This is a genomic window from Paraburkholderia sp. Ac-20340 (assembly GCF_017104965.1).
In the GTDB taxonomy this organism is placed as follows: domain Bacteria; phylum Pseudomonadota; class Gammaproteobacteria; order Burkholderiales; family Burkholderiaceae; genus Paraburkholderia.
In genome coordinates this window covers 112,852-169,787 of the sequence record NZ_JAAGPR010000008.1, presented here as the reverse complement: position 1 = coordinate 169,787, position 56,936 = coordinate 112,852, and the positions used below count along the sequence as shown (strand labels likewise).

At 64.1% G+C, this 56,936-nt stretch carries 49 protein-coding genes, 3 tRNA genes and 1 pseudogene (1 of these 53 running past the window's edge); 27 read left to right on the top strand and 26 right to left on the bottom strand.

Annotated elements, in window-relative coordinates:
• Positions 1-2,345, top strand: the 3' portion of a protein-coding gene (gyrB, locus tag G3N59_RS13430) for a DNA topoisomerase (ATP-hydrolyzing) subunit B (RefSeq protein ID WP_205983121.1). It extends 127 nt beyond the left edge of the window; only the last 2,345 of its 2,472 coding nucleotides appear in the window; the start codon falls outside the window, past its left edge; the stop codon is at positions 2,343-2,345.
• A gap of 99 nt (positions 2,346-2,444) precedes the next feature.
• Here the strand turns inward: gyrB and G3N59_RS13425 are convergent.
• The 4 genes and pseudogenes from G3N59_RS13425 to G3N59_RS13410 form a co-directional block, all read right to left on the bottom strand.
• Positions 2,445-3,285 (bottom strand): annotated as a pseudogene (locus G3N59_RS13425) (nucleotidyltransferase domain-containing protein).
• A gap of 21 nt (positions 3,286-3,306) precedes the next feature.
• The gene (locus G3N59_RS13420; RefSeq protein ID WP_205983120.1) at positions 3,307-4,530 is read right to left on the bottom strand and encodes an RtcB family protein; all 1,224 of its coding nucleotides are present in this window, start codon (positions 4,528-4,530) and stop codon (positions 3,307-3,309) included.
• A gap of 75 nt (positions 4,531-4,605) precedes the next feature.
• Entirely contained in the window at positions 4,606-5,742 is a 1,137-nt protein-coding gene (locus G3N59_RS13415) for a slipin family protein (RefSeq protein ID WP_205983119.1), read from the bottom strand.
• A gap of 258 nt (positions 5,743-6,000) precedes the next feature.
• A tRNA-Cys gene (locus tag G3N59_RS13410) sits at positions 6,001-6,073 on the bottom strand.
• 337 nt (positions 6,074-6,410) lie between these two features.
• Between G3N59_RS13410 and rtcR the strand changes: the two genes are divergently transcribed.
• A complete protein-coding gene (rtcR, locus tag G3N59_RS13405) occupies positions 6,411-8,021 on the top strand; it encodes an RNA repair transcriptional activator RtcR (RefSeq protein ID WP_205983118.1) in 1,611 nt (536 codons plus the stop codon).
• Positions 8,022-8,404: 383 nt separating this feature from the next.
• On the opposite strand, the gene G3N59_RS13400 is transcribed toward rtcR, so the two are convergent.
• The 3 genes from G3N59_RS13400 to adh form a co-directional block, all read right to left on the bottom strand.
• Positions 8,405-8,884, bottom strand: coding sequence for a GyrI-like domain-containing protein (locus G3N59_RS13400; protein ID WP_205983117.1), 480 nt, complete (start codon positions 8,882-8,884; stop codon positions 8,405-8,407).
• 134 nt (positions 8,885-9,018) lie between these two features.
• Positions 9,019-9,399: a DUF779 domain-containing protein gene (locus tag G3N59_RS13395; protein WP_205983116.1), complete on the bottom strand. Its 381-nt coding sequence runs from the start codon at positions 9,397-9,399 to the stop codon at positions 9,019-9,021.
• Positions 9,400-9,498: 99 nt separating this feature from the next.
• Positions 9,499-11,019: an aldehyde dehydrogenase gene (gene adh, locus G3N59_RS13390; RefSeq protein ID WP_205983115.1), complete on the bottom strand. Its 1,521-nt coding sequence runs from the start codon at positions 11,017-11,019 to the stop codon at positions 9,499-9,501.
• Between the two features lie 331 nt (positions 11,020-11,350).
• On the opposite strand from adh, the gene G3N59_RS13385 reads away from it, so the two are divergent.
• Positions 11,351-11,548: a hypothetical protein gene (locus tag G3N59_RS13385; RefSeq protein WP_205983114.1), complete on the top strand. Its 198-nt coding sequence runs from the start codon at positions 11,351-11,353 to the stop codon at positions 11,546-11,548.
• A 22-nt stretch (positions 11,549-11,570) separates the two neighbouring features.
• Here the strand turns inward: G3N59_RS13385 and G3N59_RS13380 are convergent, their stop codons facing one another.
• On the bottom strand, positions 11,571-11,888 hold the full coding sequence (locus G3N59_RS13380; protein ID WP_205983113.1) for a hypothetical protein: 318 nt from the start codon (positions 11,886-11,888) through the stop codon (positions 11,571-11,573).
• Between the two features lie 267 nt (positions 11,889-12,155).
• Here G3N59_RS13380 and G3N59_RS13375 point away from each other — a divergent pair, with 267 nt between their 5' ends.
• Positions 12,156-12,443, top strand: coding sequence for a hypothetical protein (locus G3N59_RS13375; protein WP_205983112.1), 288 nt, complete (start codon positions 12,156-12,158; stop codon positions 12,441-12,443).
• Between the two features lie 114 nt (positions 12,444-12,557).
• Here the strand turns inward: G3N59_RS13375 and G3N59_RS13370 are convergent.
• Positions 12,558-12,633 (bottom strand) — tRNA-Lys (locus G3N59_RS13370).
• Between the two features lie 282 nt (positions 12,634-12,915).
• Here G3N59_RS13370 and G3N59_RS13365 point away from each other — a divergent pair.
• The gene (locus G3N59_RS13365) at positions 12,916-13,320 is read left to right on the top strand and encodes a PaaI family thioesterase (protein ID WP_205983111.1); all 405 of its coding nucleotides are present in this window, start codon (positions 12,916-12,918) and stop codon (positions 13,318-13,320) included.
• Positions 13,321-13,355: 35 nt separating this feature from the next.
• Entirely contained in the window at positions 13,356-14,237 is an 882-nt protein-coding gene (locus G3N59_RS13360; protein ID WP_205983110.1) for a patatin-like phospholipase family protein, read from the top strand.
• A gap of 81 nt (positions 14,238-14,318) precedes the next feature.
• On the opposite strand, the gene G3N59_RS13355 is transcribed toward G3N59_RS13360, so the two are convergent.
• The gene (locus G3N59_RS13355; protein WP_205983109.1) at positions 14,319-15,332 is read right to left on the bottom strand and encodes a D-2-hydroxyacid dehydrogenase family protein; all 1,014 of its coding nucleotides are present in this window, start codon (positions 15,330-15,332) and stop codon (positions 14,319-14,321) included.
• Positions 15,333-15,801: 469 nt separating this feature from the next.
• On the opposite strand from G3N59_RS13355, the gene G3N59_RS13350 reads away from it, so the two are divergent.
• Positions 15,802-17,652 carry a phosphoenolpyruvate carboxykinase (GTP) gene (locus G3N59_RS13350; protein WP_205983108.1) on the top strand — a complete coding sequence of 617 codons (1,851 nt, stop codon included), beginning with the start codon at positions 15,802-15,804 and terminating at the stop codon, positions 17,650-17,652.
• A 221-nt stretch (positions 17,653-17,873) separates the two neighbouring features.
• On the opposite strand, the gene G3N59_RS13345 is transcribed toward G3N59_RS13350, so the two are convergent.
• Positions 17,874-18,032, bottom strand: coding sequence for a hypothetical protein (locus G3N59_RS13345; protein WP_205983107.1), 159 nt, complete (start codon positions 18,030-18,032; stop codon positions 17,874-17,876).
• Between G3N59_RS13345 and G3N59_RS13340 the strand changes: the two genes are divergently transcribed.
• A complete protein-coding gene (locus G3N59_RS13340) occupies positions 18,031-19,155 on the top strand; it encodes a LysR family transcriptional regulator (RefSeq protein WP_205983106.1) in 1,125 nt (374 codons plus the stop codon). The genes G3N59_RS13345 and G3N59_RS13340 overlap by 2 nt on opposite strands.
• 140 nt (positions 19,156-19,295) lie before the next feature.
• On the opposite strand, the gene G3N59_RS13335 is transcribed toward G3N59_RS13340, so the two are convergent.
• The 3 genes from G3N59_RS13335 to dprA form a co-directional block, all read right to left on the bottom strand.
• Complete coding sequence (locus G3N59_RS13335; RefSeq protein ID WP_205983105.1) at positions 19,296-21,965, bottom strand: DNA topoisomerase III; 2,670 nt, start codon at positions 21,963-21,965, stop codon at positions 19,296-19,298.
• Between the two features lie 271 nt (positions 21,966-22,236).
• Positions 22,237-22,614: a thioredoxin family protein gene (locus G3N59_RS13330; RefSeq protein ID WP_205983104.1), complete on the bottom strand. Its 378-nt coding sequence runs from the start codon at positions 22,612-22,614 to the stop codon at positions 22,237-22,239.
• A 67-nt stretch (positions 22,615-22,681) separates the two neighbouring features.
• Positions 22,682-23,866 carry a DNA-processing protein DprA gene (gene dprA / locus G3N59_RS13325; protein WP_205983103.1) on the bottom strand — a complete coding sequence of 395 codons (1,185 nt, stop codon included), beginning with the start codon at positions 23,864-23,866 and terminating at the stop codon, positions 22,682-22,684.
• 299 nt (positions 23,867-24,165) lie between these two features.
• On the opposite strand from dprA, the gene def reads away from it, so the two are divergent.
• The 14 genes from def (at position 24,166) to G3N59_RS13255 (ending at position 37,199) form a co-directional block, all read left to right on the top strand.
• Complete coding sequence (gene def / locus G3N59_RS13320; RefSeq protein ID WP_205983102.1) at positions 24,166-24,669, top strand: peptide deformylase; 504 nt, start codon at positions 24,166-24,168, stop codon at positions 24,667-24,669.
• Positions 24,670-24,720: 51 nt separating this feature from the next.
• Positions 24,721-25,719, top strand: coding sequence for a methionyl-tRNA formyltransferase (gene fmt, locus G3N59_RS13315; RefSeq protein WP_205983101.1), 999 nt, complete (start codon positions 24,721-24,723; stop codon positions 25,717-25,719).
• Positions 25,720-25,880: 161 nt separating this feature from the next.
• Positions 25,881-26,528, top strand: coding sequence for a LysE family translocator (locus G3N59_RS13310; protein WP_205983100.1), 648 nt, complete (start codon positions 25,881-25,883; stop codon positions 26,526-26,528).
• 124 nt (positions 26,529-26,652) lie between these two features.
• Positions 26,653-27,510, top strand: coding sequence for a zinc metalloprotease HtpX (htpX, locus tag G3N59_RS13305; protein ID WP_205983099.1), 858 nt, complete (start codon positions 26,653-26,655; stop codon positions 27,508-27,510).
• A gap of 177 nt (positions 27,511-27,687) precedes the next feature.
• Positions 27,688-29,208 (top strand): 16S rRNA (cytosine(967)-C(5))-methyltransferase RsmB, encoded by a 1,521-nt coding sequence (gene rsmB / locus G3N59_RS13300; RefSeq protein ID WP_205983098.1) that lies wholly within the window; start codon positions 27,688-27,690, stop codon positions 29,206-29,208.
• Positions 29,205-29,795 (top strand): DUF4390 domain-containing protein, encoded by a 591-nt coding sequence (locus G3N59_RS13295; RefSeq protein ID WP_205983097.1) that lies wholly within the window; start codon positions 29,205-29,207, stop codon positions 29,793-29,795. Before rsmB ends, G3N59_RS13295 begins: the two co-directional genes overlap by 4 nt.
• Positions 29,785-32,223 carry a PAS domain-containing sensor histidine kinase gene (locus tag G3N59_RS13290; RefSeq protein ID WP_205983096.1) on the top strand — a complete coding sequence of 813 codons (2,439 nt, stop codon included), beginning with the start codon at positions 29,785-29,787 and terminating at the stop codon, positions 32,221-32,223. Before G3N59_RS13295 ends, G3N59_RS13290 begins: the two co-directional genes overlap by 11 nt.
• Positions 32,224-32,913 (top strand): response regulator transcription factor EsaR, encoded by a 690-nt coding sequence (esaR, locus tag G3N59_RS13285; protein WP_205983095.1) that lies wholly within the window; start codon positions 32,224-32,226, stop codon positions 32,911-32,913.
• Positions 32,914-33,023: 110 nt separating this feature from the next.
• Positions 33,024-33,099 (top strand) — tRNA-Phe (locus G3N59_RS13280).
• A 249-nt stretch (positions 33,100-33,348) separates the two neighbouring features.
• Complete coding sequence (queC, locus tag G3N59_RS13275; RefSeq protein WP_205983094.1) at positions 33,349-34,083, top strand: 7-cyano-7-deazaguanine synthase QueC; 735 nt, start codon at positions 33,349-33,351, stop codon at positions 34,081-34,083.
• A 269-nt stretch (positions 34,084-34,352) separates the two neighbouring features.
• Positions 34,353-34,985, top strand: a complete 633-nt coding sequence (queE, locus tag G3N59_RS13270; protein ID WP_205983093.1) for a 7-carboxy-7-deazaguanine synthase — start codon at positions 34,353-34,355, stop codon at positions 34,983-34,985.
• 30 nt (positions 34,986-35,015) lie between these two features.
• Entirely contained in the window at positions 35,016-35,459 is a 444-nt protein-coding gene (queD, locus tag G3N59_RS13265; protein ID WP_205983249.1) for a 6-carboxytetrahydropterin synthase QueD, read from the top strand.
• 244 nt (positions 35,460-35,703) lie between these two features.
• Positions 35,704-36,486, top strand: coding sequence for an aldolase/citrate lyase family protein (locus tag G3N59_RS13260; RefSeq protein WP_205983092.1), 783 nt, complete (start codon positions 35,704-35,706; stop codon positions 36,484-36,486).
• Positions 36,483-37,199, top strand: coding sequence for a tetratricopeptide repeat protein (locus G3N59_RS13255; RefSeq protein WP_205983091.1), 717 nt, complete (start codon positions 36,483-36,485; stop codon positions 37,197-37,199). The genes G3N59_RS13260 and G3N59_RS13255 overlap by 4 nt, the downstream gene beginning before the upstream one ends.
• A 99-nt stretch (positions 37,200-37,298) precedes the next feature.
• Here G3N59_RS13255 and rodA read toward each other — a convergent pair whose 3' ends face one another.
• The 5 genes from rodA to G3N59_RS13230 all read right to left on the bottom strand — a co-directional run bounded on the left by rodA (position 37,299) and on the right by G3N59_RS13230 (position 43,868).
• Positions 37,299-38,465 carry a rod shape-determining protein RodA gene (gene rodA / locus G3N59_RS13250; protein ID WP_205983090.1) on the bottom strand — a complete coding sequence of 389 codons (1,167 nt, stop codon included), beginning with the start codon at positions 38,463-38,465 and terminating at the stop codon, positions 37,299-37,301.
• 9 nt (positions 38,466-38,474) lie between these two features.
• Positions 38,475-40,907 carry a penicillin-binding protein 2 gene (gene mrdA, locus G3N59_RS13245; protein ID WP_205983089.1) on the bottom strand — a complete coding sequence of 811 codons (2,433 nt, stop codon included), beginning with the start codon at positions 40,905-40,907 and terminating at the stop codon, positions 38,475-38,477.
• Between the two features lie 104 nt (positions 40,908-41,011).
• A complete protein-coding gene (gene mreD, locus G3N59_RS13240; protein WP_205983088.1) occupies positions 41,012-41,524 on the bottom strand; it encodes a rod shape-determining protein MreD in 513 nt (170 codons plus the stop codon).
• Positions 41,524-42,594 carry a rod shape-determining protein MreC gene (mreC, locus tag G3N59_RS13235; RefSeq protein WP_205983087.1) on the bottom strand — a complete coding sequence of 357 codons (1,071 nt, stop codon included), beginning with the start codon at positions 42,592-42,594 and terminating at the stop codon, positions 41,524-41,526. The genes mreD and mreC overlap by 1 nt, the downstream gene beginning before the upstream one ends.
• A gap of 230 nt (positions 42,595-42,824) precedes the next feature.
• Positions 42,825-43,868, bottom strand: coding sequence for a rod shape-determining protein (locus G3N59_RS13230; RefSeq protein ID WP_004189550.1), 1,044 nt, complete (start codon positions 43,866-43,868; stop codon positions 42,825-42,827).
• 382 nt (positions 43,869-44,250) lie between these two features.
• On the opposite strand from G3N59_RS13230, the gene gatC reads away from it, so the two are divergent.
• From gatC to G3N59_RS13205, 5 genes are all read left to right on the top strand, one after another.
• Positions 44,251-44,550: an Asp-tRNA(Asn)/Glu-tRNA(Gln) amidotransferase subunit GatC gene (gene gatC, locus G3N59_RS13225; RefSeq protein ID WP_205983086.1), complete on the top strand. Its 300-nt coding sequence runs from the start codon at positions 44,251-44,253 to the stop codon at positions 44,548-44,550.
• A gap of 170 nt (positions 44,551-44,720) precedes the next feature.
• Positions 44,721-46,211, top strand: a complete 1,491-nt coding sequence (gene gatA / locus G3N59_RS13220; RefSeq protein ID WP_205983085.1) for an Asp-tRNA(Asn)/Glu-tRNA(Gln) amidotransferase subunit GatA — start codon at positions 44,721-44,723, stop codon at positions 46,209-46,211.
• A gap of 3 nt (positions 46,212-46,214) precedes the next feature.
• Complete coding sequence (gene gatB / locus G3N59_RS13215) at positions 46,215-47,690, top strand: Asp-tRNA(Asn)/Glu-tRNA(Gln) amidotransferase subunit GatB (RefSeq protein WP_205983084.1); 1,476 nt, start codon at positions 46,215-46,217, stop codon at positions 47,688-47,690.
• Positions 47,691-47,797: 107 nt separating this feature from the next.
• The gene (locus tag G3N59_RS13210) at positions 47,798-48,643 is read left to right on the top strand and encodes a polyphosphate kinase 2 family protein (RefSeq protein ID WP_205983083.1); all 846 of its coding nucleotides are present in this window, start codon (positions 47,798-47,800) and stop codon (positions 48,641-48,643) included.
• A gap of 71 nt (positions 48,644-48,714) precedes the next feature.
• Positions 48,715-49,497, top strand: a complete 783-nt coding sequence (locus G3N59_RS13205) for an exodeoxyribonuclease III (RefSeq protein ID WP_205983082.1) — start codon at positions 48,715-48,717, stop codon at positions 49,495-49,497.
• 39 nt (positions 49,498-49,536) lie between these two features.
• Here G3N59_RS13205 and G3N59_RS13200 read toward each other — a convergent pair whose 3' ends face one another.
• From G3N59_RS13200 to argB, 7 genes are all read right to left on the bottom strand, one after another.
• On the bottom strand, positions 49,537-50,580 hold the full coding sequence (locus G3N59_RS13200) for a M48 family metallopeptidase (protein WP_205983248.1): 1,044 nt from the start codon (positions 50,578-50,580) through the stop codon (positions 49,537-49,539).
• Between the two features lie 122 nt (positions 50,581-50,702).
• The gene (locus G3N59_RS13195) at positions 50,703-52,121 is read right to left on the bottom strand and encodes an AmpG family muropeptide MFS transporter (RefSeq protein ID WP_205983081.1); all 1,419 of its coding nucleotides are present in this window, start codon (positions 52,119-52,121) and stop codon (positions 50,703-50,705) included.
• Positions 52,122-52,188: 67 nt separating this feature from the next.
• Positions 52,189-52,797 (bottom strand): methionine biosynthesis protein MetW, encoded by a 609-nt coding sequence (metW, locus tag G3N59_RS13190; RefSeq protein WP_205983080.1) that lies wholly within the window; start codon positions 52,795-52,797, stop codon positions 52,189-52,191.
• Positions 52,794-53,939, bottom strand: a complete 1,146-nt coding sequence (locus G3N59_RS13185) for a homoserine O-acetyltransferase (protein WP_205983079.1) — start codon at positions 53,937-53,939, stop codon at positions 52,794-52,796. Before G3N59_RS13185 ends, metW begins: the two co-directional genes overlap by 4 nt.
• A 246-nt stretch (positions 53,940-54,185) precedes the next feature.
• On the bottom strand, positions 54,186-54,863 hold the full coding sequence (gene slmA / locus G3N59_RS13180; protein WP_205983078.1) for a nucleoid occlusion factor SlmA: 678 nt from the start codon (positions 54,861-54,863) through the stop codon (positions 54,186-54,188).
• Positions 54,864-55,053: 190 nt separating this feature from the next.
• Positions 55,054-55,836 carry a pyrimidine 5'-nucleotidase gene (locus G3N59_RS13175; protein WP_205983077.1) on the bottom strand — a complete coding sequence of 261 codons (783 nt, stop codon included), beginning with the start codon at positions 55,834-55,836 and terminating at the stop codon, positions 55,054-55,056.
• A 129-nt stretch (positions 55,837-55,965) separates the two neighbouring features.
• Complete coding sequence (gene argB / locus G3N59_RS13170) at positions 55,966-56,865, bottom strand: acetylglutamate kinase (RefSeq protein WP_205983076.1); 900 nt, start codon at positions 56,863-56,865, stop codon at positions 55,966-55,968.
• Between the last annotated feature and the right edge of the window lie 71 nt (positions 56,866-56,936).

Here is a 56,936-nt window from a genome sequence, read left to right as displayed (position 1 = left end):
GTCTGCACCATCTCGTCTTCGAAGTGCTGGACAACTCCATCGACGAAGCGCTGGCAGGCTACTGCAACGACATTCATGTCGTGATCCACGCCGACAACTCCATCTCGATCACCGACAACGGCCGCGGCATTCCCACGGACGTGAAGATGGACGACAAGCACGATCCGAAGCGCAGCGCCGCTGAAATCGTCATGACCGAGCTGCACGCGGGCGGCAAGTTCGACCAGAACAGCTACAAGGTGTCGGGCGGCTTGCACGGCGTGGGCGTGTCGTGCGTGAATGCGCTCTCCAGCTTCCTGCGCCTGACCGTGCGCCGCAACGGCAAGAAGCACTTCATGGAATTCCACCGTGGCGTGGCGCAAAACCGCGTGCTCGAAGACCGCGACGGCGTGATGGTCTCGCCGATGCAACTGCTCGGCGACACGGAAAACCGTGGCACCGAAGTGCACTTCATGGCCGATGAAACCATCTTCGGCAGCGTCGAATATCACTACGACATTCTCGCCAAGCGTATCCGCGAACTCTCGTTCCTGAACAACGGCGTGCGTATCCGCCTGACCGACCAGCGTTCGGGCAAGGAAGACGATTTCGCCTTCGCGGGCGGCGTGAAGGGCTTTGTCGAGTACATCAACAAGGCCAAGACGGTCCTGCACCCGACCATTTTCTACATCTCGGGCGAGAAGGACGGCGTGGGCGTCGAAGTGGCGATGCAGTGGAACGACAGCTACAACGAAAGCGTGCTGTGCTTCACGAACAACATCCCGCAGCGCGACGGCGGCACGCACTTGACCGGTCTGCGTGCGGCCATGACGCGCGTGATCAACAAGTACATCGCCGATAACGACATCGCCAAGAAGGCCAAGGTCGAAACCTCGGGCGACGACATGCGCGAAGGTTTGTCGTGCGTGCTCTCCGTGAAGGTGCCGGAGCCGAAGTTCAGCTCGCAGACCAAGGACAAGCTGGTGTCGTCGGAAGTGCGTGCGCCGGTGGAAGAAGTCGTGGCGAAGGCGCTCGAAGAATTCCTGCTGGAAACGCCGAACGACGCGAAGACCATTTGCAGCAAGATCGTCGATGCCGCGCGTGCGCGCGACGCCGCGCGTAAAGCGCGCGAAATGACGCGCCGCAAGGGCGTGCTCGACGGCGTGGGCCTGCCGGGCAAGCTCGCGGACTGCCAGGAAAAAGATCCGGCGAAGTCGGAAGTCTATATCGTCGAGGGTGACTCGGCAGGCGGTTCGGCCAAGCAAGGCCGCGACCGTAAGTTCCAGGCCATCCTGCCGCTGCGCGGCAAGGTGCTGAACGTCGAGAAGGCGCGTTACGACAAGCTGCTGTCGAGCGAGCAGATCGTCACGCTGATCACCGCGTTGGGCTGCGGTATCGGCAAGGAAGACTACAACCTCGAGAAGCTGCGTTATCACCGCATCATCATCATGACGGACGCGGACGTGGACGGCGCGCACATCCGCACGCTGCTGCTCACGTTCTTCTATCGCCAGATGCCGGAGATGATCGAGCGCGGTTATGTGTATATCGCGCAGCCGCCGCTCTACAAGCTCAAGGCGGGCAAGGACGAGCGCTATCTGAAGGACGACGCCGATCTGAACGCGCACATGCTGCGTCTCGCGCTGAACGGCTCGGAACTCGTGCCGACTGAAGGCGCAACGGCGATCGCCGGCGATGCGCTCGGCGAACTCGCGCGCTCGTACCAGCTCGCGCGTGGCGTGGTCGATCGTCTCTCGCGTCTGTACGACGTGCGTGCGCTCGAAGCGATCATGGACGGCGTGGCGATCGATCTGTCGAGCGAAGCGTCGACGGAAGCGTCGGCGCACGCGCTCGAAGCGCAACTGCGTGACGATCCGCTCAAGCCGGAAGTCAGCGTCGTGGCGATGTACGACCCGGTGCGCGAGCAGCGTTCGCTGCGCGTAGAGCGCACTCACCACGGCAACGTGAAGGTGTCGGTCATCGACGAGGAATTCCAGCTCACGGCCGATTATCAGCAGCTCGTGAACACGGCGAATACGTTCAAGGGTTTGATCGGCAAGAACGCCTTCATCAAGCGCGGCGAACGCAGCATGGCCGTGAACGACTTCAAGAGCGCGATGAAGTGGCTGATCGCCGATGCGGAACGTAACGTTTCGAAGCAGCGTTATAAAGGGCTGGGCGAGATGAACCCCGAGCAGCTCTGGGAAACGACGATGGACCCGACCGTGCGTCGTCTGCTGCGCGTGCAGATCGAAGATGCGATTGCCGCTGACGGCATCTTCACGACGCTGATGGGCGATGATGTGGAGCCGCGTCGCGCGTTTATCGAGAGCAATGCGCTGCGTGCGGGGAATATTGACGTTTGAGGTTTAAACGCCTGAATTCCTGAGCCGAAAATAAAAGGCCCATAAGTTGAAAAACTTATGGGCCTTTTGCTTGATGACGCGATGCTCGTTCGCGTCGAATCACTCGCCACTCACCAGCACATCCCGCAAAAACGCATCCAGCATCCCCACCTCTCCCCAGGGACGCTTGTACTCGCGATCATGCTCAGCCTCGGCAAGCATCGCCTCGATCAGCTCATGGATCGCAGGCCGGCGCGGACCATACTCGCCCTCGCCTGCCCGCATCTTCAACGCCAGCAGCGCATCAAGCTCAGCGACCACCGTCGCCTCACGCACCGTCCCAGCAACCAGATCCGCGAACCGCATCGGCGGCATGCCCAGCCCCATATCGATCCACCGCACCGCAAGCAACGGACGCAGCACGTACAGATACTTCTTGTACCGCACCGTATCGCCCTGCAGATAACCGCGAAAGTTCTTCTTCGCCATCGACAGATTTCTTCTTCGCCATCGACAGATAGTGATGCCGCCCGCGCATCGGCGAAAAGAACGCCGTAGCCAGCGACCTCAAACGCGGCGCCCAGCGCGCATCTTCGCGATACACAACCGGTGAATCGAGCCACTCCAGCAGCGTCGGATTCGAGCGATGCAGCAACTGCAAGGCCTTGCGCAACTCCCAGCCGCTGACGTCCAGCACATCGTCGATCGGCTTTTCGATCACATCGCGTTGCGGCTCGACGCGCAGATACCAGTCGCGCCGATGCACATAAACAAAGCGCACGTCATAGTCGCTATCCGGCGACGCAAAACCCCAGCCCCGGCTGCCCGATTCACACGCGAACAGCACCTTGACATCGTGCCGGCGCTCGACATCATCGAGTTCGGCCAGCACACGCGTGCGCACTTCAGGCTCAACCGGATGCGCACTGCGCACGGCCCTGAAATCGTTAGCACTCCCCATATTGACTCCTGATTCTTGTCCTTATCCTTTTACACACACCACCTGACGCAGCGTGTGGACGACTTCGACAAGACTGCGCTGCGCCGCCATCACCGCGTCGATGTCCTTGTAGGCCATCGGAATTTCGTCGACGACACCCGCATCCTTGCGGCATTCGACGCCTTGCGTCGCCGCCACCTGATCCGCGACGGTAAAGCGGCGCTTCGCTTCGGTACGACTCATCGTGCGTCCCGCACCGTGGCTGCACGAGCAGAAACTGTCCGCGTTACCGAGGCCTCGTACGATAAAACTCTTCGCGCCCATCGAGCCCGGAATAATCCCCAGTTGTCCCTTCTGCGCCGATACCGCGCCCTTGCGCGTCACCAGCACATCTTCGCCAAAGTGACGTTCGCGCTGCACGTAATTGTGGTGACAGTTCACCGCATGCCCGTCGATCTCGAACGCCTTGCCGATCACCGCACGCGCCGCATCGATTACCGCATCCATCATCGCCTGACGGTTCTGGCGCGCGTAATCCTGTGCCCAGCCCACGGCTTCGACGTAATCGTCGAAATGCTGGCTGCCCTCAAGCAGATACGCGAGATTGCGATCCGGCAGATTCGCAATGTGCTGACGCATATCCTGCTGCGCCAATTCGATAAACAGGCTGCCGATCGCATTGCCCACGCCGCGCGAGCCGCTGTGCAGCATGAACCAGACGTGCTCGCTTTCGTCGAGACAGACTTCGATGAAGTGATTGCCCGTGCCCAGCGTGCCGAGATGCGTGTAGTGATTGGTCTTTGCGAGCTTCGGATACTTTTCGACGATGCGCTTGAAGCCCGGCTCGAGCGTTTTCCACATGGCGTCCACATTAGCCGGCGCGCGGTTGCCCCACGCGCCCGGATCGCGGCGTCCCGGTGCGCGCCCGTGCGGCACCGCGCGCTCGATTGCGCCGCGCAGGCCCGCGAGCGAGTCCGGTAGATCGGCGGCCGTGAGCGTCGTGCGCGCGGCCATCATGCCGCAGCCGATATCCACGCCTACCGCGGCCGGAATGATCGCGCCCTGGGTGGGAATCACACTGCCGATCGTCGAGCCTTTGCCCAGATGCACGTCCGGCATCACCGCGATGTGGCTGAAAACGAAGGGCATCTGCGCCGTGTTGCGCAGTTGCGTGCGCGCTTCTTCCTCGAGCGCCACGCCGTTCGTCCACATCTTTACCGGCTTGCCGTTCGCCAGTTCCATCACCTGATAATCGAGTTCACTCATGTCATTCACCTGATGCTTTATTGCGCGATGAGCGGCATGCGTGCGCCGCTATCGCTGCTTCCATGTTGTACGTTTTCACGCCTTGATGCTGACAAGTCCGTTCAGCACCTGATCGAGCCCGCCGAACACCGAAATACGGTCGATCCGTTCCGCCACACGCTCCAGCGTTTCCAGCTCCTTGAGCCGCAGTGCGGTCGGGTTTTCTTCCATCACCTTCGCCGTATTCAGCAGCGAGCGCGTCGCAGCCGTTTCCTCGCGGCGGCGGATCACGTTGGCCTGTGCCGCCTTTTCCGCCTCGACCACCTGCGCGAGGATCGTCTTCATATCGCCCGGCAGCACGATGTCTTTCACGCCGACGCTACGGATCTCCAGCCCCGAATCCGCGAGCCGCATGCGCACCTGTGCAATCACCACCTCGTCGATCATCTGCTTGTCTTCGAGCAGCTCGTCGAGCGAGCGCGTGCCCACGGCCGCGCGCAGCGCGAATTGCAGCTCGCGATAAAGATGATCGGCGGGCTTCTGCAACTGCCCGAAGGCGCGCAGCACGTCCGCGTAGCTCCACGTCGCGGCCAGATTCAGGCGCAGCGCGACCTTGTCGCGCGTCAGGATTTCCTGCCCACCCACTTCAAGCGCCTGCACCCGCAGATCGACGAGTTCGACTGCCACATCGCGGCCGAAGCGCCAGAATGACGAAACCCCTGCGTCGAGCAGCCGTTCGATCTTGCCGTCGATCTTCAGCACGCCGACGTGGAACGCCGGCACCTGTGCGAGCAGCACGCCATTCAGGCCGGCGATGCCACGCGCGCGCAGTGCAGGCTGCATCAGCCGTTTCGTGAGCGCCGCGGCCAGCTCGCCGTGCTGCGCGAAATCCACGCGCTCCAGGCGATGCTCGACGAGTCCGCGCCAGTACAGACGGCGCGTGCCAGGCGGCAGAATCTCGACGAGCACGTCGTCCGCATAGCGCAGGCCCGCTTCATCGTCGGCGAGATCCATTGCGACGAAGTGCTGCGCGAGCACATCCTGCGCATCGCGGCGCAGCCAGTCGGCGAGGGCGGCGTCGGCGAGCGGCGCATCGAGTTGCGCGGTCTGCACCGAGAGCCGTTTGAACGGATCGAAAGCGCGGAACACACCCGGTTCCAGCACTTTCACGAAATCGCCTTCGTTCATCAAGAGCGCGCGTTCGTTCTTTTTCACTACATGACGCATCCACATATCGTTGTCCTTATTGTTTGTTCAGGGCCAGTTGGCGCGCGCCGCACGGATCGTGACGCGACGCGAACGGGTGAGCGGAGCGAAGGACTCGCGATGGCCGATGCGGCGATGTCTCACTGCTGACTTCGTCGTATCTGTCTACGCTGGCCACTTCGGCCGCCCGGCCGTTCGCGCGGCGTCGCAACCGGTGCGACGCGCGGCGGGCCTCACGGCCCGCACCGGCGGGTACTGCTTATCGAGAATCTGCCCTTGCGGACAGCGTTCGAGCGGGATTCGAACCCGCTACCGTCCGGCTTGCGCCGGCAGCTCTACCAGGTCGAGCTATCGAACAAGGTGGACGCTCCGGGATTCGAACCCGAACAAAGCACACCCGTGCGCGCCCCAGGCCGTCGTCTGTCCATGGCGGCATGCGCTGCCGCGACGAAGCGATTCGGCGGCGGCGCACCAGTAAGGCGTTTGAACCTTGGCTCGTGGGTCAGCGGGACATCAGGCTGCACTCTATTTAGCGAGGAGCGTGCCAGTGCTGCCCCTCTCGTCTGCAGAATTTCGCAAACCCTTGAATTAGTGAAGTAATTTATTTTTTGTACGCGCCAGAGCGGCGACCGATCACAACGAGAATTCGCCGGATATCGATACAATCGGATCGGCTCTTATCTTTCTGGATAAACATGCGCAAGACTGTTGCGATCGGTTTCCTCGGCATCGTGCTCGATCAGGGCGGGCGCCCACCGCGCCGCTGGGAGAAGTGGCGCCCCACGATTTCGCTCTGTTCGCAACCCGAATGGCCAATCGACCGGCTCGAACTGCTGCATCCGCCGGACTACGAGCGGCTGGCGAATCGCATCAAGGAAGATCTCGCGCGGCTCTCGCCGCATACGGAGGTGCGCCTCACGCCGCTGTCGATCGGCGATCCGTGGGATTTCGAGGAGGTCTACGCGACGCTGCACGATTACGCGCGCGGCTACCCGTTCGACCTCGAGCACGAGGACTATCTGATCCACATCACGACCGGCACGCACGTCGCGCAGATCTGCTGGTTCCTGCTCGCGGAAGCGCGCTATCTGCCTGCACAACTCGTGCAGACCGGGCCGCCGCAACGCACCGATGAAGGTCCAAGCGGGCCCGGCACGATTTCGGTGATCGATCTCGACCTGTCGCGCTACAACCGCATCGCGCAGCGCTTCACGCGCGAACGCGACGAAACCGTGTCGTTTCTCAAGGCGGGCATCGCCACACGCAACGCGCAGTTCAATGCGCTGATCGCACAGCTCGAACGCGTAGCCGTGCGCTCACGTGCGCCGATGCTGCTGGTTGGACCCACCGGCGCGGGCAAGTCATTTCTCGCGAAGCGCATCTACGAACTCAAGCGCGCGCGCCATCGGCTTGCCGGGCCGTTTATCGAAGTCAACTGCGCGACCTTGCGCGGCGACGCGGCCATGTCGACGCTTTTCGGCCACATCAAAGGCGCGTTCACCGGCGCGCAGACGGCCCGCGCCGGTCTGCTGCGCGCAGCGGACGGCGGCCTGCTATTTCTCGACGAAATCGGCGAACTCGGTCTGGACGAACAGGCGATGCTGCTCAAGGCGATCGAGGAGAAGCGCTTTTTCCCTGTCGGCGCCGATGGGGAAGTGACGAGCGATTTCGAACTGATCGCCGGCACGCATCGCGATCTGCGGCAGATGGTGGCGGCCGGCACGTTTCGCGAGGATCTCTACGCGCGGATCAACCTGTGGACCTACGCGCTGCCTGGACTTGCCGCGCGTCGCGAAGATATCGAGCCGAATCTCGACTTCGAGCTCGATCGCTTCGGGCGCGAGCAGGGCGAACAGGTGCGTTTCAATGTCGAAGCGAAGCGCCGTTTCCTGGCTTTCGCGACGTCCCCACGCGCGGCATGGGCGGGCAATTTTCGCGAACTATCGGCTTCGATCACACGCATGGCGACGCTCGCCGACGCCGGCCGCATCACCGAATCGATCGCCGAAGAAGAAGTGGAGCGGCTTGCCCGCACGTGGACGGGCGAGCGCGAAGAACAAGAACTCGTTGATGCCGTGCTGGGCGCGCAATCGACGGAAATCGACCTGTTCGACCGCGTGCAACTCGAACGCGTGCTCGATGTGTGCCGCGTGTCGGCGAGCTTGTCCGAAGCGGGGCGCACGCTCTTTGCCGTATCGAGGCAAAGCAAGAAACAGCCGAACGACGCGGACCGCCTGCGCAAATATCTGGCGCGCTTCGGGCTCGAATGGGAAGGCCTGAAACGCGCGCTGGCCGCCGAAAATTAAGCGACGCAGGCGCCGCTTCCTGGCGCCTGCGCGACCCACACCGCTTATCCACACCACCCAGCGGATAACCCGCGGACAACCCCAGGAATTCGCTGTGCACGAATCGGGGATAACTTTGCACCTGGAAAAACTGTGGAAAAGTTGTCCCAGGCAGCCGGGAATTTTCCCGTTTACGCCCGCAGACTTATGAATTTTCCACAGCCTTGTTTACTCAATGGTTTTCCCCGGTTATCCACAGATTACCCAGGGGCTTGTTAACTATTACTACGTTTACGTATACATAAATCTTAAAACCCTAAAGCCCATTCGCGTAAACGCAAAAACCGCTGGATAACCTCCCAGCGGCTTCGTCGCGTACTTCGTGCGTTCAGCGAATCGCGCCCTCAGACGAGCGGAATATAAAGCTCGGTCTTGAGATCCTCCGGCGCGGCTTCATCGGGCGTGTTCAGATACACCTCGAACGACGGCGCCGAAAAATCCGGCTGACGGCCGAGCTTCTGCAATCCCTCGTTGTAGAACCACATCCACGCTTCTTGCAGTCCCTGGTACGGCCCTTTGTGCAGCACCAGCGCATGCGCGCCGCCGCGCAACTGCAACGCCTCGACCGGCGAGAGGATTTCCACATCGGTTTCCTCGCCCAGATGCAGACAGGCCTTGGAACGCAGCTTCGACGCCTCCACCGTGTTCGGATCGTCGTAATAGACGCCGACCATCCTCGCGCCCGCCGTGCGCACATTGCGCTCGCTCAGCCACTGCGCAAGCGTGTAGAAAGCATCGCCGATCTTCATATACGGACCTACGTGACCGACAGCGAGCAGATCCATCGGCTCCAGCGTGACGAGTTTCACATCGCGGTCTTGCATGATGGCGTCTCCAGATTCGGCGGCCGCTTCGGGCCGCGCAGGGGCGGGCGCGCGAAGGCGCATGGGATGCGTTTCACGATATCACCGCGTCTCGCGCAACGTTCTTTCCCTGGCCGGATCGACGCAGCCGTCCTTCAAAGGCTGACGCGCGCGACGGGATGCGCTTCGAGCCACGCGTTTTCCTCGTCGTCATAGAGCCGCGAGCGCGTGAGAAAACGCAGTCCGGTAGGCCGCTCCAGCGAGAACATGCCGCCGTTGCCCGGCACGGCGTCGATGATGAGTTGCGTGTGCTGCCAGTATTCGAACTGCGCTTCGGTCATATAAAACGGCATGCCGCCGATCTCGCCGAGTTGCACATCGGCATTGCCGACCATGAATTCGCCGATGGCAAAGCACATCGGCGCGCTGCCGTCGCAGCAGCCGCCCGATTGATGAAAGAGCAAGGGGCCATGCTCGCGCGCGAGTTGTTCGATCAGCGCGAGTGCGGCGGGAGTGGCGATGACGCGTTCGACCATGTCGCGATCCTCCGGACTAAAAAGTAGAAGCGGAAAGTAGAAACGAGCAGGGCGCCGCACGATGCGACGCCCTCGATGTTGCCCGTGCCTGAAACGCGCTTAGAAGAAGCCGAGCGGTTTGTCGCTATAGCTCACCAGCAGGTTCTTGGTCTGCTGATAATGATCGAGCATCATCTTGTGGTTTTCGCGGCCGATCCCCGATTGCTTGTAGCCGCCAAACGCCGCATGCGCCGGGTAAGCGTGATAGCAGTTGGTCCACACGCGGCCCGCCTGGATTTCGCGGCCGAAGCGATACGCACGCGTGCCGTCACGCGTCCAGACGCCCGCGCCCAGACCGTAGAGCGTGTCATTGGCGATTTCCAGCGCTTCCTCTTCAGTCTTGAAGGTCGTCACGGAAACGACCGGCCCGAAAATCTCTTCCTGGAAGATGCGCATCTTGTTGTGGCCGCGGAACACCGTCGGCTTCACGTAATAGCCATCGCCCAGTTCGCCGGACAGCGGATTGCGCTCGCCGCCGATCAGACATTGCGCGCCTTCCTGCTTGCCCAGATCGATGTAGGAAAGAATCTTCTCGAGTTGCTCCTGCGAGGCCTGCGCGCCGATCATCGTCTTCGTGTCGAGCGGATGGCCTTGATGGATCGCCGCCACGCGCTTGAGTGCGCGCTCCATGAAGCGATCGTAGATTTTCTCGTCGATCAGCACGCGCGACGGGCAGGTGCAGACTTCGCCCTGATTGAGCGCGAACATCGCGAAACCTTCGAGCGCCTTGTCGAAATAGCTGTCGTCGTGATCGAGCACATCGGCGAAGAAGATGTTCGGGCTCTTGCCGCCCAGTTCCAGCGTCACCGGGATGATGTTCTGGCTCGCGTACTGCATGATCAGGCGGCCGGTGGTGGTTTCGCCGGTGAAGGCGATCTTGGCGATGCGCTTGTTCGACGCCAGCGGCTTGCCCGCTTCGAGGCCGAAGCCGTTCACCACGTTGAGCACGCCCGGCGGCAGCAGGTCCTGGATCAGCTCGACCAGCACGAGGAAGGACGCGGGCGTCTGCTCGGCGGGCTTGAGCACCACGCAGTTGCCGGCGGCCAGCGCGGGCGCGAGCTTCCACGCGGCCATCAGGATGGGGAAATTCCACGGAATGATCTGGCCGACCACGCCGAGCGGCTCGTGAAAGTGATACGCGACGGTGTCGTGATCGATTTCGGAAATGCCGCCTTCCTGCGCGCGCACGCAGCTCGCGAAGTAGCGGAAGTGATCGGCGGAAAGCGGGATATCGGCGGCGAGCGTTTCGCGCAGCGGCTTGCCGTTGTCGATGGTTTCGGCCACGGCCAGCTTGTGCAGGTTCTGCTCGATGCGATCGGCGATGCGGTTGAGGATGTTGGCGCGATCGGCCGGCGAGGTTTTGCCCCACGCGGTCTTGGCCTTGTGGGCGGCGTCGAGCGCGAGTTCGACGTCGGCTTCGCGCGAGCGCGGAATCGACGTGAACGCATGGCCGGTGATCGGCGAGATGTCGTCGAAATATTCGCCGCCCAGCGGCGCCACCCATTCGCCGCCGATGAAATTTCCGTACTGCTTCTTGTAGGGGAACTCGGTCGTCAGAAATTGCATGTCCGCGTGATTCATCTGCGTGCTCCTCGTTGTGCTCTATGTCGATATGGATGGGCGCGCCTCGATGAACGGCAGGCGCGCGACCGGTGCACGCTTACGCCAGAAGCATGCCAATCGGGCTGCGGGCACGCAGCGGCGGGCCTGAGCGGGGAAAGGAGGGCGCGAAGCGTCGAGATTGAGCGCCAGACAGCGCGAGGCGGAGCGCTCAGGCTGTATCGCTGCGGAACAGCGTGCGGCGGCCCTGCTCAGAAAATGAACAGCACCGCGACGATGCGATGGGAAAAAACCGCCGCGCGGGGCGCGCATACGGTAGGCTTTGCACCCGTAACAGCCAGGAGAATCTGCAATGTCCGAAGAAACCTTCATCTGCCGCAATCAGTCTTGCGGCACCCCGTGGGAACAAAACGAAGTGGTCATCAAGAACGAAGGCCAGGGGCCGCTGTTCCGCTGCCCGCTGTGTGGCGCGCGCAACTACCTCGAAGTGTTCGAGGACGACGACGGCAAGCCCGTCTACGAACAGGTCGACGGCAAGCCGTTCCTTTGATCGGCGCGCGCCTGCGCGGTCCTCACAGGATTTCGGAGGCGAGCGAAATGCCGAACACGATGCCGCCCACGAGGCCCATCAGGCGGCCTAGCAGCAACAGGTTCAGGTCTTCGTCGAGCAGGTTGGGATCGCGCTTCGCGTGCAGCACCGTGCGGTGCAGCAACGGGCGCGGGAACAGCAGGCAGGCGGAGATGAGCGCCGGCACAGCCAGCCGCAACGGCGCGCTGTAGTGGCGGTCGGACGGAAAATCGAGCCAGACCAGCAGCACGACGAGCAGTGCGGTGAGAACACCGCCGACGATTGCGCCGGCGACGAGTTTGTCGGTGGGATGACCGTGCATGACTACAGCCTCTTCGGAGTGTGCATTGGATGAGTCATGATCTGATTTCCGTCAGAAAAGACCTATCGGAGCAGTCCGAAAACGGCCGAGGTGCAACTGCGGCGGCCGACGGTGCGCCCGAGCATCGCGCGTGCCCAGGACGGTCCTGAAACGCCAAATTCCCCCTATCTGATCGAGTAGGCTGGCGACGCCCGCCGGGCGTCCTACAGTAACGTCATACGATAAGAAACACTGTAGGACTTTCGAACGGACACCGGGGGCTGGACCATGACGACATTCGTTGAACAGGAAATCGCGCACATCGCGCGCGTGATGCCGCAATCGCTGGCGGGCAATTTCGAGGAACCGGTGATGGGTCCCGAGTATTGGCGCCGGCGGCTGCACGCTTTGCTCCGGCAGAACCACCTCACGCATATGCAACTGGCGACGGTGGATACGATGCTGCGCCAGCTCGACGGCTTCGAGTCGCTTGGACGCTGGATGCCACAACCGAGGAAGGTCGAGCGGATGGTGGTGCGCACGCGTCGCGAAGATCGCGCGCCGGCGGCGGTTTGAATCTGACGTGAACGGCGGCGAGCCGCCTTGCGCGCGCGGAGTGGCGTAGCGGTCACGGTCGCGCGGAAAAGCAAAAAGCCCGGTCAGAAGACCGGGCTTTTTACATGAATTCGCTGGTGGGGCGTGAGTGACTCGAACACTCGACCTACGGATTAAGAGTCCGCTGCTCTACCAACTGAGCTAACGCCCCCAACAGAAGAAAGATTATGCCTGTCGTTTTGAGTCTTGGCAAGACCTTTTCGCAAAATTCCTAAAAAAACTTCGGTGGGCGGTTTTCGCCTCCTGGCGGCGGCCTGCGCGGCCCGCGAAAACCCCAACCCGTCGCCCCACTCCTGCGCGCTTTCCCTGCCTCGATCCGCCATCGGCAATTTCTGCCGGTATCATGTGCGCACACAGCCGCTGGCGCTGCGGCCCACGTCGCGCGGCACACAATCCCAATAAGTACGAGACAAGCAAGGACAGGCAACAGACGATGGACGATAAGGCAATCGACGCGCTGCTAGAGCGCGTGCTGGCGCCGTGGGTGAAGGCGCTCGGCTTGAAGCCGGTCGAGGTCACGGACGAGCGCGCCACCCTGCGCCTGCCGTTCTCCGGCGAGCTGCGCCACTCGGGCGGCGTGATCTGCGGTCAGGTGTTCATGGCGGCGGCCGATACGGCGATGATCGTCGCGATTTCGGCGGCGCTCGGCGAATTCAAGCCGATGACCACCGTCGCGCTCAATACCAGTTTCATGCGCGCGGTGCGCAAGGGCGACGTGACGATCACGGCGCGCGTGCTGCGCATGGGCCGCAATCTGGTGTTCGGCGAAATAGAACTCTACGACGAAGACGGTCGGATGGCGGTTCACGCCACCTCGACTTACGCGTTGCTCGACTAAGCTATCGCGTTCAGCATTCGCAACGAGACGAGGACATGTTCGATCAGGTTGTCTTTGCCGGCGGCGGCAACCGCTGCTGGTGGCAGGCGGGATTCTGGGACGTCGTGCAGCCGCAACTGCAGATCCGTCCGCGCGTGATCACGGGCATTTCGGCGGGCGCGGCCACCGCCTGCATGATCTACACGCGCGATTCGCAGTGGGTCATGCAGTATTACGAAGAAGCGCTCAAGCACAACAAGCGCAACGCCTATTGGGGCAATCTGCTGCGCAGCGAATCGGTGTTTCCGCATTACCGTATCTATCGGCAGGCGTTGCTCGACATCTACGGGCCGCAGTTCGGCAAGCTGCAGGACGCGCCCGAGATCCGCATCGGCGTGTCGCATGTGCCGCGCTGGCTCGGCGCGCGCAGTGCGGTGGCGGCGGGGCTGATCGCGTACAACATCGAAAAGCACATCCGCAAGACACTGCATCCCACGCTTGGCCAGAAGCTCGGCTTCTATCCGGAATTCGTGACGGCGCAGGCCTGCGAGCGCGTCGACGATCTCGCCGATCTGGTGCTGCAGTCGTCGTGCACGCCGCCGTTCACGCCGGTGCTGCGCCGTAACGGCCGGCCGGTGCTCGACGGCGGCATGGTCGACAACGTGCCCGTGGGCGCGCTCGACGATACGCCGGGCCGCGTGCTGGTGATGGTTACGCGGCTGTATCCGCGTCCGCAGATGTTCGTGGTCAAGCACCGCACGCAGGCGGGCGGCGAGCAGCAGCGCCTCTACATCCAGCCTTCGGCGAAGGTGCCGATTTCGAGCTGGGACTACACCAGCCCGCAGCAGATGCAGCACGCCTACAACCTCGGCTACGAGGACGGTCAGCGCTTTATCGAGCGCGTGTCCGATGTGTTCGAGGCGGCGTCGCACGCTTGAGAAGAGCGCGGCAGCACGAAAAAAGGCGGCCCGGTGTGAAAACCGGGCCGCCTTTTTGTCATGCAAGGGCGATCGCTTACTTTACTTGCGACGGCCGCCCTGCAGCGCTTCCGGGTTCGCCACGTGCGAAAGATCGCCCGCATCGAACGCCAGGATATTGCGGAACGCCGCACCGAAGTACAGCTCGTAGCTCTCGCGCTCCACATAGCCGATATGCGGCGTGCAGATCACATTTTCCATGCGTAGCAGGCTGTAGCCCTGCAGGATCGGCTCGCTTTCGAACACGTCGATGGCGACCATGCCCGGGCGGTTGTGCGACAGCGCGCCCAGCAGCGCGTTTTCTTCCAGCAGTTCCGCGCGGCTCGTGTTGACGAGCAGCGAAGTCGGCTTCATGCGCAGGAGGTCTTCCTGGGTGACGATGCCGCGCGTGTCGTCGTGCAGGCGCAGATGCAGCGAGAGGATGTCGCTTTCCTCGAACAGCGCTTCGCGGCTGGCGGCGGCTTCGTAGCCGTCGGCGCGCGCGGCTTCCAGCGAATGCTCGCGGCCCCAGATGATCACGCGCATGCCGAACGCCTTGCCGTAACCCGCCACCAGACGGCCGATCTTGCCGTAGCCCCAGATGCCGAGCGTCTGACCGCGCAGCACCTGACCGAGGCCGAAGTTCGGCGGCATCGCCGAGGTTTTCAGGCCCGACTGCTGCCACGCACCTTGCTTCAGGTTCGCGACGTACTGCGGAATGCGCCGCTGCGCCGCCATGATCAGCGCCCAGGTGAGTTCGGCGGGCGCGACCGGCGAGCCCGTGCCTTCGAGCACCGCGATGCCGCGTTCCGTACAGGCGTCGATATCGATATGCGGACCGGCTTTGCCCGTCTGGCTGATCATGCGCAGATGCGGGAGTTTGTCGAGTAGTTGCGAGGTGATGCGCGTGCGTTCGCGAATCAGGACAAGCGCCTCGACTTCCGAGAGGCGGCTGGCGAGCTGGCCGAGGCCGCGCACCGTGTTGTTGAAGACCTTGACCTCGTGTTCGGCGAGCAATTGAAAGCAGTCGAGCTTGCGGACGGCGTCCTGGTAGTCGTCAAGGATGGCAATTTTCATGGCAGCTTGGGTAAAGGTGTAGCGATTCGGGGTGTAGCGATTCGGGTGTGGCACTTGGGATAAAGCTCGCCGCGAGGCCGTACGTCGCAGTGCAACACGGTGTTCATCTGGTGGTTATCCCACTATGCAGCGCCGTGAAGGCTGGTATGAATATCAGGGAGCCATTCGTTGCACGGAATCCATGAAAAACATGAAGCAGTCGGGCACTCAATTTGCGTTTCGTGCGACGGCGCTCAATACGGCTGGATGCGGTTTGAACGAGAATTTTTCACTTTTATCAGCTTGACGGGCCGCGATGCAAGCCGCTTTACAGACGGTTGCGAACCCCTTGCTGAGAAGGCCTTGACGATCTGCCCATCTGCGCGGAACAAGGTGCCCGAAGTGGTCGCCTCGCAGCAGTTACGCCTCTCGCCAGCAGCGTCGAAAAGGGCCTGAAACGATTTTTTATCAGCCCAGTTGGAGACACTCGATGAATCATCCCGATTTCCCCGCACAGGCCGCCGCGCAGGCGCCGGCCTGGGTTCGCCACCGAAAACTGGTGGAGTGGGTGCAAAGCGTTGCCGCGCACACCCAGCCCGAACGCATCGTCTGGTGCGACGGTTCGCAGGAGGAATACGACCGCCTGTGCCAGCAGATGGTCGATGGCGGCACGATGCGCCGTCTGAATCCGCAGAAGCGGCCGAATTCGTATCTCGCCTGCTCCGATCCGTCAGACGTGGCGCGGGTGGAAGACCGCACCTTCATCTGTTCGGACAAGAAGGAAGACGCCGGCCCCACCAACAACTGGATGGCGCCCGCCGAAATGCGCGCGACGCTGGACGGCCTGTTCGCCGGCTCGATGCGCGGGCGCACGATGTACGTCGTGCCGTTTTCGATGGGCCCGCTCGGCTCGCCGATCGCGCACATCGGCGTCGAACTCTCCGATAGCCCGTACGTGGCCGTGAACATGCGCATCATGACGCGCATGGGCCGCGAGGTGTACGACGTGCTCGGCGAAGACGGTGCTTATGTGCCGTGCGTGCACAGCGTCGGCGCGCCGCTGGCGGCGGGCGAGCAGGACGTGGCCTGGCCGTGCAACAAGACCAAATACATCGTCCACTTCCCGCAGACGCGCGAAATCTGGAGCTATGGCTCGGGTTACGGCGGCAATGCGCTGCTCGGCAAGAAGTGCTTCGCGCTGCGCATTGCGTCGACGATGGGCCGCGACGAAGGCTGGCTCGCCGAGCACATGCTGATTCTGGGCGTGAAGTCGCCGCAAGGGCGCAAGTATCACGTGGCGGCGGCGTTCCCGTCGGCGTGCGGCAAGACCAACTTCGCCATGCTGATCCCGCCGGCCGCGATGAACGGCTGGGAAATCAGCACGATCGGCGACGATATTGCGTGGATCAAGCCCGGCGCGGACGGCCGTCTCTACGCGATCAACCCGGAAGCGGGCTACTTCGGCGTCGCGCCGGGCACGAGCGAAAAGACCAACTTCAACGCCATGGCGACGCTCAAGGAGAACGTGATCTTCACGAACGTCGCGCTCACCGATGACGGCGACGTCTGGTGGGAAGGCATGACCGATACGCCGCCTGCGCATCTGATCGACTGGCAAGGCGAGGACTGGACGCCGGCAATCGCGAAGGAAACCGGCCGCAAGGCCGCGCATCCGAACGCGCGTTTCACGGCGCCGGCCTCGCAGTGTCCGTCGATCGACCCGGATTGGGAAAACCCCAAGGGCGTGGCCATCGACGCGTTCCTGTTCGGCGGCCGCCGCTCGACCACGGTGCCGCTCGTGACCGAAGCGCGCGACTGGACCGAGGGCGTCTACATGGCGGCGACCATGGGCTCGGAAACCACGGCTGCGGCCGCGGGGCAGCAGGGCGTGGTGCGCCGCGATCCGTTCGCGATGCTGCCGTTCTGCGGCTACAACATGGCCGATTACTTCGGTCATTGGCTCAAGGTCGGCGAGCGCCTGACGAAGCTCGGCGCGACGCTGCCGCGCATCTTCTGCGTGAACTGGTTCCGCAAGGGCGAGGACGGCAAATTCGTGTGGCCGGGCTTCGGCGAAAACATGCGCGTGCTGGAGTGGATGGTGCGCCGCATCGAAGGTCAGGCCGAAGGGGAGGGCCATGCGTTCGGTGTATCGCCGCGCTATGAGGACCTCGACTGGCGCGGTCTGGACTTCACGCCGGCGCAGTTCGCCCAGGTGATTTCCGTCGATGCCGATGCCTGGCGTGCGGAACTCGCGCTCCACACCGAACTGTTCGACACGCTCTCGCACGGCCTGCCGCAGGCGTTGCGCGATGCGCGTGCGGCGCTGGAAGGACGGTTTTAAAACGCCAACCAGTTTGCCGATGACGTAAATGTGAGCGCTCACTTACATAATATTGAAAGTCATTGAGCGCGAACGTTTTAAAGGGCCGCCTTCGAAGGCGGCCTTTTTATTTTAGGGGCAAATTAATACCGTAATTTCCGGCAAAAATCGCAGGCGTTTTCTGCTCGCAAACGCCCGCCGCTACGCTGCATTGCGCAAAATTGTTTCGCCACAGGAAACAATCAGCGTGTCAGCGCTGCGTATTCGGTGACAGTAGCGAAAATTTTGAAGAAATTCAGCGCTGTGGAGGCAACTTCTGCACGAATTCCGATGTCGTAGGAGAATTCCCGGTTTCCTCCGCCGGTTTTCGGCGGACAAGTAACACGCAGGAGTTGTCTCATGGATCATTTGCAGTCGATGCGAGTATTCGTCAAAGTGGCGGACCTCGGCAGTTTCGCCCGGGCCGCTTCGGCGATGGATATCTCCAATGCGGTTGCAACGCGTCACGTCGCCGACCTCGAAGGCCGGCTTGGCACGCGTCTGCTCAACCGCACGACCCGCAGCCTTTCCCTCACCGAATCCGGTCAGGTTTATCTCGAACGCGCGCGCCAGATTCTCGACGAACTCGAAGATGTCGAGCAGATGGTCGTGGCGCGCAACCACGAGCCCGTGGGCACGCTGCGCATCGTGGCGCCCGTGGTCTTCGGCCTGCACAACCTCGCGCCGGTGCTGCAAACCTACACACAGCGCTATCCGCAGGTGATTCCCGACGTCACGCTGGTCGACCGTCAGGTGGATCTGGTCGAAGAAGGCTTCGATCTGGGCGTGGTGACGGCGCGCCAGATGCGTAGCGCGAGCATCGTCACGCGCCGTCTGACGACCGGCTGCATGACCGTCTGCGCGACGCCCGCGTATCTGGAAAAGCACGGCACGCCCACGCGTCCCGAGCATCTGATGGAACACCCGTCGCTGTCGCTGCCATCGGAATACTGGGGCGACGAGCGCGTGTTCACGGGGCCGGATGGCGAAATTCGTGTCCGCCCGAGCAACGTGATCGTAGCCAACAACACAGAAATGCTGCGCCAGTTCGCGCTGCTCGGTATGGGTATTGCGATCCTGCCGAGCTACCTGATCGGGCGCGACATGACGCGCGGCCGTCTGGTGCGTCTGCTGGGCGACTACCGCCTGCCGCAGGTCGAGATCAACGTGGCGTACCCGAGCCGCCGCCATCTGCCGGCCAAGGTGCGCACGTTCATCGACCATCTGGTCGAGCACTTCAGCCAGACGCCGAACAGCCAGCTTGGCGAGCAGTGGGTCAAGGATGGCCAGGCGCGCCCTGCCGATTCCGCAGCCGCACACAATAGCGCAGCGCATCCGGTGGTGCCCGAAGCCTTCGACGGTGCCGAGCCGATCAACGAACTTCTCGACTCCAGCCGCGGCAGCGCGGTGGAAACCGAACGCGCGCCGAAGGCCGGCCGCGCATCGGCGGGCCGCACGCGCAGTTCGGCGATTTCGCCGCTGTAAATTGCGTTGCGCGCTCATCAGGCGCGCATTCAGACGATAAAAAAGGCGCAGCTTCGAAAGAAGCTGCGCCTTTTTCTTTAGTGCTCATGGCTCGCTGGCGAGCCCTTGCATCGAGACATCAAGCAGACATCAAGCAGACATCAAGAACCCGTCTTGCGAGCCGGCGTCTTGCGAGCGGCGGTTTTACGCGCCGGAGCGGCCTTTGCGGCCGTGGTCTTCGCAGCGGTCTTGCGCGCCGGCTTTTTGGCCGTTTCTGCTGCGTCGTCGTTGGCTGCGTCGTTCGCCGCGTCGTCGGCATCTGCCGTGGCCGCGGACTTCTTCGCCGCGGTTTTAGCCGCCGTCTTCGCGCTCGGTTCCTTCTTCTCGAACTCGAAGCCGATCTTGCCGTCCGGCTGCTTGACGAGGAAAGCCTTGAAGTTACGGCCCGTACGCGACGACTTGAAGCTCGTCAGCAGGTCCGTGCGGCCTTCCGACAGCAGCTTGCCCATCTGCTCGCGGGCGATTTCCTGCTGCAGAATCACCTTGCCCGAGCGGAAGTCGCAGGTCTTCGGATTGGCGACCGAGTTCTCGCAGACATAGCTCATGCCGTGCTCGAACACGCGCCCCTTGCACTTCGGGCAGGCGCCCACGGCTTCCTGCTGCGAGAAGTCGGGCGCTTCGCCGTCTTCCGCGCCCTGATCCTGGCCGAAGTCGAATTCGAGCTTGTAGTTCTTGATCTCGTCGTCGAGCGAGAGCTTGAGGATCGCCGAAAACGGACGGCCCATCTTGCTCCGGAAACCCGACAGCGGCCCGATCGTCTTGTTCTGCAGCAGCTCTTCCACTTCGGGAATTTCGAACTGGCGGCCGCCCGGAATCTTCGAGATCGAGAATTCGCACTTCGTACACGCGAAGCGGCGATAGTTTTCCTTCACCTGCCCGCCGCAATGCGGACACGGCGTTTGCAGCGTCGCGTAGTCGCCGGGGATGGTGTCGGAGTCGTATTCCTTCGCGCGCTTCACGATGGTCTGCGTCATGCGGGCGATTTCCTGCATGAACGCATCGCGCGCGAGCCTGCCGCGCTCCATCTGCGAAAGCTTGTATTCCCATTCGCCGGTCAGTTCCGGCGCGGTGAGTTCTTCCACGCCGAGACCGCGCAGCAGCGTCATCAGCTGGAACGCCTTGGCCGTGGGAATCAGCTCGCGGCCTTCGCGCACGAGATACTTTTCGCCCAGCAGACCTTCGATGATGGCCGCGCGCGTGGCCGGCGTGCCCAGACCCTTGGCGGCCATGGCTTCGCGCAGTTCTTCGTCGTCGACGAGCTTGCCCGCGCCTTCCATCGCCGAAAGCAGCGTCGCTTCGTTGTAGCGTGCGGGCGGCTTGGTCACGAGTTGATGCGCGGCGATCTTGTCGGTCTTGACCTTCTCGTCCTTCTTCACCGGCACGAGGTTGGCGTCGTCGCCGGCCGCGTCGCGGCCATAGATCTGCAGCCAGCCCGGCTCGACCAGCACCTTGCCCTCGGTCTTGAAATGATGGCCCGAGACTTCGGTGATACGCGTGGTGACGCGGTATTCCGCTGCCGGGAAGAACACGGCGAGGAAGCGCTTCACGACGAGGTCGTACAGCTTCTGCTCCGGCTCCGACAGATTCTTCGGCGCCTGCAGCGTCGGGATGATTGCGAAGTGGTCGCTGATCTTCGAGTTGTCGAAGATGCGCTTGTTCGGCTTCACCCAACCCTTGTCGAGCGCCTGTTTGGCGTACGGCAGGTAGTTGTTGCTCTCCTTGAGCATCTCCATCGTCTCTTTCACGGTGCTGAGGTAATCCTCAGGCAGCGCGCGCGAATCGGTACGCGGATAGGTGAGGACCTTGTGCTTTTCGTACAGCGCCTGGGCGAGACCCAGCGTGTTCTTGGCCGAAAAGCCGAAGCGGCCGTTGGCTTCGCGCTGCAGGCTCGTCAGGTCGAAGAGCGCGGGCGAAAGCTGGGTGGACGGCTTCGATTCCTCGGTGACGATTCCTTCGCGGCCATGGCAGGCAGCGACGATGGTCTCGGCAGCGGGCAGGCTCCAGAGGCGCGAGTCGCGCTTTTCCGGGTCGTGCTCGTCCTTCTTGAATTTCGGGTCGTACCAGCGGCCTTCGTAGAAGCCGCTCGCGCAGACGAACTCCGCGCGCACTTCCCAGTAATCGCGCGGCACGAAACGACGGATTTTCTCTTCACGTTCGACGACGATCGACAGCGTTGGCGTCTGAACGCGGCCGACCGTGGTCAGGAAGAAGCCGCCGCCCTTGCTGTTGAAGGCCGTCATGGCGCGCGTGCCGTTGATGCCCACGAGCCAGTCCGCTTCCGAGCGGCAGCGCGCGGCGTCGGCGAGCGGCTGCATGTCCTGGTCGCTGCGCAGGTTCGCGAAGCCGTCGCGGATCGACTGCGGCGTCATCGACTGGAGCCACAGGCGCTGGACCGGCTGCTTCGCCTTCGCGTGCTGCGCGATCAGGCGGAAGATCAGTTCGCCCTCGCGCCCCGCGTCGCAGGCGTTGATCAGAGCGGTGACGTCCTTGCGCTTGAGCAGCTTCGTGAGCACCTTGAGCCGCGATTCGCTCTTGGCGATCGGGTTCAGGTCGAAGTGGGGCGGGATGACGGGCAGATTCGCGAAGCTCCATTTGCCTCGCTTGACTTCGTACTCGTCGGGCGCGGCGATCTCCAGCAGATGGCCGACCGCCGACGACAGCACGTAGTCGTCGCTTTCGTAGTACTCGTCATGCTTGGTAAATCCGCCCAGAGCGCGCGCGATGTCGTTCGCGACGGATGGCTTCTCGGCGATGATCAGAGCTTTGGACATGACTGGTTGTGTGTGGGTGTATCCGGGTTGGCGCCCCGCGGTTATTCCGTCTGGCTTGACCGCTGGGCCGGCGCGCCGTTGGGCGCCTCGTTAACGACCGCTTTATAGCACATGGCGCGCGGACGGCGATTTTCTTGTCATCGGCCAGGCTGTCAGCGGACCGGTTTTGGCGCCGTCGTAAGGGCGCCAATCATCTTGTCGCGGCGCGCTGGCGGGCAAGCGCCCGGACGTGCAGCGGCCCGTGCCCGAATCGCTCGTATGTAGCCTGTTTTCAGGCCTCGAGCAGCGCGGGACGCAACTTCGGCGCATCGGCCACGCCTGGCAGCGCCGTGAGGTCGGCGAGCATGCGTTCGACCACCGCGCCATGCGGCAGCACGGTGCCAAAAAAGCGCGTGGCCTTGCTGTCTTCGATCAGGATAGTGGGAAAGTTTTCCACGTCGAGATCGTCGAAGCGGTCGGCGTGCGTTTCGATATCGATATAGGCGAAGCAGATTTCCGGATGCGCGTCGGCGATCCGGTCGAATGTCGCCCGATAGTCGCGACAGGTGCCGCACCACTCGGCGCACAGGCACGCGACGAACAGCGTGTCGCTGTTGCTGACGCGCTCGGCGATCTGGTCGGCATCGGTGTCGAGGTCAAGCGCGGGCATGGTGGTTCCTTGCGGTCTCTTCTATATAGAGTCGGTGCATTTGGCGCGAATGTAACACGGCGGCGCGCTAGCAGTGGGAGGCCCGCGTGTAGCGCCCGCCCGGCAGCGCGCTTACGTGGCCGGCCAGTTCGAGGCGCAGCAGCGTGGCTTGCAGCGTCGCTTCGGCCATGTCGGTGCGCTGCGCGAGGATTTCAAGCGTGGCGGGCGCGTGGCCCAAGGCGGCGAGGAGGGTTTCGGCCTGCGCTTCGAGCGGCGTTGGAGGCGTGGCAAGCGGCAGCGGCAGCGGCAGCGGCAGCGTCTGCGTCTGTGTTTGCGTGTCTTTGGCTCGGGTCCGCCGCGCAGGTTTCGCCGGCTGTGCGAGCCCAAGCGCCTCGAGCACTTCTTCGGGCGTTTCCACCAGTTGCGCGCCTTCCTTGATCAGCCGATGACAGCCGCGCGAGAGCGGCGCGTGAATCGAGCCTGGCAGCGCAAACACATCGCGCCCCATTTCGTTGGCAAGGCGCGCGGTGATCAGCGAACCCGATCGCATGGCCGCTTCCACCACGATCACGCCCTCCACGAGCGCCGAAATCACGCGATTGCGCTGCGGAAAGTTCGCCGATCGCGCCGGCGTGCCGAGCGGCCATTCTGTGACGATCACGCCCTGTGCGGCGATCTGTCTCGCGAGCGCGTGATGCGCGGCCGGATAGACCAGATCGGCGCCGGTGCCGATGACCGCGACAGTGCCGCCGCGCTCCGGCAACGCGCCCTCGTGCGCCGCGCCGTCCACGCCCAGCGCGAGGCCGGAAACAACCGCGAGGCCTGCCGCCGCGAGCGTGCGCGCGAAGCGCCGTGCGTCTTCCAGCGCCTGCGGCGTGGCGCTGCGACTGCCGACGACAGCCACACTGCGCGCATGCAGAAGATCGAGCCGGCCTTTCACGTAAAGCAGCGGCGGCGGGTCGGGCATCGTCAGCAGGCGTGGCGGATAGGCGGGATCGGCGAGCGTCACGAGCGCGTTGCCCGGCTGCGCGCGCCACGCTGCTACGCTGGCCAGTTGCTGCGCGAAACCGGCGTCCGGCGGCGCCAGCACGGCTTGCGCGGCGTCGCGCCCGGCCACGGCCGCAAGCGCGTCGAACGGCGCGCCCAGCACCTGCTGCGGCAACCCGAATGCGCCAAGCAACGCGCGCAGCGCGATGGGCTTCAAACCGCGCGCATGGGCAAGGCGCAGCCAGGCGGCGAGTTCGTCGGCGGCGAGCGGCAGGGCAGCGGGCATGGGCGGTTCTCCGTCGGCGGGCGAAGCCTGGCCCGTCGTGTTAAAATTTTCACTATCCGAAATTCATTTGCGGCGCTGTGACGCATCGTCACGGCGGGCTGCTGGCATGGCGCTGGCCGATGCAAGGAATTGCAACGGATTGCAATCTGCAGTGCGTTGATTCCGGCCGCTTTGTCCGTATATCGTCTGTACATCTTCTGTTTTCCGCATGGGGCTGACCAGCTGGCCGAACGGCTAGCGCGCGTGTGAGTACACGTCAGCACACGCCCCGAGGCGCCCAACGAGAAACCTGTCGAACCATGGCTCTACTGAACATTCTTCATTACCCGGACAAGCGCCTGCACAAGGTCGCCAAGCCGGTCGAGGTCGTCAACGACCGCATCCGCAAGCTCGCCGCCGACATGGCCGAAACCATGTACGCGGCGCCCGGCGTTGGTCTCGCGGCCACCCAGGTGGACGTGCACGAGCGCGTCGTGGTGATCGACGTGTCCGATTCGCACGACGAACTCCAGGTCTTCATCAACCCGGAAATCGTCTGGTCGAGCAAGGAACGCGAGATCCACGAAGAGGGCTGCCTTTCGGTGCCGGGCATCTATGACGAAGTCGAGCGCGCGGAAAAAGTGCGCGTGCGCGCCCTCAACGAAAAGGGCGAAAGCTTCGAAATCGACTGCGAAGGCCTGCTGGCCGTGTGCATCCAGCACGAAATGGATCACCTGTTGGGCAAGGTGTTCGTCGAATATCTGTCGTCGCTCAAGCAGACGCGCATCAAGAGCAAGATGAAGAAGCTCGAACGCGCGATGTAATGCCCGTGCGCCACGCCTGTACCTTGTTCGTTTGCTGATCTGTCCGTGCCCATGAGCCATTCCCTTCGCGTGATTTTTGCCGGTACGCCGGAATTTGCCGCCGCCGCGCTTGCCGCGATCCACGAGGCGGGCTTTCCCGTGCCGCTCGTGCTGACCCAGCCGGACCGCCCTGCCGGTCGCGGCATGAAGCTGCAGGCGAGCCCCGTCAAACGCTACGCCGAAGAGCATGGCATTGCGGTCGCGCAGCCCACGTCGCTGCGCCGCGCGGGCAAGTACCCGGAAGAGGCGAGCGCCGCGCTCGACCTGCTCAATGCAACGCCGCACGACGTCATGGTGGTGGCCGCCTACGGCCTGATCCTGCCGCAGGAAGTGCTCGACATTCCGCCGTCCGGCTGTATCAACATCCACGCTTCGATCCTGCCGCGCTGGCGCGGCGCCGCGCCGATCCACCGTGCGATCGAGGCCGGCGATTCGGAAACCGGCATCACGCTGATGCAGATGGATGCGGGCCTGGACACCGGCCCGATGATCTCCGAAGTGCGCACGCCCATCACGCCCACCGACACAACCGCGACGCTGCACGATCGACTCGCCAATCTGGGCGCGCAACTCGTGGTGGACTGGCTGATCCAGCTCGAGCGCACCGGCCAGTTGCCGATCACGCCGCAGCCCGCCGATGGCGTGACTTACGCCGGGAAGATTGGCAAGCACGAAGCTGCGCTGGATTTCCGCCGCCCTGCCGGCGTGCTGGCGCGCCAGGTTCGCGCATTCGACCCGTTCCCGGGCGGCGCGGCCACGCTGGACGGTGCGCTCATCAAGCTCTGGGCCGCCGAAGTGGCGCAGGACGTGAGCGTGCCTGCGCACGCCGCGCCGGGCCAGATCCTCGATGTTTCGCCGGCTGGCGTGGTGGTGGCCTGCGGCGAAGGCGCGCTGCGCTTCACGCAGCTGCAAAAACCCGGCGGCAAGCGCCTGCCCGCGCGTGAATTCCTCGCCGGCATGCCGCTGACGGCCGGCCAGTGTTTTGCACTGACCGAAACCCCGACGGCTTGAGCCAGCTTAAACGCTGACCGAAACCCCCACCAGTCGGCCATTCGGCCAGGTAACGCGCGTCATACGGCGCGCGTTAGAATCGGCAAGGGTGTCGAGACCACTGCAAGATCTTGCATACGACGGCTCGCACCCCGTACCGAGTCGTTTTTGCAGAGATCGTCATGTTTGGCATTACCCATTTCGGCTTTTTCCTCGCCGCTGTGTTCCTTTTGAACGTCACGCCGGGCCCGGATACGGCCTACATCGTCGGGCGCAGCGTCGCGCAAGGGCGCAGCGCCGGGCTGGTGTCGGCACTGGGAATTTCGGCGGGCTGCTGCGTGCACACGCTGGCCTGTGCGTTCGGCCTGACCGCGCTGCTGGCGGCATCGGCGACGGCCTTCACGGTCATCAAGCTCGTGGGCGCGTGTTATCTCGTTTATCTCGGCGTACGGCTGATTCTCACGAAGCAGACGCAAGCTACGCCCGCCGCGCCAGCCAGCGCCGCCGTGGCCAGCCAGTCGCGCCCGCTGCGCCAGTTGTTCCTTTCGGGCTTCTGGACCAACGTGCTGAACCCCAAGGTCGTGCTGTTTTTTGTCTCGTTTTTCCCGCAGTTCGTGAACGTGACGAGTTCGCACAAGACGCTGGCTTTCCTTACACTCGGTGCGGCGTTCGTGGCGATGAGCACGGTCTGGAGCTGCTTTGTCGCGTGGGTTGCTGGCAGCGTCACGCAACGTGTTTCGGGCAAGCCGGGCATCAAGAAGTGGCTTGACCGCACGGTGGGATCGGCATTCGTCGGGCTGGGTCTGAAGCTCGCGACCAGCACGCGCTGAGATTGAATTTTTCCGATCCGCCCATATCTAACAAATCGCTTACAATGCGCTCGCTGTCACAACGGTTGGGACAGCGGCGTTTCGATGACCGATTCGATTCTTGATGGGTGAAGGAGCAAAGAACATGTTCAACTGGGTCAAAACCGCGATGTTGATGGCCGCGATTACGGCCCTTTTCATCGCCATCGGCGGCATGGTTGGCGGGCGCAGCGGCATGATGCTGGCGCTGCTGATCGCGCTCGGCATGAACTTCTTCTCGTACTGGTTCTCGGACAAGATGGTCCTGCGCATGTACAACGCGCAGGAAGTCGACGAAACCACGGCGCCGCAGTTCTACCGCATGGTCCGCGAACTGGCCACGCGCGCGAATATCCCGATGCCGCGCGTCTACCTGATCAACGAAGACGCGCCCAACGCCTTCGCCACGGGCCGCAATCCCGAGCACGCCGCCGTGGCCGCGACCACCGGCATCCTGCGCGTGCTGTCCGAGCGCGAGATGCGCGGCGTGATGGCGCACGAACTGGCGCACGTGAAGCACCGCGACATCCTGATTTCGACGATATCGGCGACCATGGCCGGCGCGATTTCGGCGATCGCCAACTTCGCAATGTTCTTCGGCGGCCGCGACGAAAACGGCCGTCCGTCCAACCCGATCGCCGGCATCGCCGTTGCGCTGCTCGCGCCGATTGCAGGCGCGCTGATCCAGATGGCGATCTCGCGTGCGCGCGAATTCGAAGCCGATCGTGGCGGCGCGCAGATTTCGGGCGATCCGCAGTCGCTGGCTTCGGCGCTCGACAAGATTCATCGCTACGCCCAGGGCATCCCGTTCCCGGCCGCCGAGCAGCATCCGGCCACGGCGCAGATGATGATCATGAATCCGCTGTCGGGCGGCGCGATTGCGAATCTGTTCTCGACGCACCCGGCCACCGAAGAGCGCATCGCGCGCTTGATGGAGATGGCCCGCACCGGACGCTTCGACTGAAGCACCTCCGGGCCAGAACAGGCTGAATAAGGCTGAATCAAGCCGATCGAAAGGGCAGACCATGGGTCTGCCCTTTTCATTTGCAGTGCGCCCGGCGGCGTTGCGCTCGCGCCACGCTACAATGGGTCGCTTGTGCTCCATTTGCCGCGCCACGGTGCGGCCGCATCCGGTTTCTTCATGACATCCAGTTCTTCCCGCCGCCCGTCCGGTCCTGCTCACGCCAAACGTCCCGCTTCACGTTCGGGCTCGCGTTCGGGCTCGCGTCCGGGCTCACGTCCGGGCTCGCCGCGCGGAACCGAAAGCCAGCAGGCCGTGCATCTGGCCCCCGACTCGCTCGGCTTCGCGCTCGACCAGGCTGCGTACGCCGTCGGTGCGGTGCGCGCGGGTTCGGCTTTGCCGGCAGCGCTATCGAGCGTCTTCGCCGCCTTGCCGGCCGATTTCACGCCGATGGCGCGCGGCGCGGTGCAGGACATCGCGTATCGCACGATGCGTCGTCTTGGCATCGTCGATTATCTGATCAAGCAGCGCATCAGCAAGGCGCCGCCCGCGCACGTGACGAATCTGCTGGCGTGCGCGCTGGCACTGCTCGTCGATGACGAAGCGCATGCGGCCTACACGCCTTTCACCGTGGTCGACCAGGCTGTGCGCGCGATTGGCGCGCGCCGCGAAAGCGCTTTTGCGAAGGGCCTCGTGAACGCCGTGCTGCGCGGTTTCCTGCGCGAGCGCGAGAGCGCGCTGGCGGCGGCGCAGGCCGATGAAGTCGCGCGCTGGAACTATCCGCAATGGTGGATCGACGCGATCCGCCGCGCGTGGCCTGACCAGTGGCAGACGATTCTCGAAACGGGCAACACGCACGGGCCGCTCACGCTGCGCGTGAACGAGCGCCGCACCAACGCGGCCGATTACGTGCAACGCCTCGCGGCCGAAAATATCGCGGCGACGCAGATCGGCGAGTACGCCGTGCGTCTGGCTTCGCCCTTGCCCGTCGATCGCATTCCCGGTTTCATGGCCGGCGATGTGTCCGTGCAGGACGCGGGCGCGCAGCTCGCTGCAACCGCGCTCGACGTGCGTGACGGCATGCGCGTGCTCGACGCGTGCGCGGCGCCCGGCGGCAAGAGCGGCCATCTGCTCGAACTCGCCGATATCGACCTGATCGCGCTGGAAAGCGACGCCGTGCGCGCCTCGCGGATCGGCGAAAACTTCGCGCGGCTGGGTTTCGCGGAGCACAACGCTGACGATGCCCCGGCCCGTATCGGCCGCGTCGTGATCGGCGATGCCGGCGTGCCGGACGCATGGTTCGACGGCCAGCCGTTCGATCGCATTCTCGCGGACGTGCCGTGCTCGGCTTCGGGCATCGTGCGTCGCCATCCCGATATCCGCTGGCTGCGCCGCGCGAACGACATCGCGGCGCTCGCGCAGGAGCAGCGCCGTATCGTCGATGCGCTGTGGGGTCTGCTCAAGCCGGGCGGCGAGTTGCTCTACGTCACCTGCTCGATCTTCCCCGAGGAAGGCGAAGCCCAGGCGCGCTGGTTTGAAAGCACCCACGCGGATGCGGTACGATTGGACGCGCCGGGGCAACTGCTGCCCGCCGGGCGCGAAGCCGACGCAAGTACCGACCTCGGCACAAGCGCCAGCCCCGTTCCCGATCGCACCGCAGATCACGACGGTTTCTTCTACGCGCGCTTTCAGAAACGGTGACCATTAAACGCTTCTTCCCGCTGCGCTTCGCGGCCCTGCTCTGGCTCGCGCTGACCTTCGGCTTGCTCGCCGTCACGCCCGCGCGCGCCGATTCGATTTCGGTGCAGCGCGCCTCATTGCAGGCCGACAGCAGCGGCTGGAGCCTCGACGCCCGCTTCGATTTCGAGCTCAACAGCAGCCTGGAAGACGCGGTCAACAAGGGCATTCCGCTCTACTTCACCACCGATTTCGAACTCACGCGCCCGCGCTGGTACTGGTTCGACGAACAGCCCGCAAGCGTGTCGCAAAGCATCCGCCTGTCGTTCCAGCCGCTCACGCGCGAGTACCGCGTCTCCAGCGGCGGGCTGCAACTCGGCTTTTCGACGCTTTCGGAAGCGCTCGCCGTCATCAAGCACGTGACCTCGTGGCACGTGATCGAGCGCAACCAGGTGCATCCGGGCGAGACCTATACGGCTTCGGTGCGCATGCAACTCGACGTGGCGCTCATGCCCAAACCTTTCCAGATCGACGCGGTCAACAACCGCGACTGGAATCTCGCTTCCGACTGGAAGCGCTTTGGATTCACGGTGACCGATCGTGCTAGATAAAGTGCGCCGCGCCACCGGAGGCAGCTTCAGCAGCTTCGTCGTCAGGCTGCTGGTGTCGACCGTCGCGCTCACCGCGACGCTGCTGCTCGTGCTGCTCGCGGCCGCGAGCGCCAATACCGAATTCTTCGACCGCTATTACGGCTGGCTCTACGCGGCCAATATCGGCGTGGCGATCGTCTTCCTGTCCGTGGTGACGGCGCTCGTGATCGTGATCGCCGTGCGTCTGCGGCGCGGCAAGTTCGGCACACGGCTGCTGGCCAAACTCGCGTTCTTCTTCGCGCTGGTGGGCGTGGTGCCGGGCGGCATCATCTACATCGTGTCGTACCAGTTCGTGTCGCGCTCGATCGAATCGTGGTTCGACGTGAACGTGGAAACCGCGCTCACGGCGGGCCTCAATCTCGGGCGCGGCATGCTCGACGCCTCGCTGTCCGATCTGCAGACCAAGGGCCGCCTGATGGCCGAGCAGATTGCCAACGGCGATTCGGCGGGCACGACGCTCACGCTTTTGCGCGCGCGCGACCAGTTCGGCGTGCAGGACGCGACCATCGTCGAGCCGGTGCGCAGCATGTCGGGCGCCGCGCCCGATATGCACGTGGTGGCGCAGGCATCGAGCAACTTCTCCTCGCTGATGCCGGCCGATTTGCCTTCGCAGCTGATGATCGATCAGGCGCGCGGGCGCGGCTATGCGGCGATCGAAGGCGAAGTCGATGGCGATCCGCGTCTGCATGGTCCGAAGGGCGCGTTGCGGCTGCGCGTGGTCACGCGCATTCCGGACGGCAACACCACCGACCTGCAACCCGCCGAACGCTTCCTGCAACTCGAACAACCCGTGCCCGCCGCGCTCGCGCGCAACGCGGATGCGGTGCAGCGCGCCTATCGCGAATATCAGGAAAAGGCGCTGGGCCGCACGGGCTTGCGCAAGATGTACATCGGCACGCTGACGCTCGCGCTGTTCCTCGCGACCTTCGTGGCGATGATGCTGGCGCTCGCGCTCGGCAACCAGCTGGCGCGGCCGCTGTTCCTGCTCGCGCAGGGCACCAAGGAAGTGGCCGAAGGCGACTACACGCCTAAACGCGAAATCAAGTCGCGCGACGAACTGGGCTTCCTCACGCAGTCCTTCAACGCGATGACGCGCCAGCTTTCCGAAGCGCGCCTTGCGGTGGAGAAGAACCGCGTCGCGCTCGAACATTCGAAGGCCTATCTCGAAAGCATTCTCGCCAACCTCACGGCGGGCGTGTTCGTGTTCGACCGGCAGTTCCGCCTGACCACGGCGAACCCCGGCGCGGAACGCATCTTCCGTCATCCGTTCGAGACGCAGCTGGGTCTGCCGATCGATCACGTCGCGGCGCTCGGCGACTTCGCGGCGATGGTGCGCAAGGCCTTCGCCGATCAGGAAGCGTCGCGGCGCGACGGCGAAGACCGAAGCGTCGATCGCGGCCACTGGCAGCAGCAGTTCTCCGTACCCGTTGCGGGCGAAACCGATCCGCTGACGCTGCTGGTGCGCGGCGCGCGTCTGGTGTCGGACACCGGGCGCGACGCCGGCGACATGCAGACCTCCGGCTACGTGGTGGTGTTCGACGATATTTCCGACGTGATCTCCGCGCAGCGTTCGGTCGCGTGGGGCGAAGTCGCGCGGCGTCTCGCGCACGAGATCAAGAATCCGCTCACGCCGATCCAGCTTTCCGCCGAACGCCTGCAGATGAAGCTGACCGACAAGCTCGGGCCGTCCGATGCCGAAGTGCTCAAGCGCGGCGCGACCACGATCGTCAATCAGGTCGCCGCGATGAAGCAGATGGTCGACAATTTCCGCGACTACGCGCGCACGCCGCCGGCGGTGCTCGCGAGCCTGCAACTGAACGATCTGGTGAGCGAAGTGCTCACGCTTTACGGCGCCGAAGAAGGCAAGAGCGCGATCAAGGTGGAGCTGTCGAATCTGCCGGTGATACGCGGCGACGCCACGCAATTGCGTCAGGTCATTCACAACCTGCTGCAGAACGCGCAGGATGCGGTGGCCGATGTCGCCACGCCACGTGTGACGCTGGAGACGCGGGCCGTAGAATACGGCGATCCGGATGCGGAAGGCCGCACGCGCGTCGCGGTGCGTCTCACGGTGTCGGACAACGGGCCGGGTTTTCCGGCGCGCATTCTTACGCGCGCGTTTGAACCCTACGTGACGACCAAGGCCAAAGGAACAGGACTCGGGCTTGCGATGGTCAAGAAGATCGTCGACGAGCACGGCGCGCGTATCGACATTCGTAATCGCATGAAAGCGGGCGATGTGATAGAAGGCGCGCAGATCTCGATTCTCTTTCTCCAGCTCGCCGATGACACCGCACCGGATGCCGCAACGGGCAAACCGGGCGCCAGTAGTTCGCGCGCAGCGGCGGAGCAAGGAACAAAAGCAACAGTGCAGACAAGGGCAGCGTAAATGGCAACCATCCTGGTGGTAGACGATGAAATGGGCATCCGGGAATTGCTCTCGGAGATCCTCAGCGACGAAGGACACGTCGTGGAGCTCGCGGAGGACGCGCAGCAGGCGCGTGAATTCCGTCAGCGTCAGGTGCCGGACCTGGTGCTGCTCGATATCTGGATGCCGGATACCGATGGCGTGACGCTTCTGAAGGAGTGGGCGGCGCAAGGTCAGTTGTCGATGCCGGTCATCATGATGTCGGGACACGCGACCATCGACACGGCGGTCGAGGCGACCAAGATCGGCGCACTCAACTTCCTCGAAAAACCGATCGCGCTGCAAAAGCTGCTCAAGGCCGTCGAGCAGGGTCTCGCGCGCGGCACGGCCGCGGCAGCGCCGGCGGCGGGCGCGCCTGGCGCGAAACCGGTGGCGGGCGGCCCGGCCGTGGTGGCCTCGGCGGCGGCGTTGCCGGTGCTGGGCGTCGAAGGCTCGCCTGGCGTGAGCGCCGCGCAGACGGCGTCGATCTCGTTCGACATTCCGCTGCGCGATGCCCGCGACGCGTTCGAGCGTGCGTACTTCGAGTACCACCTCGCACGCGAGAACGGCAGCATGACGCGCGTGGCGGAGAAAACCGGGCTCGAACGCACCCACCTGTATCGCAAGCTCAAGCAGCTTGGCGTCGATCTGGGCAAGAGCAAGGGCGAGTGAGCTTTCCCCAGCCGCTGATTCAATCGCAGTTTCAGCGCAGTCTCTTCACAAAGTTTTGAGAAGGGGCTTGCGCAAACCGAAAAAGGCTTATATACTTTGCCTTCTTCGTTGGCCCGGTAGCTCAGTTGGTAGAGCAGCGGATTGAAAATCCGCGTGTCGTTGGTTCGATTCCGACCCAGGCCACCAGAATGCAGAGCCCCAGGAGATCGTTCGATTCCTGGGGCTTTTTCATTGGCGGTCCCCTGTGTGCTGGTGAGTCCTCCCGCAGCAGGCGATGCAAGGCATCCGGTATCAGCGGTATAAAGTGGCGCCGATATCGGCCACCAGGCTGCGGCCTATACTGCTTGGGCCGGTGGGCGACATGCCCGGGCCGGTCCGCCCGGCGGGTTTTGAAGGCTTGCGACCGCGCGGAACCTCTCAACTCGGAGTTTCACGGTGACTCGAACAGAAACCAGAAACGGCGCGCTCGTGCTGTTTTCCGGCGGCCAGGACTCGGCGACGTGCCTCGCCTGGGCGCTCGACCGTTACGAAACCGTCGAGACGCTCGGCTTCGATTACGGCCAGCGTCATCGCGTCGAACTGGAGTGCCGTGAGGGCTTTCGCGCCGCCATCGCGCGCGAGTTTCCCGAATGGGCCGAACGCCTCGGCGACGATCACATGATCGATCTGTCCGTGCTCGGTTCGATCAGCGATACCGCCATGACGCGCGAGATCGAGATCGAAACGGCCGCAAGCGGCCTGCCGAACACCTTCGTGCCCGGCCGCAACCTGATGTTCATGCAGATCGCGGCGGCCATCGCTTACCGGCGTGGCCTGCGCGTGCTGGTAGGCGGCATGTGCGAAACCGACTTTTCGGGCTATCCCGATTGCCGCGACGACACCATGAAGGCGCTGCAAGTCGCGCTGAACCTCGGCATGGACACCCGCTTTGTGCTGGAAACGCCGCTGATGTGGCTCGATAAGGGCGACACGTGGCGACTCGCCGAGCAACTCGGTGGCGAGGCGCTGGTCGAACTGGTGCGCGTGGAAACCCATACGTGCTACGTGGGCGAGCGCGCCGAGCTGCACGCCTGGGGCTTCGGCTGTGGCGAATGCCCGGCCTGCAAGCTGCGCAAGCGCGGCTACGAAGCGTATCTGGCCGGCGAGCAGGTGACGGAAGCGCCGGTCTGAAGGCGCTGCACCGGACGGCAACCGCAGTATCGAATGACAAACGAAGCGGCGCACGGGCAGCGCCCTTCGTAACACGACGCGTGACGCGCAAGCAGCAGTAAAGCAGCAAGCAAGCAGACCCGCCGCAAACGCGACACAATAACGCCCGCAAGCACCGGCTCCCCACGAGTCTTCCCGTCGACGCCAGGCGAGCGCGATCCAGCACGTACCGCAGTCACTGCACGTACGTACCGCGCCCCGGCAGCACAGGTATCAAACCAGGCAGCAGCATGACTTACGCGGTAAAGGAAATCTTCTACACGTTGCAGGGCGAAGGCGCGAACGCCGGGCGTCCGGCCGTGTTCTGCCGGTTCGCCGGCTGCAATCTGTGGTCGGGCCGCGAGGAAGACCGCGAGAGCGCGCAGTGCCGTTTCTGCGACACCGATTTCGTCGGCACCGATGGCGAGAACGGCGGCAAATTCCGCACGCCCGAGGAACTGGTCGCGAAGATCGCGTCGCTGTGGCCGGAAGGCGAGAACAACCGCTTCGTGGTCTGCACGGGCGGCGAGCCGATGCTGCAGATCGATCAGCCTTTCGTCGATGCGCTGCACGCGGCGGGCTTCGAGATCGCCATCGAAACCAACGGTTCGCTGCCGGTGCTCGAAACCATCGACTGGATCTGCGTGAGCCCGAAGGCCGACGCGCCGCTCGTGGTCACGAAGGGCAACGAACTGAAGGTCGTGGTGCCGCAGGACAACCAGCGTCTGGCCGATTACGCGAAGCTCGACTTCGAGTACTTCCTGGTCCAGCCGATGGACGGTCCCTCGCGCGACCTGAACACCAAGCTCGCGATCGACTGGTGCAAGCGACATCCGCAGTGGCGCCTGTCGATGCAGACTCACAAGTACCTGAATATTCCCTGAATTTTGCCTTTTTCCGTTGAAGCAGCCGTGCTGACGATCACCCGAAAACTCGAATTCGATGCGGGCCACCGCATTCCCGACCACCGCAGCCAGTGCAGGAATCTGCACGGCCATCGCTATGTGCTCGAAATCACGCTGCAAGGCGACACCGTCGAAACGGAAGGCGCGCCCGACCGCGGCATGGTGATGGATTTCGCCGATGTGAAGGCGCTCGCGAACCAGCATCTCGTCGATCTGTGGGACCACGCGTTCCTCGTCTTCGAAGGCGACACGCAGGTGCGCGGTTTCCTCGAAACGCTGCCGGGCCACAAGACCGTCGTGATCGACCGTATCCCGACCGTGGAAAACCTCGCGGCCATCGCGTTCGAAATCCTCGCGAGCGTCTACGACGCGCACTACGGCGTGAATCTGCAGCTGCATAAGGTGCGCCTGTACGAAACGCCGAACTGCTGGGCCGAAGTCATCCGCGACTGACGGCCGTGCATTGCGCCTGCAATGCCAGCGTAGTTACGCACTTGAAGCGCCGCGCAAGGCCGGGTTTTCCACCCGGCCTGCGTACTTTTGGCGCGGTATGATCGCTTTCGCAAGGCGGCGTCGGGCACTGGCGTCGCCGCTCACATAACCACATAGCGAAGCGAGACATGCCGGCCGTGGCGTTGCCGGGCCGGGTGGCCCGCGCGGGACGCACGGTTCCCGCAGCCTCGCCGGGAGCACGGCGATGAGCACCTTCACCAATCCCCTCAAGGAACGCCTCAAGCAGGCGGAACCGCTGTTCGGCCTCTGGCTGTCGATGGGCAGCGAAACGGCTGCCGAGGCGCTGGCGCATGCCGGCTTCGACTGGCTGCTGATCGACATGGAGCACACGCCCAACGACAGCGGCGACACCATCGCGCAACTGCGTGCCATCGCGGCCGCGCATATGCCGACCGAGCCGGTCGTGCGCGTGGCGGCCAACGAGCCCTGGCTCGTCAAGCACGTGCTCGATGCCGGCGTGCGCACGGTGATGTTCCCCAATATCGGTTCGGCCGAGGAGGCGCGGCAGGCGGTCAGCACCACCCAATATCCCGATGCCAATACCCCGGACGGCCAGCGTGGCGTCGCGGGCGCGGTGCGCGCGGCGGCCTACGGCATGCGGCGCGACTATCTGCACGGCGCCAATGCGCAGATCGCCTCGATCGTGCAGATCGAGTCGGCGCAGGCGCTGGCCAACGTCGAGCAGATCGCTGCGGTGCCGGGCGTCGATTGCCTGTTCGTCGGTCCGGCGGATCTGGCCGCGAGCCTCGGTCATCTGGGCGATTCGAAGCATCCCGATGTCGCGGCGGCAATGGTGCGCATCGCGGCGGCGGCGCGTGCGGCGGGCGTGGCGTCGGGCATCTTCGCGATGGACGCGGCGCAGGCGAAGCAGTATCGCGAAATGGGCTTTAGCTTCATTGCGCTTGCCGCCGATGTGATGTGGCTCGTGCGCGCGACGCGTCAGGCACTGCAGGAGGCGCGCGCATGAAGCGTAGTTCTGCAGCGGTACGCCACTGGGCGTTTGCGTTGGCCTTTTCGGGCGCGAGCGCCGTCGCCTGCGCGGCGGGCACGGGCGGCCAGCCTTCGGTGAGCGCGGAATCCGATCCGCAGACGGCCAGCGCCGTCGCCGATTACAACGCCGGCAATCTCGCGGTCGCCCGCACCGAATTCCAGGGCGCGGCGGCGCACGGCAATCGGCTCGCCGAATTCAACTACGCGATGATGCTGCTCAACGGCGAAGGCGGCGCGGCGGACGTGAGCGAAGGCCGCAAATGGCTGCGCAAGGCGGCGGACGCCAACATGTCCCACGCGCAATACGTGTACGGCAAGATGTACGACGATGGCGACTTCGTCGATCGCAATCCGGTCGAAGCGCACCAGTGGTTCCTCAGGGCCGCGAAGCAGGGCCACGTGCAGGCGGAACTCGCGCTCGCGAACCAGTTCCTCGACGGACGCGGCACCGGGCGCGACAACAAGCAGGCGTTCTACTGGTACAAGAAGGCCGCCGAGGGCGGCGACATGACCGCGCAATACGTGACCGGCTCGTTCTACGAGCGCGGCGGCGATGGCGTGCCGAAGAACCTCAACGTCGCGCGGGCTTACTACGCGGCGGCGGCGGCGCAGGGCGATCCGGTGGCGCGCCTGAAGTTTCAGCAGTTGAGCGCGCAACTGCAGAAGGCCGCGCCGGCGCAGTCGCAATAATGCGCGTCCCCAAACGCAAACGCGCCGGTCGAAACCGGCGCGTTTTTGTTTTCCAGGCGCAAATCCAGGCGCGAATCCAGGCGCAAAGCGTGCAGGCCGTCAGCTCTGCATCAGCCGCTTCTGCCGCCCGACACTCATGATCAGCCCGATGGCGATACCGAGCGTCGTGAGCGCAGTGCCGCCGTAACTCATGAACGGCAGCGGCACGCCCACCACGGGCAGAATCCCGCTCACCATGCCGATATTCACGAACGCGTAGGTGAAGAACGCCATCGTCAGCGAGCCGGCCAGTAATCGGCCAAAGAGCGTCGCGCCATTGGCCGCGATATAGAGCCCGCGCGCGATCAGACACATATAGAGCGTGAGCAGCACGATGCCGCCCGCCATGCCGAATTCCTCGGAAAACACCGCGAAGATGAAGTCGGTGTGCTTTTCGGGGATGAACTCCAGGTGCGACTGCGTGCCCTTGAGCCAGCCCTTGCCGAGCGGGCCGCCCGAGCCGATCGCAATCACCGCCTGAATCGTGTGGAAACCCTTGCCGAGCGGATCGGACGTGGGATCGAGCAGCGTGCAGATACGGTGCTTCTGGTAGTCGTGCATGAGCGGCCAGTTCACCTGCGGCTGGCAGATCTTGTCCTGGAACGCGGCGATCGACGCCACCGCGATGATGCCCGCGATCAGCACCGGCACGATCAGCTTGAACGACAGCCCCGCGAAATAGATCACGAAGAAGCCCGAGGCGAACACCAGCACGGCGGTGCCCAGGTCCGGCTGCTTGGCGATCAGGCCAACCGGCACGAGCAGGATGATGAAGCCCACGAGGAAGTCGTACCAGCGCATCACGCCTTCGCGGCGCTGGTAGTACCACGCGAGCATCAGCGGCGTGGCGATCTTCAGGATTTCCGACGGCTGGATCACCACACCCACGTTGATCCAGCGTTTCGCGCCCTTGCGCGTGAGGCCGAACGCCGCCACCGCGATCAGCAAGGCGATGCCGAAGGTGTAGATCGGCACCGCGAAGCGCATCAGCGTATTGGGCGGCACATTGGCGAGGCCCCACATCAGCACGAAGGTCAGCATGATGTTGCGCAACTGGTCTTCGACGCGGCCAGGCACGTCCAGACTCGCGCTGTAGAGCGTGACGATGCCCACGCACAGCAGCAGGAACACGGTGAGCGCGAGCGGGCGGTCGAAGCCGAGGAACATCTTGCGCAGCGTGTCGAGCACGGCGCGTTTGTCGATCTTGTCGAACTGGAGAAGAGGCATGGGAACTCCTTACTCGTCGATGCCGCCCGTGGCGGGCTTGGGCGGCGGCGCGAGCGTGGCGGCCGCGGGCGCATGAGCCGGGCGGCGCGGACGATGCGGGCCGGGGCCGAAATGGCGCGGCAAGGACGCGGCGGCGGGGCGCTGGGCCGGGGCGTCGTCGTCCGTGTTGCTGGTCGCTGCGTCGGCGGAATCTGCGGACGCGGCATTTTTGCTGGCGGATTGAGCGCCGGCTGCGGCGTTCGACGCCGCATTCGGTGCGGTATTCGATGCCGCGTTCGCACCCGATGCAGCCTGTGCGGCGGAAGCCGCCGAAGCGGCTTCGGCCGCGGACGCCGCGCCGGGAATCGGCAGCGGCGTGAAGCCGGCCGCGATGCGCACCATCGGCTGCACGGTCGCAGCAGGCACGCCCGATGCCGCCGATGCTGCCGATGCACCGGACACTGCCGCAGGCGCCGAAGCCCCTTGCGGCGGCAGACCGATCACCGGCGCGGACGCGTCCTGCGTCGCCGATGCCGCGGCCGCGACGGCAGCCTGTTCGGCGCCCGGCTTCAGCCGATCGACGAGCCAGTAGTCGAGCACGCGGCGCGCGATCGGGCCAGCGGACTGCGCACCCCAGCCGCCGTTTTCGACGATCAGCGCCAGCGCGATCTGCGGCTTGTCGACCGGGGCGAACGCCGTGAAGAGCGCGTGGTCGCGCAGATGTTCGGCCACCGCATGCGCCTGATACTTCGCGCCCTGCAGCGAATACACCTGCGCCGTACCGGTCTTGCCCGCCGACGTGTACGGCGCGGTCTGGAACAGCTTGTACGCCGTGCCCGACGGATTCATCGTCACGTTTTCCATGCCGCGCTTCACGACATCGATATCGGACTGCTTCACATCCAGACGCCCGCTTTCGCTCGGCACGGTCAGATGCTCTTCCTTCGTGATCGGATTTTCGATTTCCTTCACGAGGTGAGGCTTCATCAGGATGCCGTTATCGGCGAGCGTGGCCGTGGCGTGCGCGAGCTGCAGGATCGTGAACGAGTTGTAGCCCTGGCCGATGCCCAGACTGATCGTTTCGCCTTCGTACCACTTCTGCTGCTCGGGCTTCTTGTAGGCTTTCCGCTTCCATTCCGTCGAGGGCAGGATGCCGCGCGCTTCGCCCGAAATGTCGATGCCGGTCAACTGGCCGAAGCCCAGCGGCTTCATGAAGTTGGCGATGGCGTCCACGCCCAGGTCGTGCGCGAGCATGAAGAAGTAGGTGTCGTTCGACACCATGATCGCGCGGTTCATGTCGACCCAGCCCTGACCCGAACGCACGTCGTTATTGAAGCGGTGGCCGCCGAACATGTAATAGCCGGGGTCCGAAAAGCCCCACTGCGGCGTGCGCTTGTGCAGCGTGAGCGCGGCCAGCGCCATGAACGGCTTGTAGGTCGAGCCCGGCGGATAGGTGCCGTGCAACGGACGGTTCAGCAGCGGGTGATCGGGCGAGTTGTTGAGCTCGTCCCAGGTCTGCTGGTCGATGCCGTCCACGAACGAGTTCGGATCGAAACTGGGCGCGGAGACGAAGGCCAGAATGTCGCCCGTCGACGGCTCGATGGCCACCAGCGCGCCGCGCTTGCCCGCAAAAGCCTGCTCCGCCACCTGCTGCAAACCGATGTCGATCGACAGCACGAGGTTGTTGCCCGGCGTGGCCTGCGTGCGCGAGAGCGTGCGCACCGGGCGCCCGCCCGCCGTCACTTCCACTTCCTCGAAGCCGGTCAGGCCGTGCAGTTCGGTTTCGTAGCTCTGCTCGACGCCGATCTTGCCGATGTAGTCGGTGCCGTTGTAGTTGTTCGCGTCCAGACGCGGATCGTAGTGCTCGGGATCGCTGTCGTTCTTGTCCGAGAGATCGTCGATACGTTCCTGGTCGCGCTGCGAAATGCGGCCGATATAGCCGATCACGTGCGCAGCCGTGGTGCCGAGCGGGTACTGGCGGAACAGACGCGCGCGCACTTCCACGCCCGGGAAACGGAAGCGCTGGGCGGTGAAGCGGGCGACTTCGTCGTCGGTCAGGCGCGTGCGGATCGGCAGGCTTTCGAAGTTCTTGGAGTCTTCGAGCAGCTTCTTGAAGCGGCGACGGTCGCGCGCATCGATCGGGATCACGGTCGAGAGCTGGTCGATCGTGTTGTCGAGCGTATCGGTGAGCTTCGAGGGCGTGATTTCCAGCGTGTAGGCGGAATAGTTCTTCGCCAGCACGACGCCGTTGCGGTCCGTGATGATGCCGCGGTTCGGCACGATGGGCGCGACGGAAATGCGGTTTTCGTCGGCCTGCAGCGAGTATTTGCTGTGGTTCCAGACCTGCAGATAGAGGAAACGGAACGCGATCAGCCCGAAGCAGACGAACACGAACAGTCCCGCCGCCGCGACGCGCAGGCGGTACTTCGTGAGCTGCTGCTGGGTGTCCTTGAATTCGGTCATGCGCTCATACGCCGAAGCCCGCGCCTCGCGCGAGCGCTGCGGCGGGCCGGTAGGAAGAGGTGGTCATCGGTTGCGACTTTCAACGGTGAGCGGCGCGAGGCCGCTCAGATGGGCCGCGTATCGTCGGGATCGACGGGGCGGCGCTGCGGCAGCAGCAGCAACAGGCTGGTGACCGGCCACAGCACGGCTTCGACGAAGCCGCTGATCAGATAGCCCCAACCGGGGAAGGATGCGCCCATCAACAGGCGGATCACGAACGGCACGACCTGCGCGCCCACGAGCAGGGGCGTGACGGCGAACATCTGCACGCCGATCGACATCCACAGCACGCGGCGGTGAATCGTGATCGCGCCGAACGACAGCAGCGTGTAGGCGAGCGCGTGTTCGCCGAGCAGGTTGGCGTTATGCACGTCCATCAGCAGGCCGAGGCAGAACGCGATGCCCATGCCCACCTTGCGCGGCTGATGAACGTTCCAGAACAGCAGCACGAGCGCGACGAAATCCGGCACGCCCGGCAGTTTGCCCCACGGCAGCAGGTTCAACAGGAACGCCGCCGCGAGACTGAACGCGATGAAGTACGGGTTGACCGGCTGGAGAATGTATTGCGGACGCGCCATCAGTGGCCCCCTTGCGCGGCGGGTTTGGCCGGTGCGGGTTGCGTCGTGGCTTGCGTAGCGGGTGGCGTCACAGGTTGCGTAACATTTGCTGCAGGCTTGGCGGCGGCGGGCGCCGAGGCGCCCTTCGACTTGTCGTCGGCCTTCTTGTCCTTCGCGGCCTTCTTCTTCGCTTCCTTGGCTTCGGCGGCGGCGGCTGCCGATGCGGCCTCGGCGGCTTCGACCGGATTCGGCGGCACCTGGCGCACGAAATGCAGCACCAGCACCTGGCGCGCACCGCGCACGGCGGCGAGCGGCGCGCAGACCACGCGCGCGAACGCCGTATCGGCCTGTTTATCGACGCGAATGACCTTCGCCACCGGCAGACCTTGCGGATAGACGCCGTCCAGGCCGCTGGTCACGAGTTCGTCGCCGTTTTGCAGGTCGGCGCTGATCGGCACGAAGCGCAGATCGAGCAGATCGCCCTTGGCGGTGCCGTAAATCACGCTGCGCAGGCCCGTGCGCACGACTTCGACCGGCACGGCCTGGTCCTTGTCGGTCACGAGCGTCACTTCGGACTGCATCGGAAATACGCGCGTGACCTGACCGATCACGCCGTCTTCGCTGAGCACGGGCGCGCCGTCCTGCACACCCTGCTGCGAACCGCCGCCGATCACCACTTTCTGGGTGAAGGGGTCGCGCGTGTCGTACTGGATTTCAGCAGGCGTCGTAGGCGCGCCAATACGCTGCGAAAGTTGCAGCAGGGCGCGCAGATGCGTGTTTTCGGCGGCCAGCGAGGCGGCCTGATTGGCTTGCTGCGAAAGCTGGAGATTGCGCGCGTGCAACTGCGCGTTGTCCTGGCGCAGCGAGGCGCTGGTGACGGCCAGATCGGCGGCGCCCATAAAGAGGTCGCGCGGCACGAGCGCGGCGCGTTGCAGCGGATAGAGGCCAGCGCCGAGCACGCCGCGCACGACTTCGAGAGTCTTGAAGCGCGCGTCGGAGATCAGCAGCGCGATCGACAGCACGACAAAGAAGAGCAGCCGTGCGAGTGCCGAAGGGCCTTGCTTGAATAAAGGCGGCGGACTGTATTCCATGGTCGGCGCCGGGGGCGTGTGCGGTTCGGTGAAACTAACGGTGAAACGTGCGAGGCATTGGCGGCGTCACGCCGGAAACCCGGGGACGCCGTGCTGCGCGGCAGCATGTCTGCCGCCTCTCACGTTCGTTGCGCGTCGATGGTAGCGGATTTGCCGGCGACCCTGCGCTGGCAATTGCAGGCGCGCTGGCATCGACATCGACCGCGCCGCCTGCACCCGCAGCTCAGCGCTTACTCGTACGAGAAGATGCTGCCCAGCTTGTCCATGCGCTCGAGCGCCATGCCCGAGCCGCGCACCACGCAGGTGAGCGGGTCTTCGGCGACCAGCACCGGCAGACCGGTTTCTTCGGCCAGCAGGCGGTCGAGGTCGCGCAGCAGCGCGCCGCCGCCCGTGAGCATCATGCCGCGTTCGGCGATGTCGGCGCCCAGTTCCGGCGGCGTTTGTTCCAGCGCGATCTTCACCGACGAGACGATCTGGTTCAGCGGATCGGTGAGCGCTTCGAGGATTTCGTTGCTCGAAATCGTGAAGCTGCGCGGGATGCCTTCCGACAGATTGCGGCCCTTGACTTCCATTTCCTTGACTTCGGAACCCGGGAAGGCCGAACCGATTTCCTTCTTGATGGCTTCGGCGGTTTGTTCGCCGATCAGCATGCCGTAGTTGCGGCGGATGTAGTTGACGATCGCTTCGTCGAACTTGTCGCCGCCCACGCGCACCGAGCCCTTGTACACGATACCGCCCAGCGAGATCACGCCGACTTCGGTCGTGCCGCCGCCGATGTCGACCACCATCGAGCCGGTGGCTTCCGAGACCGGCAGGCCGGCGCCGATTGCAGCGGCCATCGGCTCTTCGATCAGGTAGACCTGCGAAGCGCCTGCGCCGTGCGCGGCTTCCTTGATCGCGCGGCGCTCGACCTGGGTCGAACCGCAGGGCACGCAGATGATGATGCGCGGCGACGGCGAGAACATGCGCGATTCGTGTGCAGTCTTGATGAACTGCTTGATCATCTGTTCCGTGACGGTGAAGTCGGCGATCACGCCGTCCTTCATCGGGCGGATGGCTTCGATATTGCCCGGCACCTTGCCAAGCATCTGCTTGGCTTCCTTGCCGACTGCCTGAATCGTTTTCTTGCCGTTCGGGCCGCCTTCCTGGCGGATGGACACAACCGACGGCTCGTCAAGGACGATGCCCTTGCCGCGCATGTAGATCAGCGTGTTGGCGGTGCCGAGGTCGATCGCGAGATCGTTGGAGAAGTAGCTACGCAGAAAACCGAACATTCAAAAATCCTGTCTCGCTTGTGGCCGACCTACGGGACGAGCGGGTCACGGGCGGCAGCGGAAAAAATAACAGCCTCAGGACGGGCGGAAAGCGCCGCCGCGAGGAGCCTGAAACTGCGGGAATGGTTACCGGAGGCGGCCCCGCTGCGCGCCTGCTGGGCGCAAATTGCTGCGACCAGGGTTGAAAGGCAGGTGCAAGGCGGTCCGGGTTTGAGTCGAACGCGTAATGATACCTTATAATTTTGCCTGTTTTGCAGGATCCGAATGGCAGTTTTTGACCTCGTCGAGGCTTTCTTCCGCCCCCGGATCCGGCGCGATAAATCGCTGTTGCAGCACCGTTTTTTGCGCGCTGCTCCAGTCTCAATTTTTTTCCGGTGACCGCATGGCCCTGACCCTGACCGATGTGAAGCGCATCGCGCATCTCGCGCGCCTCGAACTGGCCGACGCCGAGGCCAGCAATACGCTCGAAAGCCTGAATAACTTCTTCGGGCTCGTCGAGCAGATGCAGGCCGTGGACACCACGGGTATTGCGCCGCTCGCGCATCCGATCGAACAGATCGAAGACGTCGCGCTGCGACTGCGCGAGGACGCGGTAACCGAAACCGTGGATCGCGAGGCCTTCCAGCGCCCCGCCCCCGCGGTACAGGACGGACTTTACCTTGTCCCGCGTGTGATTGAGTAAACAAACGCTCATTTTGGCGGCGTTTTCGAAGAAGTTCGAGTCATCTGAGCTTAACTTCTGAAAACGTTGCCACCCCCGAATTGGCGGGGCGCAGCCCGCGCATGTGCGAGGCGCTCCCGGACGGTGCGATCGTTGTGACCGCCCCGTTACGATCTTCCAGGAATCACGCAATGCATGACAAAAGTTTGACCGAACTGCGCGCCGCACTGGCCGCGAAGGCGTGCTCCGCAGTCGAACTGGCCCAGCATTTCCTCGGCCGGATTGAGGCACATCAAGACCTGAACGCCTTTGTCGACGTCAATCCCGAATTGACGATCGCCCAGGCGAAGGCCGCCGACGCGCTCCTGCACTCGGGTCACGCCGGCCCGCTCGCCGGCATCCCGCTCGCGCACAAGGACGTGTTCGTCACGCGCGGCTGGCGCTCGACCGCAGGCTCGAAGATGCTTGCAAACTACGTGAGCCCGTTCGACGCCACGGTGGTCGCACGCCTCGAACGCGCCGGCATGGTGACGCTCGGCAAGGCCAACATGGACGAATTCGCAATGGGCTCGTCCAACGAGAACTCGCACTTCGGCGCGGTGAAGAACCCGTGGGACAAGAACGCGGTGCCGGGCGGCTCGTCGGGCGGTTCGGCCGCGGCTGTGGCCGCACGCCTCGCGCCCGCCGCAACGGGCACGGATACCGGCGGCTCGATCCGTCAGCCTGCGTCGTTTACCGGCATCACGGGCATCAAGCCCACGTATGGCCGCGTGTCGCGCTACGGCATGATCGCGTTCGCCTCGTCGCTCGACCAGGGCGGCCCGATGGCGCAAAGCGCCGCCGACTGCGCGCTGCTGCTCAACGCCATGGCCGGTTTCGACGAGCGCGATTCCACCAGCCTGCAGCGCGAGGACGAAGACTACACGCGTCACCTCGGCCAGAACTGGACGCCGGACGCTACCGCCGACAAACCGCTCAAGGGCCTGCGCATCGGCCTGCCGAAGGAATACTTCGGCGCGGGTCTGGCCGACGACGTGCGTGCGAGCATCGGCGCCGCGCTCAAGACCTACGAGTCGCTCGGCGCCACGCTCGTGGAAGTCACGCTGCCCAAGACCGAACTGTCGATTCCCGTGTACTACGTGATCGCGCCGGCGGAAGCCTCGTCGAACCTGTCGCGTTTCGACGGCGTGCGCTTCGGCCATCGCGCCGACCAGTACACCGACCTGCTCGACATGTACAAGAAGTCGCGCGCGGAAGGCTTCGGCCGCGAAGTGAAGCGCCGCATTCTGGTGGGTACCTACGTGCTTTCGCACGGCTACTACGACGCGTACTACCTGCAGGCGCAGAAGATCCGACGCATCATTGCGCAGGACTTCCAGGAAGCGTTCAAGCAGTGCGACGTCATCATGGGTCCGGTGGCACCGAGCGTGGCATGGGATCTGGGCGCGAAGGGCGACGATCCGCTGCAGATGTATCTCGCGGATATCTACACGCTGTCGACCAGCCTCGCGGGTCTGCCCGGCATGAGCGTGCCGTGCGGTTTCGGCGCAGGCGCGAACGCGCAACGTCCGGTCGGTCTGCAGATCGTCGGCAACTATTTCAACGAGGCCCGCATGCTGCAGGTCGCCGACGCTTTCCAGCGCGCGACCGACTGGCATCGCAAGGCGCCGGCAGGGGTGTAAAGCATGAGCACGCAATGGGAAGTCGTTATCGGTCTTGAGACGCACGCGCAGCTGTCGACGGTCTCCAAGATCTTCTCGGGCGCATCGACGCAGTTCGGCGCGGCCGCCAACACGCAGGCCTGCCCCGTCGATCTCGCGTTGCCGGGCGTGCTGCCGGTGATGAACCGCGGCGCCGTCGAGCGCGCGATCCAGTTCGGTCTCGCGATCGGTTCGACGATCGCGCCGCGCAGCATCTTCGCGCGCAAGAACTACTTCTACCCGGATCTGCCGAAGGGCTATCAGATCAGCCAGTACGAGATTCCGGTCGTGCAGGGCGGCACGATCACGATCCAGGTGCCGGCCAACGAAAAGTCCGGCAAGGAAGCGTACGAAAAGACCATCAATCTGACGCGCGCCCACCTCGAAGAAGACGCCGGCAAGTCGCTGCACGAAGACTTCGCGGGCATGACGGGGATCGACCTGAACCGCGCGGGCACGCCGCTGCTCGAAATCGTTACGGAACCTGAAATGCGCAGCGCGGCGGAAGCCGTGGCCTACGCGAAGTCGCTGCACACGCTGGTCGTGTGGCTCGGCATCTGCGACGGCAACATGCAGGAAGGTTCGTTCCGTTGCGATGCGAACGTCTCCGTGCGTCCGGTCGGTCAGAAGGAGTTCGGCACGCGTGCCGAAATCAAGAACCTGAACTCGTTCCGCTTCCTCGAAGAAGCCATCCAGTACGAAGTGCGTCGTCAGATCGAGCTGATCGAAGACGGCGGCACGGTGGTGCAGGAAACGCGTCTCTACGACCCGGACAAGCGCGAAACGCGGTCGATGCGCAGCAAGGAAGACGCGCACGATTACCGCTATTTCCCCGATCCCGATCTGATGCCGCTCACGATCGACGCAGCGTGGATCGAGCGCGTGAAGGGCGAAATGCCCGAACTGCCGGCCACGATGCAGACGCGTTTCGTCGAGCAATACGGCGTGACGCCGTACGACGCGAACGTGCTGACGTCGAGCAAGGCGATGGCCGCGTATTTCGAGGCCGTGGTCGCCAAGGCAGGCGCCGCGCAGGCGAAGGCCGCCGCGAACTGGCTGATGGGCGAAGTCTCGTCGCAACTGAACCGCGAAGGTCTGGACATCGGTGCATCGCCGGTTTCGGCTGCGCAGTTCGCGCTGCTGCTCGCGCGTATCGCCGACGGCACGATCTCGAACAAGATCGCCAAGGAAATCTTCCAGGCGATGTGGGACGAGAAGGCCACCGACGAAGGCGCCGTGGACCGCATCATCGAAGCGAAGGGCCTCAAGCAGATTTCCGATACCGGCGCGCTCGAAGCGATCATCGACGAGGTGCTCGCCGCGAACCCGAAGTCGGTCGAGGAATTCCGCGCGGGCAAGGAAAAGGCCTTCAACGCGCTGATCGGCCAGGCCATGAAGGCGACTAAGGGCAAGGCGAATCCGCAGCAGGTCAACGAACTGCTGAAGAAGAAGCTGGGCTGATAGTCTGACGGGCTGTCGAGCGGCAGACTGGCGAGGCGGCGTCGTGCAGGTTGTGCGACGCCGCCTCGCCGCTTGAAGAGGCGGATTGACCAAGGAGAACCGAAGCGATGGCGAAGTCCCCGAATTCCCCGAACCTCGACGATTTCCGCGTGCCGTATTTCGGCGACAAGAAGGCCGATGCCTTCTCGCCCGAAGCGATCGACCCGTCGGCCAAGCCGTTCTCCACGGGCAGCAAGGACAGCGATCGCGAGCGGCTCGCCGCGATTGGCGACAAGCTCGACGTGCTGCAGGAGCGTCTGCACGCGCAGCGTCATCAGCGCGTGCTGCTGGTGCTGCAGGGCATGGACACGAGCGGCAAGGACGGCACCATTCGCGGGGTGTTCCACGAAGTCGATCCGCTCGGCCTGCGCATCGTGCCGTTTGGCGCGCCCACGCCGATCGAGGCGTCGCACGATTACCTCTGGCGCGTGCATATGCACGTCCCGGCCGCCGGCGAACTGGCGGTCTTCAACCGCAGTCACTACGAAGACGTGCTGGTGCCGCGCGTGATGGGCCAGATCGACGCGGCCGAATGCGAGCGCCGCTACGCGCAGATTCGCGACTTCGAACGCATGCTGGTGGAAAACGGCACGACCATCATCAAATGCTGGCTGCACATTTCGAAGGACGAGCAGCGCCGTCGCATCCAGGCGCGTATCGACGATCCTTCGAAGCACTGGAAATTCGATCTCTCCGATCTCGAAGCGCGCAAGCACTGGGACGCTTATCAGGCCGCTTATCGCGACGCGCTCGCGGCCACGTCGAGCGAGCACGCGCCCTGGTACGTGATTCCCGCCGATTCGAAGACGCATCGCAACGTCATGGTGGCCGAATTGCTGCTGCGCCTGATGGAAGGCCTGAAGCTCGAATTTCCGCCGGCGAAACCCGAACTCGAAGGCATGAAGATCGAGTGATGTTCAAGCCTGAAACTCAAGCTCGAACCTGCTTCATCGCCTGAAAACGAAACCCCAACAAGGATAGAAAAATGCTGCGTGTGATCACCGCGAACCTCAATGGCATCCGCTCCGCGGCGAAGAAGGGCTTCTTCGAATGGTTCGGCGAACAGAACGCCGACGTGCTCTGCGTGCAGGAAATCAAGTGCTCGCAGGACGACATGACGCCCGAATTCCTCGCGCCGCACGATTTCAAGGGTTACTTCCAGCATGCGGTGAAGAAGGGCTACAGCGGCGCGGGCGTGTACGCGCGCCGCGAGCCGGACGAAGTCATCATCGGCTTCGGCAGCGAAGAGTTCGACGCCGAAGGGCGCTATGTGGAACTGCGCTTTGGCAATCTGTCGGTGATCTCGGTGTATGTGCCGTCGGGTTCGAGCGGCGACGAACGCCAGCAGGCCAAATATCGCTTCATGGACGCGTTCATGCCGCATCTGGCCGAGCTCAGCCGCGAGCGCGAAGTGATCGTGTGCGGCGACGTGAACATCGTCCACAAGGAAATCGACATCAAGAACTGGAAGGGCAACCAGAAGAACTCCGGCTGCCTGCCCGAAGAGCGCGCGTGGCTCACGCAACTGTTCGACGAAGTGGGTTACGTGGATGTGTTCCGCACGCTCGATCAGCGCCCCGAGCAGTACACGTGGTGGAGCAATCGCGGTCAGGCGTATGCGAAGAACGTGGGTTGGCGTATCGATTACCAGATCGCCACGCCGGGCATCGCGGCGACGGCGAAACGCACCGATGTGTTCCGCGACATCAAGTTCAGCGACCACGCGCCGCTGACGGTCGATTACGACTGGAAGGTCAAGAAGAAGTAAGCGTGGCGTAGCGATCGCCAGCCAGGCGCGCGCCCGAACTCAGGGCGCCGCCACCACCTTGCGCCGTTGCACCGCCGCGATGCCCTGATAATCAGGCAATTCGTTAAGCGGCTTGCCGACGGCCTTCGCGTAGAGCGGCATCATGTCCGCGAGACGCTTGGCGATATCCGCGCGCCGCGCCGGCGTGTACGGATGCACGTAGATAAAGCCCTGATCGCGGTCCGACTTCGTCGCCACCGCGAGCTTGTCCCAGAGCGTGAGCGCCGCGCGCGGATCGAAGCCCGCGCGGGCCGCGATATCGCTGCCGATCACATCGGCTTCGGTTTCATCGGCGCGGCCATAGTGCATTTCCACCAGACGCGAGCCGATACCTAGCGGAAACACGCCCAGATCGGCCAGCCCGAAGAGTTGCGGCACGACGCCCGATTCGATCTGCGCGGCCTGCTGTTCGCCCAGACGCTCGCGCACATGCTCGCGTACCGCGTGCGCGATCTCGTGGCCGAGCAGCATGCCCAGTTCGTTGTCGTTGAGCTTGACGCGGTCGAGCAGGCCGCCGTACACCACGATCTTGCCGCCCGGCAGACAGTACATGCGGATATCGGGCGAGCGGATCACGGCCACTTCCCACTTCCAGTTCTTCACCCGATCGCTCCATTTGAGCGAATACGGCGCGAGCCGGTCGACGAACTGGCGTACGCGCTGCACGTGCGGATCGCTTTCTGGATAGAGCAGCTTCGAATGCGCGGCGCCGCGCACGATCTCGTTGTATTCGGCGGCGGCCTGCGCTTCGAGCGCGGGCGACGGAATCAGATTGCGGAATACGCCGATATTGCCGAAGCGCACCACGCGGCCCGTGCTCGGACCGCCGTTCTGCAGGGCGGGCGACAGAGTGCCGGGATTGCCGGTATTGCCGAGGTTGTTGCCCGGCGGCGGCAGGGTCGGCGCATTGGCCGAGGCCGCGCCCGCGGTTTCAGCGGCGCTGGAGAGCGCGGCGGGAGCGGGTGTCGAAGCGGAACTGGCGGTATTGGCAGCCGGGTTTTCAGTGGCTTGCGCAAAGCCCGCAGGCAGCGCGGCAACCAGCATCAGCGCAATCGTGCGCAAGGCGGTGCGAAGGCGCTCACGCTGCGGCCCCGCGGCGTGCACGCTTCTGCCTCCCGGACGTCGGTGCGTCTGACGGGAGGCGGTAACGGCATGCTGAGGCGGGGTCACTTCCGGTTTCTCCAGGGGGCGATACGAATGAGCAGGAGCATACCCGGTAGAGCGAGTAGCGTGCAGGCGATGAAGTAATCGAACCAGCCGATTTTCGCGACCACAAAGCCGCTGGCGGCGGAGGCCAGCGTGCGCGGCACCGAGGCGAGGCTCGTGAACAGCGCGAACTGCGTGGCCGTGTAGCGCGGGTCGGTCGTGCTCGCGATGTAGGCGGTGAAGGCGGCTAGTGTAAGGCCTGTCGCGAAGGTCTCGAAACCGTAGACGAGCGCGAGCGCGACCGCGCGCGGATCGAGCGTGAGCTGCGCATGCGCGCCGAAGATCGCCGCGATCTGCGATACGCCGTGGCTTGCCGTCACGACGGCGTCGTAGATCAGCGCCAGCGTGGGCGAACCGGGGCCGAGCTGGGCCAGCCACGCGAAACCGAGCGTCGAGATCATCTGCAAAAAGCCGAAAATCCACAGGCCGCGTCCAATGCCGATCTTCACCAGCGCGATGCCGCCCAGAATGCCGCCCGCTAGGCTCGCACCGAACGCGGTCATCTTGGCGATCACGCCGATTTCAGTACGCGAATAGCCGATATCGAGGAAGAACGACGTCGAAAGCGTCGTGGCCATCGTATCGCCGAGTTTGTACAGAAAGATGAACGCCAGCACGAAGAGGGCAGCGGCGAGACCGTCGCGGTTCACGAATTCGGCGAACGGCTGCACGATGGCTTCGCGCAGATTTTTGGGCGGCGTGCCATGCACTTCCGGCTCGCGCACCACGAGCGTCATCAGCATGCCGGGAATCATGAAGGCCGCCGTGACGACGAACACGGTGCTCCACGGCAGGTGATCCGAGAGAATCAGCGCGAGCGAGCCCGGCACCAGCGCGGCGATCTTGTACGCGTTCACGTGGACCGCGTTGCCCAGACCCTGTTCGGTATCCTTGAGCAGTTCGCGCCGGTAGGCGTCGATCGAAATATCCTGACTGGCGCCGAAAAAGGCCACCAGCGCCGTGAGCGCGGCCACGGTCCAGATCGATTCTTTCGGCGAGACAAAGCCCAGCGCGGCGATCGCGCCTGCCACCAGAATCTGCGTGACCAGCATCCAGCCGCGCCGGCGGCCCGGCTTCCAGCACGGCAGACGCGGCACGTAGCGGTCCATCAGCGGCGCCCAGACGAATTTCCACGTATAGGGAAACTGGATCAGCGCGAAGAGGCCGATTTCCTTGAGATTGACGCCTTCGGAGCGCAGCCAGGCCTGCACCAGATAGACCAGCGTGAAAAGCGGCAGCCCCGACGTGAAGCCGAGGAACACGCAGATCAGCATGTGCGTGTTCAGGTACGCGCGCCAGCCTGGATGGTCTTCGTGCGCATTGACGTCATGAGCGTCGTGCGCGTCTTGTGTGGTGGCCTCTTGGGGCGGATTCGGCATGTCGTCGGGTAGCGGCGGCGCGGTGTATCGGTGGATGCGGTGAAAAGCGCGCGCCGCGGTCCCGGCGTCAGCGTTTCTTCACGCGATAGACCGCAAGACTACCACGCCAGTTCACACCCCAACGAACGGTCTGGCCCCCGTGCAGCACGGCGCGGTCGAGAATTTCGATGCCCACTTCGGGCGCCAGCGCCTCGAAATCCTTCACCGTGAGCACCCGCACGTTCGGCGTGTTGTGCCACTGGTAAGGCAGCGACTTCGACACCGGCATGCGGCCCTTGAGCACCGAAAGCCGGTGCGGCCAGTAACCGAAATTCGGGAACGAGACGATGCATTCCTTGCCCACGCGCGCGGTCTCGCGCAGGATCGCGGCGGTCTGGTGAATGGTCTGCAGCGTCTGCGAAAGGATCGCGAAATCGAAACTCGCGTCTTCGAACAGGCGCAGGCCGTCTTCCAGATTCTGCTGGATCACGTTGATGCCGTTTTTCGTCGAGGCGAGCACGCCCGCGTCGTTGATCTCGATGCCGTAACCCGTGCACTCCATCTCTTCGCCGAGCAGCGAGAGCAGCGCGCCGTCGCCGCAACCGAGGTCGAGCACGGTCGAGCGCGGCTCGATCCAGCGCGCGATGGTGCGAAAGTCGGGACGGGCGGAAAGACTGTCGAAAGCGCTCTGGTTCATGCGCCCACCTCAGCAGCAATACGTTCGTAATAGGCGCGCACGACGTTGTGATAACGCGCGTCGTCGAGCAGGAAGGCGTCGTGGCCGTGCGGCGCGTCGATCTCGGCGTAAGTCACCTGACGCTTGTGATCGAGCAGCGCCTTCACCAGTTCGCGCGAGCGTGCGGGCGCGAAACGCCAGTCGGTGCTGAAACTCGCCACCAGGTATTTGGCCTTGGTGTGCGCGAGCGCGCGCGTGAGATCGCCGTCGAAATCCTTGGCCGGATCGAAGTAGTCGAGCGCGCGCGTGATCAGCAGATAGGTGTTGGCGTCGAAGTAATCGGCGAACTTGTCGCCCTGGTAGCGCAGATACGACTCCACTTCGAATTCCACGTCGAAGTTGAAGTTGTAGGCGGCTTCGGCGCCTTCGGCGCGGCGCAGCGCGCGGCCGAATTTCTCGGCCATGTCGTCGTCGGACAGATAGGTGATGTGGCCGATCATGCGCGCCACGCGCAGGCCGCGTTTGGGCTTGACGTTGTGCGCGTAGTAGTCGCCGCCGTGGAAGTCCGGGTCGGAAAGAATCGACGAACGCGCGACTTCGTTAAAGGCGATGTTCTGCGCCGAAAGCTTCGGCGTGGAGGCGACCACGATGCAGTGGCCGAGCCGGTCGGGATAGCGCAGGCTCCAGGCCAGCGCCTGCATGCCGCCGAGGCTGCCGCCCATCACCGCCGCGAATTTCTCGATGCCGAAGCGGTCGGCCACGCGCGCCTGCGCGTCGACCCAGTCTTCCACGGTCACGACCGGAAACTTCGCGCCCCACGGCTTGCCGGTGGCGGGATCGATGCTCATCGGGCCGGTCGAGCCGAAGCACGAGCCCAGATTGTTCACGCCGATCACGAAGAAGCGGTTGGTGTCGAGCGGCTTGCCCGGCCCGACCATGTTGTCCCACCAGCCGACATCTTTGGGGTTATCCGCGTAGACGCCCGCGACGTGGTGCGACGCGTTGAGCGCGTGACAGACGAGCACCGCGTTGCTGCGCGTGGCATTGAGCGTGCCGTAGGTCTCGACCACGAGGTCGTACCCGGCCAGCGCCGTGCCGTTCTGCAGTTGCAGAGGCTCGTCGAAATGCAGTGTTTGAGGAGCGACGATGCCGATCGATTCCATTCGTTCCGCCTGTGTTTTTCGGGCGGCTAAACGGTGTCGGCGAGCGCGGAGTGCGAATGAGTTGGCGCAGCTGACGACCTCTTTAGCCGCATTTATATCGAACTCCGCCGGACCCATGTCCAGGGAGTTCACGCGCCCGCAATCGAGTCAGCAAATCGGCGCGTGGGTATTGCAAAAGGAATGCAGAGTATATCGGAAAAAGTGCAAAGCGGCCGCGCGGGCCGGTTTGAGCGTATTAGCGAGGGATTACGCGAGGATCACGCGAATCTGCTCATCCGCATGTTCGGCGGGCGAGCGCGTGAAGCCGCTTTGCGCATAGCGATGCCAGCAACCGATCACGTAACGCACCATCAGATTGGCGCGCACGGCCGGATCGTAACCGGCGGGCAGGGCGGGCGCGCCGCTTTCGCGGCCTTCGGCGAGGCCCACGCGCAGGCATTGGCGCAGCGAAGCCTCGATCCGGTCGAGCATCTGATTGACGCGCTCGGCGAGGCGTTCGTGTTCGCCCACCAGCGCTTCGCAGGTCAGCACGCGCGTCATGCCGGCGTTCTTGGCGGAAAACTGGATCAGCATCAGCGCGATCGCCCGCGCCTGCAAAACGCCGCCCGGCTCTTTGGCGACGATCTGGTTGATCAGCGCGAACAGCGTCTGCTCGATGAAGTCGATCAGCCCTTCGTACATCTGCGCCTTGCTGGCGAAATGGCGATACAGCGCCGCTTCGGAGACGCCCAGCTTTGCCGCGAGCGCGGCCGTGGTGATCTTCTCGCCGCGCGGCACTTCGAGCATCGACGCGAGCGTCTGCAGGATGTGCACGCGCCGCTCGCCCGGCTTCGGGCGGCTGCGGCGCGGCGCGGCTTCAGGTGTTGCGGATGATTCTGCTGCTACGACTGCGTCACGCGTTTCCAACGAATGGCTCGGCTGCATGAATGTCGCCCCTGAGTGCGGCTGGCGGGCCATTGCGTTATCGGGCCGCCGTACCGCTGAGTCCTGCCGTTTATCGTCGCTCTGGGTGCGCTGGGCGCATCCGGCGAATGTCATGTCGTGCTGCGCGCTGCGCCCGTGGTCCGTCGGGCGTCAGGGTTGCGGCCGTTGCCGTTGCGCGGGCAGTCGCGCGTCAGACGCGCGGCCGGCCTCGCAGCGGCGTGTGCTGCAGGCCGCGCTGCAAGGATTTTAACGAACGAACGCGGTGATCGACATAGTGCGGCCGGCTGCAGCGCTCCAGATGCGCGGGCAGATGGCCGGTGATCCAGACCGTGCGGATGCCCAGACGCCGGTAGCGCTTCAGATGCCCGTGCGTGTCCTCGACGAGGATGGCGTCCGCGAGCGGCGCGCGCGCCTCGCGCAGCACGGCGCGCAGCATGCCGTGGTCGGGCTTGGCGCGCCAGCGTCCGCGCGTCTGCATGTGCTCGATCGCCACCACGCGCTCGAACAGCTGTTCGATACCCAGTTCCGCGAGCATGGCGCGCGCGTAGGCCTCGGGCGCGTTGGTCAGCACGATCTTGCGGCCCGGCAGCGCCGCGAGCGTGCGTGCGAGACCGCGCTCGGCGTGAACCATGTTGGGCAGATCGGGGAAGGTGTGCACGACCTTCAGAAAGTCGTGCGGATCGATCGGATGATGGCGCGTGAGACCGAGCAGCGCCGCGCCGTAACGCTGCGTATAGCTGGTGCGCAGATGGTTGGCGACATCGCGGCTCACGCCCAGTGCATCGATGATGTACTGCGTCATGCCCCGGTTGATGGCCGGGAAGATCGCGCGCGAGGCGCCATGCAGCGTGTTGTCGAGATCGAACAGCCAGATGGGCGTGCGCCGGCCGGGCGTGCTGGCGCCGCGCGAGCCGCGTGCAGCATGCGGGCGACGACGAAGCGGACGGGAAGTGTCGGATGTGCTGCGGGTCATCGTGCTGCGTTCATCGAATGCAGGCGCGTATGTCGCGCGAAGAGAGAAGCCGGCGGCAGCGTGAAGCCGCCGCCGGTTTGCTGCCGGACCCGTGAAACCGGGCGCAGCAAGTACAGCCTGGTGTGACGCTTAGTGCGAGCGGATCATCGTGCCGAACGGCTGTTCGGTCAGGATTTCCAGCAGCACTGAATGCTCGATACGGCCGTCGATGATGTGCACCGAGCGCACGCCGCTCTTGGCCGCGTCCAGCGCCGACGAGATCTTCGGCAGCATGCCGCCCGAGATCGTGCCGTCTTCGAACAGCGCGTCGATCTCGCGCGCCGAAAGATCGGTCAGCAGGTTGCCTTCCTTGTCCATCACGCCGGGGATGTTCGTCATCATGACGAGCTTTTCGGCGTTCAGCACGACCGCGAGCTTGCCCGCCACGAGGTCGGCGTTGATGTTGTACGACAGGCCGTCTTCGCCGAAACCGATCGGCGAGATCACCGGAATGAACGCGTCGTCCTGCAGCGCCTTCACGACTGCCGGGTTGATCGCGTCGACTTCGCCCACCTGGCCGATGTCGATGTACTGACCCGGGTTGTCGCGGTCCGGCATCATCAGCTTGCGGGCGTGGATCAGGCCGCCGTCCTTGCCGGTCAGGCCGACCGCATGGCCGCCGAAGTGGTTGATCAGCGTGACGATGTCCTGCTGCACTTCGCCGCCGAGCACCCACTCGACGACTTCCATGGTTTCTTCGTCCGTGACGCGCATGCCCTGGATGAAGGTGCCCTGCTTGCCGATCTTCTTCAGCGCCGTGTCGATCTGCGGGCCGCCGCCGTGCACGATGACCGGGTTGATACCCACGAGCTTGAGCAGGATCACGTCGCGCGCGAAGCCCTGCTTCAGACGCTCTTCGGTCATGGCGTTGCCGCCGTATTTGATGACGACGGTCTTACCGTGGTACTGGCGGATGTAGGGCAGCGCTTCGGCCAGGATTTCGGCTTTCAGGGTAGGCGCGATCTGCGAGAGGTCGATGGGCTCGGACATGGCGGCGGGGCTGGACAGGAAAACGGGGCGAAAAACGCCTGAAAAGGCGCGCTGGTAAAAGCGCGGGCGAA

Excerpts from the sequence above, each read along its gene's own strand:
- mrdA (WP_205983089.1), bottom strand. The coding sequence starts at position 40,907 with ATGACCGAATTCAAGGACACCCAGCAGCAGCTCACGAAGTACCGCCTG.
- gatB (WP_205983084.1), top strand. The coding sequence starts at position 46,215 with ATGAGCACGCAATGGGAAGTCGTTATCGGTCTTGAGACGCACGCGCAG.
- rtcR (WP_205983118.1), top strand. The coding sequence starts at position 6,411 with ATGCGCAAGACTGTTGCGATCGGTTTCCTCGGCATCGTGCTCGATCAG.
- G3N59_RS13420 (WP_205983120.1), bottom strand. The coding sequence starts at position 4,530 with ATGAGTGAACTCGATTATCAGGTGATGGAACTGGCGAACGGCAAGCCG.
- G3N59_RS13260 (WP_205983092.1), top strand. The coding sequence starts at position 35,704 with ATGAGCACCTTCACCAATCCCCTCAAGGAACGCCTCAAGCAGGCGGAA.
- htpX (WP_205983099.1), top strand. The coding sequence starts at position 26,653 with ATGTTCAACTGGGTCAAAACCGCGATGTTGATGGCCGCGATTACGGCC.
- G3N59_RS13310 (WP_205983100.1), top strand. The coding sequence starts at position 25,881 with ATGTTTGGCATTACCCATTTCGGCTTTTTCCTCGCCGCTGTGTTCCTT.
- G3N59_RS13175 (WP_205983077.1), bottom strand. The coding sequence starts at position 55,836 with ATGACCCGCAGCACATCCGACACTTCCCGTCCGCTTCGTCGTCGCCCG.
- G3N59_RS13360 (WP_205983110.1), top strand. The coding sequence starts at position 13,356 with ATGTTCGATCAGGTTGTCTTTGCCGGCGGCGGCAACCGCTGCTGGTGG.
- esaR (WP_205983095.1), top strand. The coding sequence starts at position 32,224 with ATGGCAACCATCCTGGTGGTAGACGATGAAATGGGCATCCGGGAATTG.
- G3N59_RS13345 (WP_205983107.1), bottom strand. The coding sequence starts at position 18,032 with ATGAGACAACTCCTGCGTGTTACTTGTCCGCCGAAAACCGGCGGAGGA.
- adh (WP_205983115.1), bottom strand. The coding sequence starts at position 11,019 with ATGAATCACGCGGACATGCAATTTCTGACGACCGAGTTCCCCTACAAG.
- G3N59_RS13375 (WP_205983112.1), top strand. The coding sequence starts at position 12,156 with ATGACGACATTCGTTGAACAGGAAATCGCGCACATCGCGCGCGTGATG.
- G3N59_RS13395 (WP_205983116.1), bottom strand. The coding sequence starts at position 9,399 with ATGGTCGAACGCGTCATCGCCACTCCCGCCGCACTCGCGCTGATCGAA.
- G3N59_RS13400 (WP_205983117.1), bottom strand. The coding sequence starts at position 8,884 with ATGCAAGACCGCGATGTGAAACTCGTCACGCTGGAGCCGATGGATCTG.
- mreD (WP_205983088.1), bottom strand. The coding sequence starts at position 41,524 with ATGGCGCGTCCGCAATACATTCTCCAGCCGGTCAACCCGTACTTCATC.
- gatC (WP_205983086.1), top strand. The coding sequence starts at position 44,251 with ATGGCCCTGACCCTGACCGATGTGAAGCGCATCGCGCATCTCGCGCGC.
- G3N59_RS13335 (WP_205983105.1), bottom strand. The coding sequence starts at position 21,965 with ATGTCCAAAGCTCTGATCATCGCCGAGAAGCCATCCGTCGCGAACGAC.
- def (WP_205983102.1), top strand. The coding sequence starts at position 24,166 with ATGGCTCTACTGAACATTCTTCATTACCCGGACAAGCGCCTGCACAAG.
- G3N59_RS13200 (WP_205983248.1), bottom strand. The coding sequence starts at position 50,580 with ATGCTGGTTGCCGCGCTGCCTGCGGGCTTTGCGCAAGCCACTGAAAAC.
- G3N59_RS13195 (WP_205983081.1), bottom strand. The coding sequence starts at position 52,121 with ATGCCGAATCCGCCCCAAGAGGCCACCACACAAGACGCGCACGACGCT.
- G3N59_RS13355 (WP_205983109.1), bottom strand. The coding sequence starts at position 15,332 with ATGAAAATTGCCATCCTTGACGACTACCAGGACGCCGTCCGCAAGCTC.
- rsmB (WP_205983098.1), top strand. The coding sequence starts at position 27,688 with ATGACATCCAGTTCTTCCCGCCGCCCGTCCGGTCCTGCTCACGCCAAA.
- G3N59_RS13365 (WP_205983111.1), top strand. The coding sequence starts at position 12,916 with ATGGACGATAAGGCAATCGACGCGCTGCTAGAGCGCGTGCTGGCGCCG.
- gatA (WP_205983085.1), top strand. The coding sequence starts at position 44,721 with ATGCATGACAAAAGTTTGACCGAACTGCGCGCCGCACTGGCCGCGAAG.
- mreC (WP_205983087.1), bottom strand. The coding sequence starts at position 42,594 with ATGGAATACAGTCCGCCGCCTTTATTCAAGCAAGGCCCTTCGGCACTC.
- G3N59_RS13210 (WP_205983083.1), top strand. The coding sequence starts at position 47,798 with ATGGCGAAGTCCCCGAATTCCCCGAACCTCGACGATTTCCGCGTGCCG.
- G3N59_RS13385 (WP_205983114.1), top strand. The coding sequence starts at position 11,351 with ATGTCCGAAGAAACCTTCATCTGCCGCAATCAGTCTTGCGGCACCCCG.
- slmA (WP_205983078.1), bottom strand. The coding sequence starts at position 54,863 with ATGCAGCCGAGCCATTCGTTGGAAACGCGTGACGCAGTCGTAGCAGCA.
- G3N59_RS13230 (WP_004189550.1), bottom strand. The coding sequence starts at position 43,868 with ATGTTCGGTTTTCTGCGTAGCTACTTCTCCAACGATCTCGCGATCGAC.
- G3N59_RS13340 (WP_205983106.1), top strand. The coding sequence starts at position 18,031 with ATGGATCATTTGCAGTCGATGCGAGTATTCGTCAAAGTGGCGGACCTC.
- metW (WP_205983080.1), bottom strand. The coding sequence starts at position 52,797 with ATGAACCAGAGCGCTTTCGACAGTCTTTCCGCCCGTCCCGACTTTCGC.
- G3N59_RS13415 (WP_205983119.1), bottom strand. The coding sequence starts at position 5,742 with ATGTGGATGCGTCATGTAGTGAAAAAGAACGAACGCGCGCTCTTGATG.
- G3N59_RS13380 (WP_205983113.1), bottom strand. The coding sequence starts at position 11,888 with ATGCACGGTCATCCCACCGACAAACTCGTCGCCGGCGCAATCGTCGGC.
- fmt (WP_205983101.1), top strand. The coding sequence starts at position 24,721 with ATGAGCCATTCCCTTCGCGTGATTTTTGCCGGTACGCCGGAATTTGCC.
- queE (WP_205983093.1), top strand. The coding sequence starts at position 34,353 with ATGACTTACGCGGTAAAGGAAATCTTCTACACGTTGCAGGGCGAAGGC.
- argB (WP_205983076.1), bottom strand. The coding sequence starts at position 56,865 with ATGTCCGAGCCCATCGACCTCTCGCAGATCGCGCCTACCCTGAAAGCC.
- G3N59_RS13185 (WP_205983079.1), bottom strand. The coding sequence starts at position 53,939 with ATGGAATCGATCGGCATCGTCGCTCCTCAAACACTGCATTTCGACGAG.
- G3N59_RS13255 (WP_205983091.1), top strand. The coding sequence starts at position 36,483 with ATGAAGCGTAGTTCTGCAGCGGTACGCCACTGGGCGTTTGCGTTGGCC.
- G3N59_RS13350 (WP_205983108.1), top strand. The coding sequence starts at position 15,802 with ATGAATCATCCCGATTTCCCCGCACAGGCCGCCGCGCAGGCGCCGGCC.
- G3N59_RS13205 (WP_205983082.1), top strand. The coding sequence starts at position 48,715 with ATGCTGCGTGTGATCACCGCGAACCTCAATGGCATCCGCTCCGCGGCG.
- G3N59_RS13330 (WP_205983104.1), bottom strand. The coding sequence starts at position 22,614 with ATGCCCGCGCTTGACCTCGACACCGATGCCGACCAGATCGCCGAGCGC.
- rodA (WP_205983090.1), bottom strand. The coding sequence starts at position 38,465 with ATGCCTCTTCTCCAGTTCGACAAGATCGACAAACGCGCCGTGCTCGAC.
- dprA (WP_205983103.1), bottom strand. The coding sequence starts at position 23,866 with ATGCCCGCTGCCCTGCCGCTCGCCGCCGACGAACTCGCCGCCTGGCTG.